Below are 57,671 nucleotides of genomic sequence, written 5' to 3'. Positions count from 1 at the left end.
TTCTCATCTCTTTGGTAAAGGAAACCTTCTCAATAGAAGCCGGGCGGATAGTGCGCTCCTTCTTCTGTGCATCCTTGGCACGAAGAGCTGCCAGAAGAGATCTGACACGGATTCTGGCTGCACCAAGGTTGTTGACCTCGTCAATCTTCAGGCAGGTATAAATCTTGCCGCTGCCGTCCAGAATCTCATAAACCTCATCCGTGGTAACTGCATCCAGTCCGCATCCAAAGGAGTTCAGCTGGATTAAATCCAGGTCATCTCTTGTCTTAACAAAGTTTGCAGCTGCATACAGTCTGGAGTGGTACATCCACTGGTCATTGACACGAATAGGACGCTCTACCGGAACCAGATGGGAAACAGAATCCTCAGTAAGGACTGCGACTCCGTAGCTGTTGATCAGATCCGGGATACCGTGGTGGATCTCCGGGTCAATGTGGTAAGGACGTCCTGCAAGGACAATTCCTCTTCGTCCTGTTTCCTTCAGATACTGAAGAGTCTCCTCGCCCTTTTTCTCAATGTCCTTATGTACGGCATCCATTTCTTCCCAGGCTTTGTGAGCTGCTGCTTTCACCTCAGCAGCCGGGATATCCGGGAAAATCTCAGTGAGGCGCTTGGTCACGATTTCCTCGGAGGTCAGTGCCAGGAATGGGTTCATAAAGGTAATGGACGGATCATGAAGCTCGTCCACGTTGTTCTTAATGTTCTCTGCATAGGAGGTAACGATCGGACAGTTGTAATGGTTGACTGCGTCCGGGAATTCGTTGCGCTCGTAAGGAATGCAGGGGTAGAAAATAAATTTCACACCATTTCGAAGCAGCCAGGTCACATGTCCGTGGGCAAGCTTGGCAGGATAGCACTCGGACTCACTTGGAATGGACTCGATTCCAAGTTCATAAATCTTTCTGGTGGAGGTAGGGGAAAGCACTACCTGATATTTCAGCTCTGTAAAGAAGGTATACCAGAAAGGATAATTCTCAAACATATTCAGTACACGCGGGATACCTACCTTGCCTCGCACTGCTTTCTCCGGGGAAAGCGGTGCGTAGGAGAACAGACGCTTGTACTTATATTCGTAAAGGTTCGGGATATGATCCTTATTTTTCTCCTTGCCGATACCGCGCTCGCAGCGGTTTCCGCTTACAAACTGGCGTCCGCCTGTGAATTTGTTGATGGTAAGACGGCAGTTGTTGGTACATCCGTGACAGTTGGCCATGGAGGTGGTGTATTTCAGCTCATTGATCTTGTCAATGGAAAGCATGGTGGTCTCGCGGCCTTCTGCGTGATAACGCTCCTTGGCAATCAGGGCAGCGCCGAAAGCACCCATGATTCCAGCAATATCCGGGCGGATGGCCTGGCAGCCTGCAATACGCTCAAAGCTTCGAAGAACACCGTCGTTATAGAAGGTACCGCCCTGTACAACAATGTGTTTGCCAAGCTCCTTGGCATCGGAAACCTTGATAACCTTGTAAAGAGCATTCTTGATAACAGAGTAGGCAAGTCCGGCAGAGATATCTGCGACAGAAGCGCCTTCCTTCTGGGCCTGTTTTACCTTGGAGTTCATAAATACGGTACATCTGGTACCAAGGTCAATAGGATGCTCTGCAAAAAGAGCGGCTTTGGCGAAATCCTGCACGGAGTAGTTCAGGGATTTGGCAAAGGTTTCAATAAAGGAACCGCAGCCAGAGGAACATGCCTCGTTCAGCTGTACGCTGTCAACGGTCTGGTTGCGGATCTTGATGCACTTCATATCCTGTCCGCCGATATCTACGATACAGTCAACCTCCGGATCAAAGAAAGCAGCTGCATAGTAATGGGAAACGGTCTCAACCTCGCCCTCATCCAGCAGCAGGGCAGCCTTCATTAGCGCCTCGCCGTAGCCTGTGGAACAGGAAAATGCAATGTGTGCATCTTCAGGAAGCAGGCTGTAAATCTCCTGAATAGAACGGATAGCTGTTTTAAGCGGGCTTCCGTTGTTGTTGCTGTAGAAGGAATAAAGCAGGGTTCCGTCCTCGCCTACAAGAGCAGTCTTGGTGGTGGTGGAACCTGCGTCAATACCCAGATAGCAGTTGCCGTGGTACTGGGAAAGGTCGCCCTTCTTTACCTGGTAAGCACTCTGACGCTCGTTGAAGGCCTTGTAATCCTCCTCTGTGGCAAAAAGAGGCTCCATACGTTCTACCTCGAAGTCCATCTTAATGGAATTCTTCAGGCGGTCCTTCATATCGGTAAGGGAAACGGTCACCTCATCTTTAGCGTTCATGGCAGAACCCATGGCTGCGAAAAGGTGGGAATTCTCCGGTGTGATGGCGTGTTCGTCATCCAGCTTCAGGGTACGGATAAAAGCTGCCTTCAGCTGATCCAGGAAGTGAAGAGGACCGCCAAGGAATGCAACATGTCCGCGGATGGGTTTACCGCAGGCAAGACCGGAGATGGTCTGGTTCACCACTGCCTGGAAAATGGAAGCGGAAAGGTCTTCCTTGGTAGCACCGTCGTTGATCAGGGGCTGGATATCTGTCTTGGCAAATACGCCGCAGCGGGCTGCGATTGGGTAAAGTGCCTTGTAATTCTTCGCGTATTCGTTCAGTCCGGTGGCGTCTGTCTGAAGCAGGGATGCCATCTGGTCGATGAAGGAACCGGTACCGCCTGCGCAGATTCCGTTCATACGCTGTTCAATATTGCCGCCTTCGAAGTAGATGATCTTGGCATCCTCGCCGCCAAGTTCGATGGCTACGTCAGTCTGGGGCGCAATCTTCTGAAGGGAAGTGGAAACTGCGATAACCTCCTGGACAAAAGGAACCCCAAGGTGATTGGCAAGGGTAAGTCCGCCGGAACCTGTGATCACAGGATGGAGGGTAAGCTCTCCAAGCTTCTCGTATGCTTTCTCAAGAAGATCTGCGAGAGTCTCCTGGATGTTGGCAAAATGACGCTGGTAGTCTGCGAAAAGCAGGGTGTCATTTTCGTCAAGTATTGCGATTTTGACAGTGGTGGAACCAATGTCAATTCCTAAAGTGTATTTATTGCTCATATAAAAAAATATGCCTCCTCGTTTGTGCTCATTGCGGCCAAACTGAGTAGGTAAGGCCGCCTTTGGCATGTGCGCGGGATGAAAAACAGTCCGCAAACTTTCTTATTTATATGTTAATCTTTTCAGTGAAGATATTCCGTAATATTATACGATATGAAAACTTAAATGGCAATGTAAAAGTTTAACAAGGATTCTTTCACCAGATGTTGAATTTTCGGTTATTTCGGGCTATAATAGATAAAGTTTCCCACCGGATTTTTACACTTATAAAAATGTGTAAAACAAAAGGGGAAAGGCATAGATAGTATAAAAAGAAAGGAAACATATATGGCAAAATATACACTTATGAAAACAGAAGGCCGTGCCAAGCGTGCCCAGTTTGAGACAGTACACGGAACGATCCAGACTCCTGTATTTATGAACGTGGGAACAGTAGGTGCCATTAAGGGAGCAGTATCTACTATGGATCTGAAGGATATCGGTACCCAGGTGGAGCTTTCCAATACCTATCATCTTCATGTAAGAACAGGAGATAAGCTGATTAAGGAATTTGGCGGACTTCATAAATTTATGGTATGGGACAGACCGATCCTTACAGATTCCGGCGGATTCCAGGTGTTTTCCCTGGCAGGACTGCGTAAGATCAAGGAAGAGGGCGTTTACTTCCAGTCCCACATTGACGGCCACAAGATTTTCATGGGACCGGAGGAGAGCATGCAGATCCAGTCCAATCTTGGATCTACCATTGCCATGGCTTTTGACGAATGTCCCAGCAGTGTGGCAAGCAGGGAGTATGTGCAGAAATCAGTAGACCGCACCACCAGATGGCTGGAGCGCTGCAAGAAGGAGATGGCCAGACTGAACAGCCTGCCGGATACGGTGAACAAGGAGCAGCTGCTTTTCGGAATCAATCAGGGTGCCATCTATGAGGACATCCGTATTGCACATGCAGACGCCATTTCCAAGATGGATCTGGACGGCTACGCAGTGGGCGGTCTGGCAGTGGGCGAGACCCATGAGCAGATGTACCACATTCTGGATGAAGTTGTGCCGCATTTGCCACAGGGTAAGCCTACTTATCTGATGGGCGTTGGAACTCCGGCGAACATTCTGGAAGGGGTTGCAAGAGGAATCGATTTCTTTGACTGCGTGTACCCGAGCCGTAACGGACGTCATGGACATGTGTACACCAACCACGGCAAGATGAACCTGTTTAATGCCAAGTATGAAATGGACCCGCGCCCCATTGAGGAAGGCTGCCAGTGTCCTGCCTGCCAGCATTACAGCAGAGCCTACATCCGTCATCTGATGAAAGCCAAGGAGATGTTGGGAATGCGCCTTTGCGTGCTTCACAACCTGTATTTTTACAATCATATGATGGAAGAAATCCGGGATGCTCTGGATGCAGGGAATTTCGCAGAATATAAGGAAATGCGCCTGGCTGGTTTTGCAGAGGGCAAAATCAACGGCAGAGTATAAAAAAATTCTAAAACTACTTGAAGAATTCCCGTTTATTGTGTATATTATACTATAATGCGCTGGCGATTATGGCGGCGGAAGATTCAGGGGAATTCCAGACCGGAATCATATTCCCTGGGAAGAGTAAGATACAGGAGGATTTGCAAATGGACGCATCAAGCGGAATGAGTATGGGATTTACCATCGTATGGCTGGTTGTACTTTTCGGTATCATGTATTTTCTGATGATCAGACCTCAGAAGAAAGAGCAGAAGAGAGTACAGGCAATGCTCAGCGATATGGCTGTTGGTGATAGCGTTGTGACCACAAGCGGCTTCTATGGCGTGATCATCGACATGACAGAAGACGATGTGATCGTAGAGTTCGGCAACAACAAGAACTGCCGTATCCCTATGAGAAAGCAGGCAATTGCTGAAGTTGAGAAAGCAGAGCAGGCTTCTGCATAATCTGCGGACTGACAATTACGTAAGACGAAAGAGCTTCACCCTATAGCGGGGTGGGGCTTTTTTTATGCATAAATCCATTTATATGGGAGGGAAAACGACAACTTTTTTACTTTAATAGGTTGAAATCTGAAAGAAAGTGCGTTATTATAATAACAATTATCCATTGATGTCAGAAGAGACGTGGAAATTCCCACTGGCATACAGGAACAAAGGAGAAGAAATTATTATGAATTACAACATTTCACTGATTCCCGGAGACGGTATCGGACCGGAGATCGTTGCAGAGGCAAAGAAGGCTCTGGACAAGGTATGTGAGAAATACGGACACAGCTTTTCTTATTCTGAGGTACTTTTAGGAGGAGCATCCATCGATGTTCACGGTGTTCCCCTTACAGAGGAAGCCATTGCAACCGCCAAGGCTTCTGATGCAGTTCTTATGGGCTCCATTGGCGGCGATGCCAAAACATCCCCATGGTACAAATTAGAGCCATCCAAGCGTCCGGAAGCAGGACTTCTTGCCATCCGTAAGGCACTGAATCTTTTTGCAAACCTGCGTCCTGCATATTTATACAATGAGCTTCGCGCAGCATGCCCTCTTCGCGATGAGATCATTGGCGACGGCTTTGACATGATCATTGTACGTGAGCTCACTGGCGGTCTTTACTTTGGAGAGAGAAAGACCATCGAGGAAAACGGAGTTGCCAAGGCAATCGATACGCTTTCCTATAATGAAAACGAGATCCGCAGAATTGCCATCAAGGCATTTGACATTGCCATGAAGCGCCGCAAGAAAGTAACAAGCGTTGACAAGGCAAACGTTCTGGATTCTTCCAGACTCTGGAGAAAAGTAGTAGAAGAAGTTGCCAAGGATTACCCGGAGGTGACTCTTGAGCATATGCTGGTTGACAACTGTGCCATGCAGCTGGTAAGAGACCCGAAGCAGTTCGATGTCATTCTTACAGAGAATATGTTCGGCGATATTCTTTCTGACGAGGCCAGCATGGTAACCGGTTCCATTGGAATGCTTTCTTCTGCCAGCCTGAATGAGACAAAATTTGGCCTTTATGAGCCAAGCCACGGTTCTGCACCGGATATTGCCGGACAGAATAAGGCGAACCCGATCGCAACCATTCTTTCCGCAGCTATGATGCTTCGTTTCTCCTTGGACCTTGATGAGGAAGCAAACGCAGTTGAGGCAGCAGTACAGAAGGTTCTGACAGCAGGCTACCGCACAGGCGACATTATGTCTGAGGGCTGCACCTTAGTTGGAACCAAAGAGATGGGCGACCTGATCGCAAAAGAGATCTAATCAGAATAGAAAGGATTTACAGCCGGGAAAATCAGATTTTTCCGGCTGTGAAGAACAAAGGAGATACAAGCTATGAGAAGTGATGCAGTAAAAACAGGCACACAGCAGGCACCTCACCGTTCCCTGTTTAATGCCCTTGGAATGACAAAAGAAGAGATGGAGCGCCCGTTAGTTGGTATTGTGTGCTCTTATAATGAAATCGTACCAGGCCATATGAACCTGGATAAAATTGCCCAGGCAGTTAAGCTTGGCGTTGCAATGGCTGGCGGAACTCCGATCATGTTCCCTGCAATCGCTGTCTGTGATGGTATTGCAATGGGTCATGTGGGAATGAAATATTCCCTGGTAACCAGAGACCTGATCGCAGATTCCACAGAAGCAATGGCAATGGCACATCAGTTTGATGCCCTTGTTATGATCCCGAACTGTGACAAAAACGTGCCTGGACTTCTGATGGCAGCAGCCAGAATCAACGTTCCTACTGTATTCGTAAGCGGCGGCCCAATGCTGGCTGGTCACTTAAACGGACACAAGACAAGTCTTTCCAGCATGTTTGAGGCTGTTGGAGCTTACGCTGCAGGCAAGCTTACAGAGGAAGGCCTTACCGAGTGTGAGAACAAAACATGTCCAACCTGCGGTTCCTGTTCCGGTATGTACACTGCAAACAGCATGAACTGCCTGACAGAGGTTCTTGGTATGGGACTGAAAGGAAACGGAACCATTCCGGCTGTTTATTCCGAGCGTATCCGTCTTGCAAAGCATGCAGGAATGCAGGTTATGGAAATGTACCGCCGCAACATCCGTCCAAGAGACATTATGACAAAAGAGGCAATTTTAAATGCCCTTACCGTAGATATGGCACTTGGATGTTCCACAAACAGTATGCTTCATCTTCCAGCTATCGCACATGAGATTGGCTGGGATTTCGATATCAGCTTTGCAAATGAGATCAGCGCAAAGACCCCGAACCTGTGTCACCTGGCACCTGCAGGCCCGACTTATATGGAAGACCTGAATGAGGCAGGCGGTGTTTACGCGGTTATGAATGAGCTTGCACAGGCTGGACTTCTTCATACAGAATGCATGACCGTAACCGGAAAGACAGTAGGAGAGAACATCAAAGACTGTGCAAACCTGAATCCGGAGGTTATCCGTCCTCTTGACAATCCGTACAGCACCACAGGCGGACTTGCCGTACTTCGCGGCAACCTTGCCCCGGACGGAAGCGTTGTAAAACGTTCTGCAGTGGTAGCTGAGATGATGGTTCACGAAGGACCTGCAAGAGTTTTTGACTGCGAGGAAGACGCAATCGCAGCCATCAAAGGCGGCAAGATTGTAGAAGGTGACGTTGTTGTCATCCGCTACGAGGGACCAAAAGGCGGCCCTGGAATGAGAGAGATGCTGAACCCCACATCCGCAATCGCAGGTATGGGACTTGGCTCTTCTGTAGCCCTGATTACAGACGGACGTTTCAGCGGCGCATCCAGAGGTGCTTCCATCGGGCATGTTTCCCCGGAGGCAGCAGTTGGCGGCCCTATCGCTCTGGTTGAAGAGGGTGACATCATCAGCATCAACATTCCGGAACTGAAGCTGGAACTGAAGGTTTCTGATGAAGAGCTTGCAGCAAGAAAAGCAAAATGGCAGCCAAGAGAGCCGAAGGTTACAACCGGATATCTTGCAAGATATGCAGCAATGGTTACCTCCGGAAACCGCGGTGCAATTCTTGAAGTACCGAAAGCGAAATAGTTAGGAGGAAACAAAATTGCAGCTTACAGGAGCAGAGATCATCATAGAATGTTTACTGGAGCAAAGCGTGGATACTGTTTTCGGGTATCCAGGCGGCGCGATCCTGAATGTTTATGACGCCCTTTACCGATACAGTGACAAAATCAAACATGTACTTACATCCCATGAGCAGGGAGCTTCCCATGCAGCAGACGGCTATGCCCGGGCAACCGGAAAGGTGGGTGTGTGCCTGGCTACTTCAGGACCTGGAGCAACCAACCTGGTAACCGGAATCGCAACCGCATGCATGGACTCTGTTCCGGTGGTGGCAATTACCTGTAACGTAGGAACTGCACTTCTTGGAAAGGATTCTTTCCAGGAGGTGGATATCGCAGGAATCGTAATGCCTGTGACAAAACACAGCTACATTGTAAAAGACGTAACACAGCTTGCGGACACCATTCGCAAAGCTTTTACCATAGCAAAAAGCGGTCGTCCGGGACCTGTCCTTGTAGATGTCCCGAAGGATGTGACCGCCGCGAAATGCGAATATATCCGTCACACTATCACAGCTGTAGAGCCTAAGGTGGATACCATCCGCCCGGAGGATGTGGAGACCGCAGCCCAGATGATCGCCAGAGCCCAGAAGCCTTTCATCTTTGTAGGCGGCGGCGCTGTAATTGCAGACGCATCCAAAGAGGTGCGTGCTCTGGCTCACAAGATCCAGGCACCTGTATGTGACAGCCTGATGGGAAAAGGTGCTTTTTCCGGTGAGGATGAGTTCTATACAGGACCAGTTGGAATGCATGGAACCAAAACATCCAACTATGCTATGTGTGAGTGTGATCTTCTGATTACCCTTGGCGCACGTTTCAGCGATCGTGTCACAGGAGATACCAAGACCTTCGCACCGAAGGCAAAAATCCTGCAGATCGATGTGGATGCAGCGGAAATCAACAAGAACATTGTGGTTGACGCTTCCGTGATCGGAGATCTGAGGGAAGTGCTGAAGCTTCTTCTGGAAAAAATCCCGGAGAAGAAACACGAAGAGTGGGCAGCACACATTCAGGATATGAAAGAAAAATATCCGCTGAATTACGATCATTCCCAGCTTACCGGACCTTATGTGATCCAGAAGCTTTATGAACTGACTGGTGGAGATGCTATCATTTCTACAGATGTTGGACAGCACCAGATGTGGGCTGCCCAGTATTTCAAATTTAAGGAGCCGAGGACCTTCCTGACATCAGGAGGGCTTGGTACCATGGGTTACGGTCTTGGCGCAGCCATCGGAGCAAAGATGGGATGCCCGGACAAAACTGTGGTAAATATAGCAGGAGACGGCTGTTTCCGTATGAACATGAATGAGATCGCCACAGCAGTGCGCTGCGGCAGACCGCTTGTCCAGATTATTCTGAACAATCATGTACTTGGAATGGTACGTCAGTGGCAGACTCTTTTCTATGATCACAGATATTCCCAGACCATCTTAAACGATGGCGTGGACTTCGTAAAAGTATCTGAGGCAATGGGAGCAAAAGCAATCCGCGTTACGAAGATGGAAGAAGTAGAGCCTGCCCTTAAGGTAGCGCTTTCATCAGAGGGCCCGGTAGTTCTCGACTGCTGGATCGACCAGGATTTAAGCGTATATCCTATGGTTCCTGCAGGAGCAAGTTTAGATGAGGTATTTGACGAGGAGGATGTGAAGAAATGAGCAGAGTGTACAATTTTTCCGCAGGACCAGCAGTCCTTCCGGAAGAGGTGCTGAAAGAAGTCGCAGATGAGATGATGGATTACAATGGTACCGGAATGTCTGTTATGGAAATGAGCCACAGAAGTGCTGCATTCCAGGAAATCATCGACACAGCAGAGAAGGATCTGCGTGAGCTGATGAACATTCCGGACAACTACAAAGTTCTTTTCCTTCAGGGCGGCGCTTCCCAGCAGTTTGCCATGATCCCTATGAACCTTATGAAAAATAAGGTGGCTGATTATATTGTAACCGGCCAGTGGGCAAAGAAAGCATACCAGGAAGCACAGAAATACGGAAAAGCAAACAAAATTGCTTCTTCCGAGGATAAGACTTTCTCCTACATTCCGGACTGCAGTGATCTGCCGATCAGCCCGGATGCAGACTACGTTTATATCTGCGAGAACAACACCATTTATGGAACCAAGTTCAAAGAGCTTCCCAATACAAAGGGCAAAACACTGGTAGCGGATGTATCCTCCTGTTTCCTTTCTGAGCCTGTTGATGTAAGCAAATACGGCATTATCTACGGCGGTGTCCAGAAGAATATCGGACCGGCCGGTATGGTAATCGTGATCATCCGTGAGGACCTGATCACAGAGGATGTCCTTCCGGGAACTCCTACTATGCTTACATATAAGACACATGCAGACGCAGGCTCTCTTTACAATACACCGAACGCATACTGCATTTATGTGTGCGGAAAAGTCTTCAAATGGCTGAAGAAAATGGGCGGACTGGAAGAGATGAAGAGACGCAATGAGGAGAAGGCAAAGATCCTCTATGATTTCCTGGATTCCAGCAAGCTTTTCCATGGCACAGTTGTTCCGAAAGACCGTTCTCTTATGAATGTTCCTTTCGTAACAGGTGACAAGGAGATGGATGCAAAATTTGTAACAGAGGCAGCAAAGGCTGGTCTTGTAAACCTGAAGGGTCACAGATCCGTAGGCGGTATGCGTGCAAGTATTTATAATGCGATGCCAAAGGAAGGCGTGGAAGCGCTGGTTGCATTCATGAAAAAGTTTGAGGAGGAAAATGCGTAATGTTTCAGTATCATTGCCTGAATCCGATTGCCCAGAAGGGTCTGGATATTTTTGATGAGGGATATAAAAATTCTGATACCATTGACGGCAGCCAGGCGGTTCTTGTAAGAAGTGCAAAAATGCATGATATGGAGCTGCCGGAAAGTGTTGCTGTGATTGCCCGTGCCGGAGCCGGAGTGAATAATATTCCGGTGAAGGAGTGTGCGGAGAAAGGTATTGTTGTGTTTAATACTCCTGGCGCCAATGCAAATGGCGTAAAGGAACTGGTTCTTGCTGGTATGCTTCTTGCTTCCCGTGATATTGTTGGCGGTATCGAGTGGGTGCAGAGAGAGAAGGACCAGGAGGATATTGACAAGCTGGCTGAGAAGCAGAAGAAACAGTTTGCAGGCTGTGAGATCATGGGCAAAAAGCTTGGTATCATCGGTCTTGGCGCCATCGGAAGCATGGTTGCAAATGCGGCAGCTTCTCTTGGCATGGAGGTTTATGGATACGATCCTTATATTTCCATTGATGCGGCTTGGAATCTTTCCCGTACCATTAAGCACAGCAAGAGCCTGGATGAGATTTACAGCAAGTGTGATTATATTACCGTTCATGTTCCTCTTCTGGATTCTACCAAGAAGATGATCAACAAAGAGGCTTTTGGAAAGATGAAGGACGGCGTGGTTCTTCTGAACTTTGCACGTGATCTTCTGGTGGATGAGGAGGCTCTGATCGAGGCTCTTGACAGCGGCAAGGTGAAGAAGTATGTGACAGATTTTGCAAATCATACAGTTGCAGGACATGAGGGAATTCTGGTTACTCCTCATCTTGGAGCTTCCACTGAGGAGTCTGAGGAGAACTGTGCAGTGATGGCTGTGAAAGAGGTTCGTGATTTCCTTGAGAATGGTAACATTAAGAATTCTGTGAACTTCCCGAACTGTGATATGGGTACCTGTGTGGCAGTTGGACGTATTGCTATCACACATAAGAACATCCCGAATATGATCAGCCAGCTGACCAAGATTCTTGGTGCTGAGGGACTGAATATTGCGGATATGACTAACAAGAGTAAAGGGGAGTATGCGTATACTCTGATCGATCTGGAGAGTGCAGCTTCCGCAGAGGCATTGGATGCGCTGAAGTCTATTGAGGGCGTTTCCAGAGTGCGTGTGGTGAAATAAAAGGATGAATAAAATGCCCGTGGTGTGGTGCCGGAGATGGTGCTGCGCTGCGGGCAGTTTTTTGCGAAAATGTGGCGGGATTTAGTGAATCAGTTGTTTTAGTCATTTGAGTATCAGGACGTGAGTTCGCAATGTATATTCATCGCAGGTCGTCGCAACACTCCAACGAGCTAACTGTCAACTGCGACTAAACATCTCAGGAGAGCCTTCGATGTTAAGTCTCCGTAGACAGTGGATCTCGTCTCCGTTAAGATCGCTCCTGAAATGACCTGCTCACGAATATACATTGCGAACTCACTGGTTACTGGTAAGGAGAATGTGCTAAAACGATACTTCTTCACTGACGTTAGGAGGGTATTCCAGCCGATGCACGCTATCTGTGGTTCTGCTGTTTCCAATCATCTACTTATTTAAGTAGTGGCGTTACCCGAACACGATTTAACAATGTACATTCACGGCTGTGCGTTGCAATGTTCGAGTATACAGATTGCGGGAGTAGATTTCAATAGCCAGCGTTCCCCCAGGTGTACCGGGACAGCCAAATCCCGAAATTCGTCATTGGCTGTCCCGGTACACCTGGGGGAATGCGTCCGCCTTGATTAACTAAATCCCATTTAGCTTCCGAAGACACAGTTTATTGCATAAAAAAGCTGACATCTGCAACTACCGCAAATGTCAGCTCCTTTTTTATCTGCCGCTCTTAGCAATGAATTCCAGTACTTCCTCGCGGGTCGGCATTACGCGAAGCGCACCCTTACGAGTGGTAATGAGGGAAGCTCCTGCGTTGGCGAAGGTAAGCATTTCCATAAGATTCTCATCGGAGAGGTTCTCAAGACCATGCTCCAGAACATAATTCAGAATGCTGGCGCAGAAGGTATCTCCGGCACCTGTAGTCTCAATAGTATGCTCCTGAAGGAATGGTGCACATTCTACACGGCGGCCCTTGTAGTAAGCACGGCTTCCGTCCTTACCCATAGTGATCAGTACAAGGGGAATGTGGTACTTCTCTTCAATAAGGGCTGCACCCTTATCATAGTCTGTAGTATCGAAGAGAAATTCTACCTCGTTGTCAGAAATCTTCAGCACATCGCATTTGGTAAGACCGTACTCAATCTCTTTTCTGGCATCCTCTAAGGACTTCCAGAGTGGCGGACGAAGGTTCGGGTCAAAGGTGATAATACATCCGGCTTCCTTAGCTACGTCGATGGCATGGCGGGTAGCCTTACGAACGCCCTCATGAGTAGAAGAAAGAGTTCCGAAATGGAAGATACGGGAATCACGGATCAAATCATCCGGAACCTCGTCAATGGTCAGCATCATGTCAGCACCAGGATTGCGGTAGAAAGAAAAATCTCTGTCCCCATCCGGATAGGTGTGAACAAATGCCAGTGTGGTATGCACCTCATCATCCATAACAAGTGCCTGTGTATCAATTCCAACTTCTTCAACAGCAGCCTTGAGCTGATTTCCAAACATGTCTTTTCCAACCTTGCCGATGAAAGCAGTTTTCTTTCCAAGACGATTCAGCATAGCAAGAACATTGCATGGGGCTCCGCCTGGATTGGCCTCCATAATAGGGTTGCCCTGTGTGCTGGTACCATTCTCTGTGAAGTCGATCAGAAGTTCACCCAGTGCAGTCACATCATAGCTTCGATTGCTCATTGAAAAATCCTCCTTAGCTTCTAGAGCCATTTACAAACATGCCCTAGTGAAAATATATACCAATAATTTAACGCAGCAGGTAAGATTTGTCAAACAAATTCCTTTATTTTTTCAGTTTAAAATGGTAAAATAGTAATAAATAACCATTACCTGCGGATGGATTTTTCAGACAGATTTTAAGGGCAGGATATTAATACTGTGGGTGGCCGCAGGTTGTGCGGAGAAATGGAGAGCATATGAGTAAAACTGTATATGATTATATGAATTGGGCAGGAATTGAAGCAATTGTTTATGGAGAAGAGACAGCTCCAAGAGATGTGATGGGACCCAGACTGACACCGGATGGTGTGCTGATACAGGGCTTTTTCCCAGGTGCCAAGTCAGCAGCGGTAGCTGTTGGGAATAAGAAATACCAGATGGAGCTGGAGGATGAAGCTGGCTATTATGGAGTTTTAATTCCGGGAAGGAGAATCCCTGAATACGAATTTCAGATACAGACAAGTGATAAAGAAAGAAGCTTTAAGGATGCCTATGGCTTTGGCGGAATCCTCACAGAGGAGGATGAGACAGCCTTCTTGTGCGGCGTATATTATGAAGGCTATAAGAAGCTAGGAGCACACCCTATGGTCATGAATGGGGTAAGCGGAACTCATTTTGCAGTGTGGGCACCCAATGCCATTCGTGTAAGCGTTGTGGGAGACTTTAATGACTGGGACGGCAGAGTGCTTCCTATGCATAAGATGCCAAGGTCCGGTATTTTCCAGCTGTTTGTTCCGGGAGTGAAAGTGGGAGATGCCTACCGGTATGAAATCAAGGCGAAAGGGGATGTCCTTCTTCAGAAGGCAGACCCCTATGGAAACAGAGCTGTTGCGGCGCCGGAATGGAACTCGGTTGTGGCAGATGTGTCAGACTTTGAATGGAATGACGGCAAGTGGATGAAGGACCGGAAGAAGTACGATGACCGCAGACAGCCGGTTTCTATCTATGAGACAAGCCTTGGCAAGTGGAATAATAAGAAGGAATTAGTTTCTTTTCTGAAGGAAGAGGGCTATACCCATGTGGAGCTGCATCCGGTTATGGAATTTCTGGAGGATGAGGCAGATGGCTATCCTACCTCTGCATATTTTGCCCTTAGCACACGATATGGAGAGCCTAAGGAGTTTGCTGCCTTTGTTGACCAGCTTCATCAGGAAGGAATCGGTGTGATCCTTGACTGGTCCCCGGCCCAGTTCCCAAGATATGAGGGCGGACTGGAGAAATTTGACGGAACTGTTCTTTATGAGGTGAAGGATCCTGGTATGGCAGTTCATCCTATGTGGGGAACCATGCTTTATAATTATGACAGTCCTATGGTAAAGGATTTCCTGATTTCAGGTGCCTGCTTCTGGCTGGAGGTTTTCCATGCAGACGGACTTCGCATGGATGACGTGGATGCCATGCTTTACCTGGATTACGGAAGAAAAGACGGATGGACACCGAATATGTACGGCTCCAATGAGAACCTGCATGCCATAGAATTCCTGAAGCATCTTAATTCCATTGTGAAGAAACGTAATCCGGGCGCGCTTCTCATTGCCCAGGAGGACGGCCTGTGGCCGGAGCTGACAGATTGTGTAGAGAATGATCATATTGGCTTTGACTACAAGTGGAGCGGCGGATGGACCAGAGATTTTCTGTTCTATCTTTCCGTAGATCCTGTCCTTCGGAAAAATTATCATGACCAATTGACTTTGTCTACCTTATATGCATATTCTGAGCATTATGTACTCACCCTTGGAAGCAGAGATGTGGGAACTCTTGGGGAATTTATGGATAAGCTTCCAGGAGATGAGAAGCAGAAGCTGGCACAGGTAAGAGCTGCTTATTCCTATATGATGGTACATCCCGGCTGCAAGATGATGGCACCACAGGGGGATATGCCAGAGGGGCTGGCGAAATGCATTCAGGCATTGAATGCTCTTTACAAAAATTCTCCTGCTCTTTATAAGCTGGATGACGATTATGACGGATTCGAGTGGATTCAGCTGATGAAGTACGAGGAAAATGTGATCACTTTCCTTCGCAAAACAGAAAAGCCGGAGGAAACGCTTCTGGTGATCTGCAATTTTGCTGCCATTCCTTATGAGAATTACCAGGTTGGCGTACCGTTTGCAGGCAAATATAAAGAAGTCTTTAACAGTGACGCAGCAGAGTTTGGTGGTGAGGGCGTTGTAAATGCCCGGGTTAAAGCAGCAAAGGCAGAAGAGTGGGACGAGCGGGAGTATTCTATTAAAGTGAAGCTGCCTGCACTTGGTGTCAGCATTTACAGCTGCGTGCCGGGGAAGGCACCTGCCAAGAGGGTAATCGCTTCAAAAACTGCAAAAACAACGAAGAAGGTGACGACTTCAAAAGCTGCAAAAACAACGAAGAAGGTGACGACTTCAAAAGCTGCAAAAACAACAAAGAAGGCGACAAACACAAAATAACAGGAACTATTAACTGAGGAGGATTTTTTAAAATGAGAGAGCTTACAGCAGTAAAAATTAATGTATCGGATTTTGCGCCATTTGGAACCTTTTATTCCATGACAGAGCCTGAGGGCTATCCGCTGCAGGGTGAGATCCACAGCTTTTATCCGGATCGTATTTCTGGAACCTGTATGGGAAGCATGGGCTTTTCTCCTATTTCAGTGAAAAAGGACGACAGGGTTATAAAGATGGCAGAGTATCATACAACAACCTGGGAAGGAATTGTGGCATTGGATGATGATATGATCATTCATGTTGCACCGGCTTCCGGCGGAACACCGGTTCCGGAGCTTACCAAGGCATTTATTGTTCCAAAGGGCTGCATGGTAAAAATCAACCCTGCAATCTGGCATTTATGTCCACTTCCGGTTCATAATGATGTTCTTCATGCCATGATCATTCTTCCAGAATGCACCTATGCAAATGATTGCACAGTGGTGGAATTTTCCCAGGAAGACTGGTTCAAAATTTCCTTGACAAATGCAGATGTATAAATTAAAATAGCAATTGTGCCCGGCAGATGTTTTCATCTGCCGACATATAAGCTGGAATAGCTCAGTCGGTAGAGCACTTCACTCGTAATGAAGGGGTCGTGAGTTCGAGTCTCATTTCCAGCTTTTTTATTTTGCAAAAGGGTATACTCCATGATAGAATATACCTTGAACAGGACGGACCTGCTTTTGGCGTACCTTTTTTCGGCAAATTATATGAAAATACGGGTTACCGATTTCGTAAGGTGCAGTAATAGCACTGCATTAACATTTATTATGTTAATGCCGAAGTCCATCAAGGGCTTCGTTATTTCGGCAGCCCGTATTTTTTTTCACAAAAACAGAGAGGAGGGGAATGAATGTCTGACTCATTTCTTGAATTAAAAAATCTGAAAAAAAGCTTTGCCCCCGGCGAGGATGTTCTTCAGGGAATAAATCTTACAATCCGGCAGGGCGAGTTTGTAACCCTGCTAGGTGCTTCCGGCTGCGGCAAGACAACCACCTTGCGTATTATCGCAGGCTTGGAGCAGCCTGACAGTGGCAGTGTGTGGCTGGAGGGACAGGATGTGACTGCTCTTGAACCTAATCAGCGAGATGTGAACACGGTATTTCAGAACTATGCCCTTTTTCCCCACATGAATGTGGCGGATAATATTGGGTATGGCCTGAAAATCCGTAAGGCTCCCAAGGCTGAGATTAAGAAAAAGGTGAAAGAGATGCTGGAGCTTGTGCAGCTGGAGGGGTATGAGAAGCGAAAGCCCTCAGAGCTTTCCGGCGGTCAGAAACAGAGAGTGGCAATTGCCAGAGCACTGGCAAATAATCCGAGAGTGTTGCTTCTGGATGAACCCCTTGGAGCACTGGATCTGCAGCTTCGCCGTACCATGCAGCTGGAGCTGAAGCGTTTGCAGAAGAAGCTGGGAATTACTTTTATTTATATTACCCATGATCAGGAGGAGGCCATCAATATGTCTGACCGGATCGTGGTAATGAATCAGGGGCAATTTGAGCAGATCGGAACACCGGATGAAATTTATAATCATCCGAAGACCAGCTATGTGGCTGCCTTTGTAGGAAATGCCAATATTCTCAAGGGAACTGTAGCAGAGAAAAACGGGCACCACATAAAAGTGAAGCTGGGAGATGAAGTGGCTTCTATTGATACAGAGGAAAAGGTAAATGTCGGGGAAAACGTTACGGTTGCCCTTCGTGGTGAAAACATTCTGCTGGAGGAAAATGGCAACTTGCATGCCACTGTGAAGGAGAAAAATTTTGCAGCAGGGCAGCTCAGGGTTTTACTTACCCTGCCAAATGGTGATGAGGTTACAGCCAGCCGCTTCGGTATGAATGCAGACATTCAGCCGGGACAGCAGATTTGCTGGCGCTTTGAACCGAAGGCTGCGGTTTTGGTGGACCGTCCTAAGGGAGGTATAAACTGATGGGCAAAAAAAGCCGGATATGGATGATTCTTCCTTTATATATTTTTACCCTGATATTTGTAGCCTGCCCACTTCTCTATATGGTTGCTTTAAGCTTTGCCACTCCCGGAGAAGTTCACGGGGTACAGTGGATTTTTACACTGGATAATTACAGAAAGCTATTAGAGCCTGTATATCTGAATACATTTGCCCAGTCCTTTCAGCTTGCTTTTACAAGCACCCTGTTTATAACACTGATCGGCTATCCTTTTGGCTATTATATGGCGAAGCTGCCGGCCGGCGGCAAAAAGAAAGCCATGCTGCTTCTTATGCTTCCCTTCTGGGTGAATTCCCTGATCCGTCTTTATGGCTGGATCATTATTCTTCAGAAAAAAGGACTTCTGAATTTCCTTCTGAAGAAGCTTGGCCTGATCGAGAAGCCTTTGAAGCTGATGTACAGTTACCCGGCAATTGTAATCGGTATGATTTATGTGCTGCTGCCTTTTATGATCTTGTCTGTATATTCCAGTGCGGAAAAGCTGGACTGGTCTTTGGTGGAGGCAGCCCGGGATCTTGGTGCCGGCAAAATAAAAGCCTTTTGGACGGTTAGCTTTAAGCTGACCCTGCCCGGACTTTTGTCAGGTGTGATTCTGACCTTTATCCCATCCATGGGGCTGTTTTTCATAGCAGATATTCTGGGCGGAAATAAAGTGGTGCTGGTAGGAAGCCTGATCCAGGATCAGATGACCAGGGGAAATAACTGGCCCTTTGCAGCAGCCCTGGCAGTGATCATGATGATCCTTACCACCTTGATGATCCTTTTGTACCGTAAGGTTACCAATGCCAAAGAAGTGGAGGGGCTGGGATGAAAAAAAGCACACGTTTCGAAAAAATCTACCTGGGTATTGTTTTTTTGCTGATGTATCTGCCGGTGGCAGTTGTGATCATTTTTTCCTTTAATGAATCCAAGCTTCCTGTACGGCTGACCGGATTTTCCCTGCAGTGGTATCAGAAGCTGTTTGCAGATCGTGACATGCAAGAAGCACTTGTAAACAGTTTGATCCTGGGAGCTGCCAGCTGTGCGGTTTCCGCGGTGATCGGAACCATGGGAGCAGTGGGACTGTCACGAATCCATTGGAAAACAAAGGGCGCACTTGAGTACATCTCTATTTTGCCCCTTATGATACCGGAAATTATTCTGGGCATGGTGCTGATGGCATTTTTTTATATGCTGAACCTGCCCTTTGGAATGCTGACCCTGCTTATCGGCCATACGGTATTTTGCATTCCCTATATATTGATGGAAGTAAAGGCAAGGCTTGTAGGCATGGACCCTTCCCTTGAGGAAGCCGCAAGAGACCTTGGTGCGACTTCCCTTAGAGCCTTTTTTGACATCACCCTGCCCCTTATTATGCCGGCTGTGGCATCTGGCTCATTACTTGCATTTGCCATGTCCATGGACGATGTGGTGATCAGTATTTTTATTAATGGTCCGAGACTGTCCACCTTGCCGATCAAGGTGTACACTCAGATAAAAACCGGTGTGACACCGGAAATCAATGCCCTGTGTACGATTATGCTGGCTTTTACAGTATTGCTCCTTCTTGTCTATTCTCTTGTGAGAAAGCTTTACAGGAAGCTTAGGTAGGGCAATGGTTGTCTACGGAAAGGAGAAAACAAATGAATAAACTCATTGAGTTGAAAAACCTTACAAAAAACTTTGATGACCAGCAGGTTCTTCGCGGAATCAATCTGGACATTTATGAGAACGAGTTTCTCACCCTTCTGGGACCAAGTGGCTGCGGAAAAACTACTACCCTTCGAATCATTGCAGGATTTGAGGAGCCAAGCGGCGGAGAAGTATTGTTTAACGGCATTGAGATTTCTAAGCTTCCTCCATATAAAAGAGAGGTAAACACTGTTTTCCAGAAATATGCTCTTTTTCCCCATCTGAATGTGGCAGATAATATTGGATTTGGTCTGAACCTGAAAAAGGTGGATAAGACGGTTATCAGCCAGAAGGTAAGCAAAATGCTGAAAATGGTAGGCCTTGAGGGCTTTGAAAAAAGAGATGTTACTCTGCTTTCCGGCGGACAGCAGCAGCGAGTTGCCATTGCCAGGGCTCTTGTAAATGAGCCGAAGATCCTTCTTCTTGATGAGCCTTTAGGTGCCCTTGATGCCAAGATCCGTAAGCAGATGCAGATCGAGCTGAAAAAAATCCAGCAGGAGGTTGGAATCACATTCATTTATGTCACACATGATCAGGAGGAGGCACTCTCCATGTCTGATACAGTGGTAGTTATGAATAACGGTGAAATTCAGCAGATCGGTGCGCCTACTGATATTTATAATGAGCCGGAAAACCGTTTTGTAGCAAGCTTCATTGGAGAGTCCAATATCATTGAAGGAATTATGATAAAGGATTTCCTGGTGCAGTTTGACGGATTTGAATTTGAGTGTGTGGACAAAGGCTTTGAAGACAATGAAGAAATTGAGGTTGTGCTTCGTCCGGAGGATCTGGATATTGTAGAGCCATCTCAGGCTAAGTTAAACGGTGTGGTACGAAATGTTACCTTCAAGGGTGTACACTACGAAATCCTTGTGGAGACAGAGCTGCGTACCTATAAGGTTCAGACTACTGATTATGCGGAGGTGGGCCGCCAGGTAGGACTGAAATTCGGACCAGAAGATATTCATGTTATGTACAGAATGGGAGCATATTAATGAAACAGTTTAAACGACTTATTATTCCGTATTTTATATGGGCAATCATAATCCTTGTAATCCCACTGTTTCTCATTGCCCTGTATGCATTTACCACAGAAGGAAATGAAGTTATGACTCTTTCCTTCACCTGGGGAAACTTTGCCAAGTTTCTGGAAGCTACTTATTTAAATGTTATCCTGAAATCCTTCTGGCTGGGACTGCTTACCACCTTTATCTGTCTGGTGCTGGGTTATCCCCTTGCCCTGATCATTGCAAGATGCTCTGAAAAAATGCAGGGCCTTCTGATCATGCTGGTTACGATTCCCATGTGGATCAACATGCTGCTTCGTACCTATGCATGGATGAACCTTTTGTCAGATAACGGAATCATCAATAACCTTTTGGCAAAAATCGGACTGGGACCTATCAATATGATGTATACTGATTTTTCCGTAATGCTTGGTCTGATCTGTAACTTTATGCCCTTTATGATCATTCCGATCCATACATCCTTAAATAAAATGGACAAGTCCCTGATCGAGGCTGCCTACGATCTTGGTGCAAACCGGTTCCAGACCTTCTGGAAGGTGATCTGGAAGCTGTCTCTGCCTGGGGTAGTAAACGGTATTATGATGGTATTCCTTCTTGCCATTTCCTCCTTCGTTATTCCCAAGCTTCTGGGAGGGGGACAGTACATGCTGATCGGTAACCTGATCGAATCCCAGTTTATCTCTGTTGGAGACTGGAACTTCGGAAGTGCCATTTCTATGATCCTGGCAGTGATCATTTTGCTTTCCATGAGTCTTATGAAGCGAATGGATAAGGAAAAAGGAGAGTAGGAGGGTATCATGCAGAAGAAGACAAGCTTTTTTCAGAGATTTTACGTGGCCATCTGCCTGGTGTTTTTTTACCTGCCAATTCTGGTGACCATGATTTTTTCCTTTAACTCATCGAAATCCCTGACTAAATTTACGGGATTTTCCATGAGATGGTATACCGAGCTGCTTCATAATACAGAAGTCAGCAAGGCGGTTTACGTATCTGTGACGATTGCCATCCTGGCAACTGTGATCTCTACCGTTCTTGGAACTATTACAGCCATCGGGCTTTCCAAATCACGGAAGGTGTTAAAGGAAACACTTTTAAATATTAATAACCTGCCGATCCTTAACCCGGATATTGTAACAGCCATCGGACTGATGCTTCTTTTTTCCTCACTGGGCTTTCGCAAGGGATACATCACCATGCTGCTGGCGCATATTTCCTTTTGTACGCCATATGTTATCACCAGTGTTTATCCAAAGGTAAGAAGTCTGGATCCCAACCTGGCAAATGCGGCAATGGATCTTGGAGCAACACCCTTCCAGGCATTGACAAAGGTAATTGTGCCTATGATCAAGGACGGTATTTTCGCCGGCGCCTTGCTTGCGTTTACCATGTCCTTTGATGATTTTGTAATTTCTTATTTTGTATCCGGCAACGGTGTGAAAAATATTTCTATTGTTGTCTACAATATGACCAAGCGAATCAATCCTACCATTAATGCCTTGTCTACTATTGTAATCGTGGTTATTATTCTGGTACTTGTTTTCGCAAATATGCTTCCGCCGATTCTTGAGAAGCATGCAAGTAAGCATACGAAAAAGATTCAGCGTGTGATCGCACTTCTGGTAGTGGCGGCTCTTGGCTTTGGCCTTGCAAAATGCGGCGGTGCAGCAGGAGAGAGCCATGTGCTGAAGGTGTATAATGCAGGAGAATATATTGATCTTGCACTTCTTAAAGAGTTTGAGGAGGAATATAACTGTACTGTGGTGTATGAGACCTTTGAGTCCAATGAGATGATGTACACCAAGCTGTCCGGCGGTGAATCCTATGATGTGCTGGTACCTTCCGATTATATGATCGAGCGTCTGATCAAAGAGGATTATCTCCAGCATATTGACTGGGATCAGATTCCCAATAAGGCGAATCTGATGAAAGAGGTTATGAATAAGAGCTATGATCCGGGCAACCGTTATTCCTGCCCGTATTTCTGGGGAACAGTAGGAATTCTGTATGATAAGACGGTGGTAGATCCGGCAGATCTTCAGGAGGGCTGGGAGATTCTTTGTGATACCAAGTATAAAGGAAATATTTACATGTATGATTCTGAGCGAGATTCCTTTATGATAGCCTTAAAGGCCCTTGGATATTCCATGAACACAACGGATGAAAAACAGATTCAGGAGGCTTATCAGTGGCTGGTTAATCAGAGAAACACCATGGATCCTATTTATGCAGGTGATGATGTGATCGATAATATGATTTCCGGCAATAAGGCAATGGCAGTAGTTTATTCCGGAGATGCTTCCTATATTATCAGTGAAAATCCGAATATGGACTATTTCACACCGGGACAGGGAACCAATAACTGGTATGATGCGATGGTAATCACAAGAGACTGCAGCGAGGTGGAGCTGGCCCATCAGTTTATTAATTTTATGCTGGAAGAAAAATCTGCTCTTTCCAATACGGAAGAAGTAGGTTATACTTCTCCTGTAAAGAGTGTTTACGAGACCATGATCAGTGGTGAGTATGAGGGCGTTTCTTCTTATATTCCGGATTTCGAGAATCCTAACAGTGAGATTTTCCGCTATCAGGAGCCGAAGATCAAGCAGAAATACGCAGAGCTGTGGACCAAGATCAAGGCCGAGTAAATGCAGGTAAGCCCCGTCACCTGGGCAGATGCAGCAGCACTTTCAAAAGCTGACGGGGCAGGCAGCGGGAAACCGTAAGACGAAAAAGGAGATCGACTATGAAGAAAAAGTTACTTGCAGCAATTTTAACAGTGGCAGCAGTATGCGGCAGCGTGGCACCTGTATATGCAGCTGATTCTGAGCTGGTTCTTTACACCTGGGAGGGAATGTTTCCTCAGGAGGTTCTGGATGGCTTTGAGGAAGAGACAGGATGCAAGATTGTATACTCCAATTTTGACACAGATGAAACCATGCTTGAGAAGGTTTCCATGGCAAAGGGCGGAGATTATGATGTGGTAATTGCAGACGATTATATCCTTGAGAAAATTATAGAGGAAGGCCTTGCCACTAAGCTTGACAAGGAAAAAATTTCCAATTGGGATAACATCAACCCTCTTTACCAGGGACAGTTCTATGATGAAAATGATGAGTACACCGTACCCTACGGCGCAGGAATCCCGCTGATCGTTTACGATCCGGATGAGGTGGAGCTGGACATTAAGGGCTATAAGGATCTGTGGGATCCGTCCCTTGAGGACAGTGTGGCATTGATTGCCAACTATCGTGTTATCAATGGAATCACACTTCTTACCATGGGGAAAAGCATGAATGAGGAGGATGTGGATACGATTAAGGAGGCCGGTGAAAAGCTTGTGGAGCTGGCACCTAATATTCGTATGATCCAGGATGACAATACCCAGAATGCGCTTCTGAACGGTGAGGCATCTGTGGCGCTCCTTTATACTTCCCAGGTAACAGCAGCTCTTGCAGAGGATCCGGAGCTGAAGGTGGTTTACCCGGAAGAGGGTCTTGGATTTGGCGTAATGGGCATGTTCATTCCAAGTGCTGCACCTAATGCTGAGGCGGCATATCAGTTTGTGGATTATATTTTAAGACCTGAGATTGCAGCAGAGTGCTTTGATTATATTGGATACTACTGCACAAACAAGGCGGCTGACCAGCTGGTAGATGAGAACCTGGTAGTGCCGGACAGCGTAACCAGCGGCGAAAGCATCAAGAATGTAAATGCAAAGGCAGAGGAGCAGTATAATAAGAACTGGACGGAATTTAAGGCGGCTTGTGATTAATTCAAAATTGCATTAAAAAGAGTTGCGTTGTATAATTGATACAAAAGCAACAGTTTGTAGAGGCAGGCTTTTGAGTCTGCCTTTCCTATTCGCTAAAGGGAGAACAACATGGAAATATACAAGGGTGCTTCCGCATTTGCGGGAATTGCCATCGGAAAAATACGGTTTTACCAAAAAGGAGAATATCAGCTCCGACAGCATCAGGCAGATGATATAAAGACGGAACAGCGTAATTTTGATATAGCAAGAAGACATGTGATGCAGACCCTGAAGGAAGAATATGATAGCGCAGGAATCTCAGAAGCTATTGAACATCAGGTACTTGAGCAGGCTGAGCTTCTTGGCTCCGGCAGCTTTCTTCGGGCGGTACAGAGCATGATAAGCGGCGAAAAGGTAACTGCTGCCTATGCAGTGCAGACCACACGGGACGAGTTAAATGGCACGTTTAGCAATCTGAAGGATCCGTCTATAAAAGAACGGATTCACAATGTAAGCAGGGTTTCAGACCTCTTTCTGGAAATCCTGGGAAAAGAAGAGAAAAAAATCAATCTGGGTGAGGAGCCGGTAATTCTGGCTGCAGATGCCCTGTCTCCGGCTGAACTGATGGAGATGGATAAGGACAAGCTTCTTGGCATTGTGACACGTAAAGGCTCTGCAACCTCTCATACAGCAATCCTTGCCAAAAGCATGGATATTCCCTGTGTAACAGGAGTAGGAATTCCCGCATCCGAAGAGGAATGGGAGGATACAGTTGCCATAATCGATGGTTATACCGGAACTCTTTATCTGGAACCGGACCGTGAGGTGAGAAGGGAATACGAAATCCGCAGAAAAGCGGATATTGTGGAGCGGGAAGCTCTTTTGAAGCTAAAGGATGAAAAAGACATCACCCTGGATGGCAAGGAAGTAGGAATTTATGCAAATATCGGAAGTCTGGATGACCTGAACAGTGCGCTTTATTATGGCGCAAGGGGAATCGGACTGCTTCGAAGTGAGTTCCAATACCTGGGAAGAGAGAGCTACCCGGGAGAGGAAGAGCTTTTCCAGGCATACAAGAAGACGGCACAGACCATGGGGGATCGTCTGGTGGTCATTCGAACAGCTGATCTTGGTGCAGACAAACAGGCAGCCTACCTGGAGATTCCTCAGGAAACAAATCCTCTTATGGGCAATCGTGGAATCCGTTTTTGCCTGGACCGGAAAAATCTGTTTAAAACACAGATTCGCGCCATTTACCGTGCAAGCTGGTACGGAAATCTGGGGATGATGTATCCGATGATCAGTGAAGAGGAGGAAATGGATGCGATTGAGGAACTGATCCGGGAGGTGAAGGCTGAGCTGACCGGTGAGGGGATTCCTTTTAAAAATATCCGAACCGGTATTATGATGGAAACTCCTGCGGCCGTAATGATTGGGGAGGAGCTTGCCAGACGTGTGGATTTCCTTGGAATCGGAACCAATGACCTGACCCAGTATACTCTAGCCATGGATCGCCAGAATCCTTTGCTTCAGAAGAAATATGACGATCATCATCCGGCGGTTGTGCGTATGATCAAAATGATTATAGATGCAGGACACAAAGAGAACTGTAAGGTTTGTCTCTGCGGTGAGCTGGCAGCAGATACAAGGCTGACAGAGACCTTTCTGCGGATGGGTGTAGACGCATTGTCTGTGGTACCGGCATGTATTTTGCCGGTGAGAAAGGCACTGCGAGCTGCGCGGGTGAAAAATGAAGATGAATAAAGGACATTGTGCATGAATAAAAAAAGTAAAGTAGTTGTGCTTCCTTGTGAGGCATATGAGGAAGAAAAAATCTATAATCTTTTAAAAGCTGGTCTGAAGGAACTTGGTGGGCTTGAAGCACTGATTGGAAAAGAAGAGAAGCTTCTGCTTAAGCCCAATCTTTTGAAGAAGGCAGAAGTAGAAAAGGCAGTGATCACCCATCCTGTGGTAGTTGGTGCCTTTGCCAGAGTTTTACGGGAGGAAGGCTATGCCAACATTGTCCTTGCAGATTCCTGCGGTCACGGAACCACCAGACAGGTGATCCAGGGAACCGGCATGGATACCTACCTGGAAAAATACGAGATTCCGGCCATTGACTATACCAAAGGAGTGCATGTAGATTATCCCCAGGGGATTCAGGCCAGGGAATTTATTCTCCCAAAGGAGCTTCTGGAGGCAGACTGCGTCATTTCCCTTTCCAAAATGAAAACCCATGCCCTAGAACGGATCACAGGTGCTGTAAAAAACAGCTATGGCTTCATCTATGGGAAAAATAAGGCAATCGGCCATACAAAATATCCAAGTGCAGACAGCTTTGCGCGTATGCTGATCGATCTGAATCAATATGTGAAGCCGAGGCTTTATATTATGGATGGAATCACAGCAATGGAAGGCAACGGTCCAGGGTCCGGAGATCCAATTGCAATGAATGTGATCCTTATGTCCACAGATCCGGTGGCACTGGACAGCGTGTTTGCAAGGCTGGTGTATCTGAAGCCGGAGATGGTACCAACAAACTATCATGGGGAAAAGATGGGACTTGGACACTGCCGGGAAGAGAATATTGAGATTGTGGTGGCAGATGCCATGCATTCGAAACAGCCTGTATCCATGGAGGACTTGGTTTGCCGGTACGGAAAACCGGATTTCAATGTGGACCGTATTCAGATACGCAGCAATGTCTGGACAAAATTAGCCAAAGCCCTGAATATTTTCCAGAAGAAGCCCTATATCGAACCGGAGAAATGTATTCGCTGCGGCATTTGCGTAAACAGCTGCCCTGTTCCCGGTAAAGCTGTGGCTTTCCGAAAAGGAAAAGAGAATCCGCCGGTATATGATTATAAAAAGTGTATCCGATGCTTCTGCTGTCAGGAGATGTGCCCGAAGAAGGCGATTAAGGTGAAGTGATTGAATGCTCGTTTGAGAGCACTTCTTGCATCTAAGGAAAAATAAGAACTTTAACATGAAAAGCAGCAGTAGCACATCTGGATTCACCAGCTATCCTATTGCTGCTTTTACAAATTACCGCTCTAATATAGTTGCTACTTCTTTAATGTATTCCGGTGTGGTGCCGCAGCATCCGCCTACAATGCCAGCGCCCGCATCAATCAGTGCCTTGATGTGCTTCGCAAAATCCGGGGCTTTCATAGAATATACGGCATTTCCCTGATCATCAATGAAAGGCATTCCTGCATTGGGCTTGGCGATAACCGGAATGGAAACATTCTCGCGGATGTTTCGAATAACAGAAATCAGCTGGTCCGGACCAACGGAACAGTTTACACCTACTGCATCAGCGCCTGCAGCCTCCAGAGAAACAGCAGCTTCAATGGCATTTCCACCGCTGAAAATACTTCCGTCAGCATCTACAGTCATAGTACACATAATCGGAAGCTGGCAGACTGTGGAAGCAGCATCTACAGCAGCAAGAGTCTCTTCGATATTGATCATGGTTTCTGCAATAATCAGGTCAACTCCTGCATTTTTCAGAATTTCAATCTGCTCCCGGTACATTTCGAAAGCGGCCTCATAGGTCATATCTCCGGCAGGCTCCATCATCTTACCGCTAGTGGTAATGTCAGCAGCAACATAAACCTTGCGGGAAGCTGCGTCTGCCACCTCCCTGGAATAAGACACCAGGCGGGTGTTGATCTCTTTTATCTGATCCTGAAGATGATGCATGGTGAGATTTATGCGATTACCACCAAAGGTAGGAGCATAGATAATATCGCTTCCCGCTTCTACATAGCCTCTCTGAAGGGCCTGGAATACATCCTTATGTGCCAGTACCCACTCCTCTGTGCAGACGCCCTTTGGCATGCCGGCAGCCATCAGATTAGAACCTGTAGCTCCATCAAGAAGAACAACATTCTGTGTAAGTGTCTGAAAATCCTGTTTTGTCATATGATAATTCCTCCTTAGATTGGCAGAACATTTTCTTGCCCATTGTCCGGGTATACATGATATAGTTCTGCCGGATACGGTAGATTTCGTCATAGTCCCATCCGCGTCCTGGAAATTATAACGTTTTCATAAAAAAATAAATATAAATCTTTTGCATTATATCACTATTTGACTTGATTTTCCAGTTGTCAGCATATAAAATATATGCTATGTTCTGATAAAAGGTTACTGTTCATTCCGTGAACAGTAACGATGAATGACTATAAGAAAAGGAGTTACACGATGAGTAGAAGGAGAAGAAGAAACGACTGGATTCCAGGCGCAGTGATCACGATCATTGTACTTATGCTTTCTGTTGTTTTCATGGGACTTCTTGCAATGACTAAGATGGTTCCCACGATTTATATGCTGATCATAGGCATTGTATTGGTATTGTTTACCGCTGTGATCTGGCTGCTGGTATGGCATTTCAGACATAAGGGCAGATTTATAGCAGGTACCATACTTGCAGTGCTTTTGGTTGCAGTTCTTGCCCTTGGCAGTTTTTATATTAATAAGACAAGAGATGCATTAAGCGGCATTTCCGGCGTTAATACAGAGGTAACCCAGATTGCAGTTTATGTAAGAAGTGACGATGCTGCGGATTCTGTTGAAGCAACTGCAGGATACAATTTTGGTATTTTGTCCTCTCTTGACCGTGAGAACACGGACGGTGCTGTAAACCATCTGAACAGTCAGTTTGGCACAGCAGTACAGACCACAGAGTACGCCGGACTTACCGAGCTGGCAGACGGACTTTACAAAAATGAAGTAGGTGCGATTATTCTGAATAACGCATATCTGGATGTTCTTGAGGAAATGGACGGGTATGCAGATTTTGAGTCAAAGGTAAAACAGGTTGGAACCGTTGATGTGGAAAGTGAGATTGAGGTAAATAATACATCCTCTGATGGCAGTGGCGATACTCAGACAGCAGAGCCGATAACCACCTCCAGAGGCGGTAAGGTTTATACCATTTACCTCAGCGGTATTGATACCCGCGGCGAGATGACAGCTAAGAGCCGAAGCGATGTAAATATCATTGCGACTATCAATACAGACACCCGTGAGATTCTTCTTGTTTCCACACCCCGTGATTACTATGTGCCGCTTTCCATTTCAAACGGAGCACCGGATAAGCTGACACATGCAGGTATCTATGGAATTGATGTTTGTATGAACACCCTGGGAATGCTGTATGATGTTGATATCAACTATTACTTTAGGATCAACTTCGGTGGATTTGTGAAGGTAATTGATGCATTAGGCGGAATTACTGTATATTCAGATTATGACTTTGATTCCAAGAATATTACAGGATACCACTTCAATCAGGGAGCGAACTATGTAAACGGAGAACAGGCCCTTGTATTCTCAAGAGAGCGATATGCGTTCCAGGAGGGTGACCGCCAGAGAGGCAAGAACCAGATGGCAGTGATCAAAGGCGTTGTGGATAAAGCACTTTCTCCGGAAATCCTTACCAGCTATTCTTCCATCCTTTCCAGCTTGGACGGATGCTTTGGTACCAATATTACCTACGAAGAAATTGCACAGCTTCTCCAGCAGCAGCTTGCAGGCGGCGGTGATTGGACGATTGTTTCCTACAGTGTGGATGGAACCGGTGCAACCGAGAAGCCATACTCCATGAGCCAGAAGGCTTATGTTATGGTACCGGATTACAGTACTGTTGATAAGGCGAAAGACCTTATGGCGAAGGTACGTAATGGTGAGATTGTTACACAGGACGAGGCAGATGGAACTGCCAGTACAGAGGCAAACTGATGTAACTGCTGATATAGTAGTCGCAGATGAAACAGCTACAGAGGAATCAATAAGAGAAGTCGATAGCATAAAGTATTTAGGCAGCAGAGAAAAAATAAAATGAGAAACCGGGGCAGATCACTATCTATTTGATCTGCCTCATTTTTATTAGCAGATTTTCGGATTGCGGGATGATTTTCTGATGGAAATCTGGTAATATAGAATTGTCGAAAGAAAGGCAGGTGAAAATACATTTTACGCACCTTACAAATGAAGAAATTTCAGTGAATAGCACTGAAGTAGGAACATACATTCTGAGAATGCTTTTAAAGTACATGAGATAACGATACGAAATAAAAAAGGAGAAATCTCATGCCAAATGCGAAACACGAAGATGCTCTGCTGAAAATGGGAGTAAAATATTTTCAGGAGCATATACTAAAGCTGATCGGAATTGATTATACTTATGAGGACATTCTGCCAACAGAGCTGATAGAGTTGACGATAAACGAATTGTATATGGATTTTACATTCAAAACTACGGAAGATTTGTATATCCATATAGAATTTCAGAGTACAAACAGTTCAGAGAACAAGGATTTGAGGCGCTTTCATTCTTATGAAGCTTTATTTTCCCATAACACAGGGAAAAAGGTAATTACATACGTAATCTACACTGGCGGGATTAAGAAATCCAAGGGAAAACTGGACTGTGGGGCCTATACATACCGCGTAATGCCGATATACATGGGAAAGAAGAAAGCTGACAAGGTATTTAAGCGTCTTCGAAAGAAAAAGGCATCTGGAGAACCCTGGGATGAATCAGATTTCGCACAGCTTTCCCTGACCCCGCTCATGGGCGGTAAAATGACAGCGAAAGATAAGATTAAAGAAGGAATTCTTCTGCTGAAACAGGAAAACAATGAACTGTCAGATAAAGTAACCGCAATACTGTACACTTTGGCGGACAAATTCCTGACAGGAGAAGAGTTAAATGAAGTAAAGGAGGCGGTAACAATGACAAGACTCGGACAGATGATTATGGATGATGGAATTGAACTTGGACGTAAACAAGGATTAGCATTAACAGAAAAGTTACTGTCAGCCAACCGTGTGGAAGATTGCATACGTGCCACAAAGGATGAAGAGTACAGGAAACAGTTGATGAAAGAACTGGGGATAAAGTAGAAATATAAGGGGAATTCAAAAAGAAAAGAACAAAAGAATGAAAAGGTAATTATTCAAAGCGGGCAAGAGAGTGTAAGCTTTGAGTAATTGCCTTTTTTATAGTGAAAATTGGCACTGGTTGAATTATGCCCCTGTAAAAACAATAAAAAAATGAACAAAAACCTAGAATAAGTGGAAATAATTACGAATTTCCTCCAGAAGAGAGTAAAAACAAGGGCGTACAGTTGACAATTCATGGGGGAGGTGGTATTTTTATTAGAAGAATGCGATGGTGAAAACTATCGAAAAATGTGATTTGTCTCATTGGTATTAAAATAAGCCAATGGGTAAGATGATGATTTAGATAAGTTATAAATATAAAGAAAGGAAATCTGAAGAAATCAGATATTCGCACATAACGATATGATGAATGATCAATACAAGAAAATGAAAAATTTATTTCTAAGACAAAGCTACATAGATGCCTGGGAGGATTACCAGAGATCATTAAGAAAAAAGAGCTTTGCTCAGTGGGATTACATTGTACTGACAGCTTCGAATGAAGAACAGGCAAATGCCTTTCGAAGCCAGATTGCATATCGGCAGGAGAAAAAAGTTCTTCCATGTAAGACAAAATATTTGGTTCTTTCAGATCCTGACGGAAAAAGAGTTGGCTCTGGCGGAGCAACTTTACAGGTACTTCGCAAACTATCAGAAGCAGAAGATATTGCTGGAGATTTTCATAAAAAGAGGATTTTAGTGATCCATTCTGGTGGTGACAGCAAACGCGTTCCTCAATATTCCGTATGCGGCAAATTATTTTCACCTGTTCCAAGAGAACTGCCTGACGGAAGACCATCCACACTTTTTGATGAATTCCTTATCGGAATGGCAGGGGTGCCGTCACGATTCAGAGAAGGAATGCTGGTTCTTTCCGGTGATGTGCTGCTTTTATTTAATCCTCTGCAAATTGATGCACAGTTTCATGGTGCAGCTGCCATATCAATGAAATCTCCTGTAGAAATTGGAAAAGACCATGGTGTATTCCTGAATAATGGAAATGATTATGTGAAAAAGTTTTTGCATAAGCAGTCTATAGAAACTTTGCAGCAATTAGGTGCTGTTAATAATCATGGAAATGTAGATCTGGATACAGGAGCTGTACTTTTTGATGTAGATTTGGTCAACTCTCTTTTATCACTGATCCAGACAAACGGTCAAATTGATGAAGAGAAATATGCGCGTTTTGTAAATGATACTTCCCGTATTAGTTTATATGGAGATTTTCTTTATCCGTTGGCTGAGGATTCCACTCTTGAACAATATTATAAAGAACAGCCTGAGGGTAAATTCTGTGAAGAATTAACTGCTTGCCGAACAGAAATCTGGAATGCTCTGCATAATTATGGAATGAAGCTTATTTGTCTTTCACCAGCTGAATTTATTCATTTCGGTACTACATGGGAACTTCTGGAACTTCTTACAAATGATATTGCAGATTACGAGTATTTAGATTGGAAATCATTGGTGTTTACCAACTATATTCCAGAAGGTAGCATGCACGTAGCAGTACACAATTCTCTTATCGAGAAAAGCGTACAGTTGGCAGATTATTGCTATGTAGAAAACAGCTGTCTGTGTGGCAATACAACTCTGGAAGAGGGAACTGTAGTCTCTCATTTGAATTTAACAGACGTAAAAGTTCCGCCAATGGTATTGCATGGCATTGTATTACGACAGAATGCAGATTGCCTAGCAAATGGAAAAAAAGAACATATTGTCCGTGCTTATGGAATAAAAGATAATCCCAAAAAGACATGGGAAGAAAATGGCAGTTTCTTAAATGGCGGGTTAAAAAATCTTACAGAATTAAATTCCTTAGATGTAGATGATATTTGGGTTGATGAAGATCATTCTCTATGGAAAGCAAAGCTTTATCCTGCTGCCAAAAGTCAGGAAGAAGCGATCCATTGGGCAATGCTTCTGTACACTATGAGTTATCAGACAGCAACTGCAGCAGAAGTGGCAGAATGGAAAGCATTAAAAAGATATTCCCTGGAAGAATCTTTCCGGTTAGCTGATGCTTCCGTATTAGTTCCATGGAACGAGGAATTGGAAAATCGTATTCTCGCAGAGCGCTTCCTCGGAAAAGTCCAGGAGGGTGCACATTATGTAGATGCGCTAAAGACCTTTGGAACCAATGAATTAAATGAAAAACAATTTGATCTCCTTATGAAGATGGCAGAGGAAAGTTTGCCATTCTCCGAAAGAATTCGTGTTTTGTATGATATGTCAAGATCCATGAAATTTATGAATAAAACATTTCATGGAATCAGTTATGACCAGATTGAACAGAAATGTTTTTTTGTTTTGCAGCAGGAAATCTTTAAGGCAAGCAGTGTAAACCGGGTACATCAGTATCACATTGCCAAAGATGAAGTGAAAGTAAGCCTTCCCGTACGTGTGAACTGGGGAGGAGGCTGGACAGATACCCCTCCTTACTGCAACGAAAAAGGGGGAGTTGTATTAAATGCGGCCATTTTACTGAATGGAAAAGAGCCAATTGAAGTGGAACTAAGGCGTATCCAAAAAAATCATATTGAATTTGCGAGTCTTGATTTCAATGCCTATGGAACTGCATCTACAGTAGCGGAAATTCAGGACTGCCATAATCCATATGATTCTTTTGCACTACATAAAGCAGCATTGATCGCATGCGGCATTGTTCCTATGGAAGGAGAAGCTGATCTGGAGGAAATCCTGAATGAAATGGGTGGAGGCTTTTACATGTCCACCAGAGTAAACGGGGTTCCAAAAGGCTCTGGACTTGGAACCAGCAGCATCCTCTCAGGAGCTTGTGTTCGTGCATTAGGTGAGTTCCTGGGAACTGACTGGAGCGATTCTGATGTATATGAACTGGTTCTGAATCTGGAACAGATTATGAGTACTGGAGGAGGCTGGCAGGATCAGGTTGGTGGTCTGACTGGCGGTGTAAAGTACATTACATCTCGGCCAGGAATGAAACAGCACCTTAACGTAGAATATTTGAAACTGGATGAGCAAACCAAGCAAGAATTGCAGGAAAGATTTGCACTGATCTATACAGGTCAACGTCGTTTGGCAAGAAATCTGCTGCGCTATGTGGTTGGAAATTATATTGGCGGCAGAAAAGAATCCGTAGAAGCATTAGAAGAGATGAAGCATTTGGCAGTGATGATGCGCTATGAACTGGAACAGGGAAATGTAGATGAATTTGCCAAACTCCTGAACCAGCATTGGGAAGTATCTAAGAAATTAGATGACGGTTCGACTAATACCTGCATTGATCAAATTTTTGCAAGCTGCGAGGATCTAATTGATGGAAAATTCATTTCAGGTGCTGGCGGCGGCGGATTCCTGCAGGTAATTCTAAAGAAAAATGTAACGAAAGAGATGTTAAGGAAAAGACTTCTGGAAGTATTCCAGGATTCCGGTGTGGATGTCTGGAATGCAGAATTTGTATGGGAGTAGGAAAATAATTTTAAAGGAATATGGAAAATGGAAAATAAAAACGAAAAGAAAAATCTTTTAATTTATGCGCATTACTATATTCCGGATACCGCGTCAACGGGGCAGATTCTCCGTGAATTGGCGGAGGGTATGCTGGATAAATTTAATATTACTGTAATCTGTGTAGTTCCAAGCTATTTGGGTATTGTTGAGGATAAGTATAAGACCCAGAAATACTATGAAGAAGAAATTAATGGTGTAAAGGTTCTGCGAATCCGTGTTCCAGAGTTTAGTAAAACCAACAAGAAAAGCCGTGTAAAGAATATTATTTCTTACTTCTTTGGAGCAATGGGAGCAACCTTTAAGGTAGGAAAGATGGATTATGTATTTTCCATCTCTCAGCCCCCAATTCTCGGCGGTCTGTTAGGTGTTTGGGGCAAGTGGATGAAACATGCCAAATACATTTACAACATTCAGGATTTTAATCCGGAACAGGTTTTAGCCGTTGGCTATACTAAGAATAAGGTGATTACTGATATCATGATGTGGTTTGACAAGTTCAGTTGTAAGCGAAGTGATTTGGTAATTACAGTTGGCCGTGACCTGGTAGAAACTATAGAGAAGCGGTTTAAGGAAAAAAAAGTCCCAAAGACGGTTATGATCAATAACTGGATTGATGAAAATGAAATCTATCCGTTGGAACCGGATAATGAACGTGTGCTTGCATTTAAGAAAAAATATGGTTTGGATGACAAGTTTGTCATCATGTATTCTGGCAACATTGGCTTGTACTACGATCTTGAGAATCTCATTAAAGTTGTGGACAAGTTCAAGCCGGGCACGAAGACCACAGATGGACGAGAGGTTGTGTTTGCTTTTGTTGGTGCTGGTTCTGTGCTGGATAAGCTTGTGCTTTATGTAAAAGAACATCATATGGATAATGCGGTTTTTATTCCATATCAGAACAAGGCAGATCTTATTTATAGCCTAAATGCCGGTGATGTTCATTGGTGCGTAAATGCAAAAGGGATTAAAGGTGTAAGCTGCCCTTCTAAATATTATGGACTGGCAGCCGCAGGAAAGCCTGTAATAGGAGTTCTTGAATCTGGATCTGAAATTCGTTGCCTGATTGAAGATACTCACGGTGGCTTGTGCTGTGAGCCAGGTGAGTACGATAAGGTCGAAGAGAATATTCGATGGTTTATTGAAAATGCTGGATCAAATGAAATTAAACAGATGGGAATCAGGGGAAGAGTAAATCTTGAAAAGAATTTAACACGGAATGTTTCAGTGAAAAAATATGCTGAAGAGATTTTTAAGCTGTGAATAAAAAAATAAGGAATAGAAAGGAATCAAAATGCCTGCAGATATTACAGCAATAATATTGACAAAGAATGAGGAAGTTAATATAGAAGAATGCATTAAATCAATTGCTACGGCAGTAAAAAGAATTATTGTGATAGATAGTTATAGTACTGATAGAACAGTTGAAATAGCAAAAAGAATGGGAGCGGAAGTGCATCAGCATCCGTTTGAAAATTATGCAAAACAGTATATGTATGGTGTTGAAGTCGCAAAAGCGGAAACGGTGTGGACATTAAGAATTGATGCAGATGAGCGTTTAACTTTTGAATCCGCACGCGAGTTAGTTCAGCTATGTGATTGTAATATGGAAACGGATGTTGCTGGAATTGTTCTGCGATTTAAAAAGAATTTTTTAGGAAGAGATTTATACCATGGGGGCGTGTATCCATGGAAAAAAATGAATTGTTATAAGACAAAATTAGGTACAATTGAAAATAGAAATATGGATGAACATATAATTTTAAGCTCCGGAAAAGTCATTGAAATGAAACAAGATTGTTTACATTTTGATTTTAAAAATTTGGAGTATTTTATTAATAAACATAATTGGTATTCGTCTCGTGAAACAGTAGATTATTTTGAAAATTTAGAGAAAAAAAGATCCAAGAATGAACTTGATTTCAAAACTTGGCTAAAAATGCGAGTGTATTATAAACTGCCATTAGGAATGAGAGCTCATATATATTATATTTATAGATATTATATTTTAGGCGGCTTTCTTGATGGAAAACCGGGTAAAATATATGCTTTTTTGCAAGCGTATTGGTATAGATATTTAGTAGATGCTAAAATTTATGAATGTGAAACTATGAACATAAAATATAGTGCAAATGGTAGCCTTAAAAATTAAAGTAAGTGGGTAAATACATAATATAAGGAGTATAGGATGAATTTAAAAAAAATTTTAAAGAAAATTTTATATTTATGTCCTTCTCGATATATAGATAAATTTTATTTGATATATAATCGTATTTTTTATTCTGAGTTAACTGAAAAAAAGATGACTTTTGGAAGTAGTAATGAAGATAAGACATTTTACATTATTAGACCAAGAACAAATTCTGTAGAAGGTTTAATGGCATTACTGTTTTATGTAATACAACACATAGGGTATGCGGAAAAAAACAATTATGTTCCCGTTGTAGATTTTAAAAATTATAAGGTACAATATACAATCCAAAAGGGAGAAGATACTTGGGAAGTTTTTTTTAAGCAGATTTCAAAGTATACACTTAATGAGGTATATAAAAGTAAGAATGTTATTTTATCTGGACTTAATGCATCTTATGAAACATATCCTTATCTTCGTGAAAAATCTTTTGATAAAGAAGATTTGCAAGAAGTACATAATTTAATAAAGAAATATATCAAATTTTCAGATGCTGCACTTGCTAAATATAAAGACGAATTAAGTAATATTAATCCAAAAGAAATGATTGGTCTTTATTTAAGAGGAACTGATTATACCAAATTAAAGCCAGCAGGAGAAGCTGTCCAACCTACGGTAGAAGAGGCTATTGAACGAGTAAAACAGTATATAAAAAATAATGATAAAAAAGTCTTTTTGGTTACAGAAGATGAAGAAGTGTATAAAAAAGTAATATCAAATTTAGGGAATAAAGTAGTAACAGTAAGTTTTGATAGATATATAAAGAATTATTCGGCCAAAAATTTTCTTGCAAAAGATTCTTGTATAGAACAGTTAGCAAAAGATGCTCATACCAGAGGAATGAACTATTTAGTGAAAATAATGCTGCTTTCTCAATGTTCATGTATTGTAGGAGGAAAGACGTGTGGATCTTGGGCAGCCTGTGCGCTTGCAGATGAAAAAACAAAGATAGATATATTTGAATTAGGAAATTATTAAATGGGGGATATAAATAATAATGTTATTTAGTATAGTTGTTCCAGTTTATAACGTAGAAAAATATCTAGAAGAATGTTTGAATTCTATAATTAAACAAATACTGCAGATATCAGAATCTTGTGAAATTATATTAGTTAACGATGGATCAACGGATTCTAGTGGAGAAATTTGTAACCGATATAATGCTATGTATCCTAATATAGTTAAAGTATTTCACAATTCAAATCATGGTTTACTTATGACTAGAAGGTTTGGATATAAAAAGGCGAAAGGAGAGTACATAGTTAATTGTGATTCAGATGATGTACTGGAATCGGACTTTTTTAAATCTTTAGTGGAAACAATTAAAGAATATTCAAGACCAGACATGATTATGTTTAATCAGTATTTATACGATGGACAGGATAAAAAAGTTGCTTTTGACAATATTTTATCGAAAAAAAATGTAAGTGTTGTTTCAAAGGAAGATGTGTTACGCCAATTTTTAATGGGAAATAGTTTGGTTAGCATATGTGGGGCTGTATATAAAAGAACTTGCATTGATATCGATAAAAATTATTTAATGTATGCACATGTTAGTAATGGTGAAGACAGTCTTCAAAAGATTGAATTGTTTGATTATGCAGAGACATTTGTTTATTTAAATAAAGCTCTTTATAACTATCGAATGGGGTCCGGAATGACCACAAAATTTGATGCGAATTACTATGGTTCATTTAAAGTTGTATTTAAAGAAATAATAAAAAGAAAGGAAAAGTGGAATCTACCAGATTTTGAATATTTATTATCAATAAAAGTGTTGTCAACGGTAGGACGTGCCATTACGCAGACAAGATTGAAAAGGTGGAAAAATTACAACGATCATAAAAAATATTTACAGAAAATTAGAAGAGATGATATTTTGAATGAATATATTGTAAATGTAAATGTAATTAAAAAACAGATACAAAAATCACATTTTGTTTTTTTGATTTTGCTAGAAAAGCATTTGTATTGCATAATTATTGTTTTGCTTAATTTGAAAAATTTATCTGAAAAAATCGGGATGGGAAAATGAAAAATTATACAGTAAATAAAATGGATATTTTAGCAGTCCTATTTTGGATTATGATAATGGGATTCTATACGCCGTATCAAGCAATATATTATGTTTATCAAGCTACTGTAGCAATAATAATTTTCATAGCTGCTTTTAGTGAAATAAAAGGAGCAATAAAAAATGGTGTTATATTGTTATATCCATGTGGAATAGTTATTTCCTGTATTTTAAATAAAAATAATATATTATATACACAAATGATGCGAGGCTTTATATATGCATTGATTATTTTAGATGCATTTTTATTCTTAAATAAATTTGTAAAAAAACGTGGTTCAGATAGGCTGATTGCTATATTTTATAAGATGAGTTTGCTTTACTTTATTATTAGTATTACTTGGATTATAGTATTAGCTGTAAATAAAAGATTGGAGTTTGCAATACAGAATGAGCAATTGTTTTTGGGAGGAAAATTTCCAACAGTATATTGCTTGATCTTCTTTTTGATGTTTTTTTGTTTACACTGGTCTGGGGATAAGGTTTTTCATTATAAGGCTAAAAAATATGTATTTATAATTTTATCTATTTTGTGTATTATCTTATCTTATATACTGGAAGTATCTACGGGTATAGTGGCAATAGTTTTATTCTCCATTTCAGTGTTATTTTTTGACAAAATTATAAAGCTTATAGGTAATCCGGTTGTAGCTATCATAGCAATGAGTATATCAATGGGAGCAATTTTTGTACTTAATGCTATTTTGGCATTACCAATTGTTCAAACATTAATTGTTAAAATTTTGCATGAAGATTTAGGCTTAACAGGAAGAATGCGTTTGTACACATTACTATATTCGCTTCTTGTAAAAGCAGGAATTTTCGGAAATGGTTTTGGAAGCTATGTTACTACTTCTCTTGAATATCATGGATGGGCAAATGCACAGAATGGCTTAGCTGAAATAATTTTAACGTATGGTTGGTGGGGCGCAATATCACTTTTGGCAATTGTATTTAATAGATTAAGACAACGTAAGGTAGAATTAATCCCATTAAACGCAGCTTTGTTAACATTTATTGTAGTTTCAGTAATAGAGATTCCATATGATGCAAAATTTATTCTACTAATAATGATGTTTGGAGTAATAGATTCAAGGAATGTAGAAATAAAATCTAAATTTCCAAGGAGATTTAGAATAAAAAAATAAGAAGGAAAATTAATATGAATCCAATGGTAAGTATATGTTGCTTGGCATATAATCAAAAAAAATATATTGGAAAAACAATTGAGAGTTTTTTAACTCAAAAGACATCATTTGAGTATGAAATAATAATTCATGATGATGCTTCTTCGGATGGAACGCAGGACATTATTAGAGAATACGCAGAAAAATATCCGCATAAGATAATTCCAGTGTTTCAAAAACAGAATCAATATTCTAAAGGCGTGGAAAATAGTATCACTTTTTGTTATCCAAGAGCAAGAGGAAAGTACATAGCGCTTTGTGAAGGGGATGATTATTGGTGCGATGATTATAAGTTAGAAAAGCAAGTGGCAATTTTTGAATCAAATCCAGAATGTACTTTTATTTTTTCAAATGGCTATTCTTATGATGAAAAAAATAATAAAATGACCTCTTTTTTGCCAAGAATAGAAAAAGAAAGACAGATAGCTTCATATAGTCATTTTATGAATTTAAGTGAAAATTTGAAATTTAGTTTTATACCTACAGCTTCTTTTATATTTAGAAAAGAAACATTAGATCGATTACCAAATGGATTTAAAATTTATTGCCCGACAGGTGATTTAAGAACTCGTCTTTATCTAATAGGACAAAAGAAAGCATATTATTTTAAGGATAAAATGGTTGTATACCGAGAAAATACGCCAGGATCGGTAATGGCTAGTTGGAAAAAATTAAATACGGATCAAGCCTATAAAAATTTTAAGTCTATTGTAGATATGTTAGAAAGAGTTAATGTATATACCAATTTTGAATATTCGGATGCTATAAGAGAATACGAAATACCACATAGGAAGGCATTACTTTTAAATACAAAATCTTTTCATGATTTGCTGGAAAGAGAGAATAAAATAGTGTATAAGAATTGCACTATTTTAGAAAAGATGAAAATATTAGGGAAAATAGTTTTGCCCAACACAATTTGTGATATATTTAAAAAGGAATAGGTATAATTTAGCGTATGCAAAGAAAAGGAAATGTGATTTCAAATTTTTTATGGCGATTTGCTGAGAGATGTGCCGCCCAGTTAGTAACTTTAATTGTATCAATTATTCTTGCACGTATTTTGACTCCGAGTGATTTTGGAACAGTTTCGTTGGTTATGGTTTTTACTACAATTATGCAAGTTTTTGTAGATAGTGGACTTGGAACTGCACTTATTCAAAAAAAGAATGCTGATGATCTTGATTTTTCATCAGTATTTTATTTCAATTTTGCGGTATGTCTTATCCTATATGCTGGAATGTTTATAGCCGCACCATATATTGCTGGATTTTATAATGATGTTTCATTAACGCCAATTATTCGAGTAATAAGCTTAACGATAGTTATATCAGGAGTAAAGGGAATACAGCAATCATATGTATCGCGTAATATGCTATTTAAAAGGTTCTTTTTTGCAACATTAGGAGGGACGATTTTTTCAGCATTTTTGGGAATTGGCATGGCGTATGCAGGTTGTGGGGTGTGGTCTATTGTTGCACAGCAACTTTCTAATACGGCGATTGATACATTAATTCTTTGGATTACTGTTAAATGGCGCCCAAAAAAGATGTTTTCATGGAGTCGCCTTAAAAGTTTACTTTCCTACGGTTGGAAGCTACTAGCGTCTTCGCTCTTGGATACGGTTTATAACAATCTACGAAATTTAGTGATTGGCAAAATTTATACATCGGCTGATTTAGCTTACTATAATCAAGGCGATAAGTTCCCAAAAGTTGTTATTACAAATATAAATGCTTCTATAGATAGTGTTCTTCTTCCATCTATGTCAGGAGAACAAGAAAATTGTGAACGCGTGAAAAGTATGACACGACGCGCAATAAAAACAAGTACATATATTATGGCGCCTTTAATGATGGGATTATTATTTTGCGCTGAACCTATTGTCAAGTTACTTTTAACTGAGAAATGGCTTCCGTGTGTTCCGTATTTGAGAATTTTTTGCTTCACATATATGTTTTGGCCAATTCATACAGCAAATTTGAATGCAATTAAAGCTATGGGAAGAAGTGATTTTTTTCTAAAACTGGAAATCATAAAAAAGGTAATGGGTTTGGCTTTGTTATTGTTTACAATGCGAATTAGTGTTATGGCGATGGCGTATAGCTTAATTGTATCAGGAATATTGAGTCAGATTATTAATTCATGGCCCAATTGGAAATTATTGAATTACAATTATTTTGAACAATTAAGGGATATATTGCCGTCAATTATTATTGCAGTTGGTATGGGAATCTGTGTTTACTTTATAAGTTTTATTCCAATGCCAACAATTGTTACACTGTTAATTCAAATTGTTATTGGTGCTGTCATTTATATTGGTGTATCTGCGGCATTGAAGCTGGAGGAATTTGAGTATTTATTTGGAATGATTAAATCATTTCTTAAAAGATAAGGAGCTTCCTGTATACTTTAAAGAGTAAAAGGAATTGACCAAAAAGAATACCTCAAGTAAATTTAGATTATTACTGACCGGCCAGTTAGTAAAAATCTAAAGTACAAGAGGTATCTGAAATGAATGTTAAAACAAATAAGACAAAAAAGCAAGCAAATGTAGAAAATCAGGCAGTTAATCTTTTATCAAAAGAAGAACTCTGCAAACGGATTGAAGGTGTTGAAAAAGAATTAAAATCGTATACCTGGAGAGAACTGAAAACAAACGGTAAATTTGCAAAAAATGATAAACTTTCCTTTATCACGGATGACATGCTTATAGTTGGATGCGATATAGGCAGTGAAACTCATTATATAAGAGCAATCGACATCCGAGGAAGGGAATTAAGCAGAAAAGCATTTGAATTCGGCAACACAGCAGAAGGCTTTGAAGCAGCTAAAGCATGGATGCTGGAGCTTGCGGTACAGAATAGAAAAAGCCAGATTGTCCTGGGGCTTGAACCGACTGGCCACTACTGGTTTACACTGGCTGCATGGCTGATCACAGCTGGAATCAGCGTTGTCCAGGTGAATCCATATGCTGTAAAACAGAGCAAGGAAATCGAAGACAACAGCCAGCTCAAGGATGACAGAAAGGATCCTAAACTGATTGCGAATCTTGTAAAAGATGGGAATTTCGGAATGCCTTATCTTCCGGAAGAAACCTATGCAGACATGAGAAAACTTTCGATGTTCAGGGATCAGCTTACAGAAGACCGTATTAGAAATATTAACCGTCTTCACAGGGAGCTTAAGATCTATTTCCTGGAATACATGGACGCATTTGGAAAAATCGATGGTACATTTGCGTTGGAAGTATTGAAAGTGTCGTGTATTCCATCAGAGATTACAGAACTGGGGACAGAAGGTCTGAGGAACATCTGGCATGAAGCGAAGCTAAGAGGACGCGGCTATAGCAGAGCCAGTGAAATCGTGGAGTATGCAGAAAAAAGCGTAGGACTGAAAGATGGATCCAGTGTCGGTCGTGAGACAGTGAAGTGGTTTGCAAAAGAAATCATGAAACTGGATGAACAGCTTGCCTGGATAGAGAATACCCTGCATAAAAAATGCATGGAAATACCTTATGCAGAAAATATCCTGGAAATCAAAGGCGTGGGTGAAAATATTTTAGCCGGAATTGTGGCAGAAATGGGAGACATCAGCAGATTTGATGATGTAAAAGAAATCCAGAAATTAAGCGGGATGAGTCTTGTAGCATACAGTTCAGGTAAGCACAAAGGGCAGACAAAGATCAGTCACAGGGGACGCAAACGGCTCCGGTACTGGCTGTTCCAGGCGGCAAGATCAGCAGTTTCCCATGCCGAAGAATTTAAAGAACTGCATGTATATTACACAACACGCGCTGACAACCCGCTGAAAAAGATGCAGTCCCTGATAGTGATAGCCTGCAAGATATTAAGAGTAATATACACCATCCTGAAGACAGGAAAAGACTATGATCCGCAAAAAATGTTAAAGGACATCAAACGGCCAAAAGCTGCATTAGCCGCAAAAGCAGCATAAAGAGCAAAAACAGTGAATACTTCCAGAACTCTGTCGAGTCTGTGATGATCCGAATTGGAGACTGGACAGGGTTCTGGAACAGAAACCCGTAAACGATGAGGTCTGAAACGGACCACATCAGCCAAAAGACTAACAGGAATCTGTAATGGTATAGTGTCCACTGAGTAAATCAGTACCATAATAGATGAATGCAGGTCAGTAACAATCAAACAGAAAAAACAAGAGCTGTAGCCGGCATCGGTGTTTACCATAGGGCCTGGACCCTGTTTAGGAGCTTGGCTGGCACTCAGTGTATGGTAGATGGGATGAAGGAAGTTGGGACATGATCCCTTTGGACACGGAAGGTTCATCATCATAGTTGATCAGAGGGAAAATAGCCTTTATAAAGCAAACAAAAGGGATGCTTTTAAAACTATATCCATTTATCAGCTATTCGGTACATGATACTACGATATCCATCACTCCCGGCTCTGTTTTTGAGGTAAATAAAAATCGTCAAAGTCTATAAAATCAATAAATTTAGGCTTGACAGAATAGGGAGGTTATTGTATGGAAAATAAAATTCTTGTGACACGTTCATCAATGCCAGAACTTGACGAATACATGAACGAAATCACCCCAATGTGGGATAGTCATTGGTTGACGAACATGGGGCCAAAGCACAAAAAACTTCAGGATAATTTGTGTGAATACCTTGGAGTTGAGAATATTGACTTGTTGACGAATGGCCATATGGCATTGGAACTTACTCTTCAGGCAATGAATTTACAGGGAGAGGTAATCACGACACCATTTACATTCGCATCTACAACCCATGCAATTGTTCGTAATGGTTTGACACCTGTATTTTGTGATATTGATCCTGAAACATATTGTATGGATGCAAGTAAAATTGAAAAGTTGATTACAGACCGTACATGTGCGATTATGCCAGTCCATGTATATGGTAATGTTTGTAACATCGAAGAAATCGAACGTATTGCTCATAAATATGAGTTGAAAGTTATCTATGATGCTGCACATACGTTTGGTGAATCTTACAAAGGAAAAGGAATCGGATCTTTTGGAGATGTTTCTTGCTTTAGTTTTCATGCGACAAAAGTTTTTAATAGTATTGAGGGTGGCGCTGTATGCTTCAAGGATAAACAACTTGGGGCTAAACTTTATGAATTAAAGAATTTTGGTATTCATGGTCCAGAAGAGGTTCCTGCGGTTGGAGCGAATGCAAAAATGAACGAGTTTTGCGCAGCAATGGGACTTTGTAATTTACGTCACGTAGATGAAGAAATTGCAAAACGTAAGGCTGTGGTTGAAAGGTATCGTGAACGTTTAGAAGATGTGGAAGGCATCCAACTTAATTGCATTCAAAATGATGTTAAAAGCAACTATGCATATTTTCCAGTTGTTTTTGAAGAAAGGCTGTATGGTGCAAGTCGTGCAGAAGTTTTTGATAAGTTGGCGGAAAATGGAATTGGAGCAAGAAAATATTTTTATCCACTGACTAATACATTTGAATGTTTTCACGGAAAATATGATGTAACAGAGACGCCAGTTGCATTACATATTAGCAAACGGGTTTTAACGTTACCATTGTATGCTGATTTGGCATTAGAAGATGTGGATAGGATTTGTGATATTATATTGGGTTGCAAGTATTGAGGAGAATGGACAGAATGAAAAAATTAATGATTTTAGGAGGCTCACGATATGCTCTCCCTGTAATTAAAGCAGCAAAAAAACTTGGAATTTATACAATTACAGCTGATTATCTTCCAGACAATGTCGCGCATAAGTTTTCTGATGAATATGTTAATGTAAGCATTATTGATAAAGAAAAAACCCTTCGGGCAGCAGAAGAATGTAATATTGATGGTATTATGTCTTTTGCCTGTGATCCAGGTGTTATTACTGCTGCTTATGTAGCGGAAAAAATGGGACTCCCTAATGTTGGTCCATATGAGTCGGTCTGCATTTTGCAAAATAAAAGTAAATTCCGTGATTTTTTGACAAAGAATGGTTTTGCAGTTCCGACTGCAAAGGGATATAAAAATGTTGTTGATGCGCTTGCGGATATTGAGATGTTCCATTGGCCAGTTATTGTAAAGCCGACAGATTCTGCTGGCAGTAAGGGTGTTACACGTGTAGATGAACCAAAAGATTTGGAAAAGAGTATTCAGTATGCACTTTCGTATTCTCATTCAGATGAGTTTATCATTGAAGATTTTATTACACAGCATGGTTACTCCTCTGATACAGATAGTTTTTCTATTGATGGTGAATTGAAATTTGTTTCTTTCGATTGTCAGCGGTTTGATCCTGAAGCTAAAAATCCCTATACACCAGCGGCATATAGTTGGCCATCTTCAATGTCAGTAGAGCATCAGGAAGAATTGACAAATGAGATTCAAAGACTTTTAAAATTGCTGAAAATGAGAACTGCAGTTTATAATATTGAAACTCGCGAAGGAACAGATGGAAAAGCATATATCATGGAATTGTCTCCACGAGGAGGCGGTAATCGGTTGGCAGAGTGCCTTCGGTATGCAACTGGTGTTGATATGATTACCAATATGGTTAAATATTCTGTTGGATTGCCAATTGAAGAAATTTCGCAACAACCATATGATGGTTGTTGGGCAGAAATTATTCTTCACAGTGATGAACCTGGTGTATTTAAGGAACTTTGGATTTCAGATGAAATTGTAGATAACGTTGTGGAGCGCGACCTTTGGATTGAAGAAGGTACATCGGTTGGAGGCTTTGAAGCTGCAAACGAGGCAATTGGTACTTTAATACTTAAATTCGAAAATCAGGAGAGAATAGAAGAAGTTCTTGGAAATCAAAGTAAATATGTAAAAGTACAATTAATGTGATAAAGAGAAAGGGGTTTATATGAAAAAAATAGTTGTTTTTGGAGCAAGCGGAGATACAGGACAGTATTTTGTTAAGTATTTTTTGGAACATTATACGGGCGATGAATATGAAATTATCGCAACAGGTACTCGTGAAACTAATTATTTTAATCAATTCAAGGTCTCTTATTATCAGGTTGATATTACAAAAAAAGATGAATTTTCAAAGCTGCCGAAAGATGTTTATGCTGTAGTTGATCTTGCGGGGGCAATGCCGGCTAGAATGCAGGGATACGATCCCTATAAATATATTAATGTTAATATTACAGGGAATTTAAATATTCTTGAATATTGCAGGGAAAATGGAGTAGATCGTATCCTTTTTGCACAGAGCTTTGGTGATATAAAGGATTATGGAGAGGAGGATCCTCTGTTAACAGTGGACTTACCTCGCAAGTTTAGTTTTACAAGTGATCATACAATTTATGTTATGTCCAAAAATTTTGCGGTTGATATGATAGAAAACTATCATCAAATGTATGGTCTAAAGAGATTTATATTCCGGTTACCGACTATTTATCTGTATTCTCCTGTAGATACATTTTATGTAGATGGTAAGGTTAGAAAAATTGGTTATCGTTTATTGATTGACAAGGCAAGAGCTGGTGAAACAATAGAGGTTTGGGGCGATTCTAGCCGCGTAAAAGATATGGTCTATGTTAAGGATTTTTGCCAGATGCTTTTTAAAGCTGTTTTTGTCGATAGAGAGTGTGGATATTATAATGTTGGAACTGGAGTTGGCACATCTCTTTTAGATCAGATTAAAGGAATGGTAGATGTTTTTAGTGAGGAGGGAAGAAAGTCTAAAATAGTTATGAGACCAGACAAGCCTAATGCGCCGCAATATATTATGGACATTACACCTGCAGTAGAAGAACTTGGGTATAAGCCTCAGTATAGTTATTTGGAAATGTTACGTGATTTCAAAACTGAAATGGAGCTTGCAGAAAATCGTTTATTGCAAAAATAGAATGGATAGTTTACAGCTGGAATAATGTGGAGCACAATCAAAATAATTAATATATAAATTTTTTCCCCTACATCCTCCACGCCTTCCGATACTCCCCCGGTGCCACCCCTTCCGTCTTCTTAAACACCCGCGAGAAGTAATTAGCATCACTCATCCCGCATTCCTGCCCAATTTTTTCTATGGGGAGGTCGGTGAAGCGGAGGAGCTGTTTGGCGTGGGTGACGCGGACCTGGATCAGGTAGCTGTTGACCGGGGTGCCGAACTGGTCCTTGAAGCTGCGGGTTAAATAAAATTTGTTAATAAAATATTGGGATGAGAGCTGATCTAAGGTGATTTTTTCTGCATAGTGGGTGTCGATGTATTCCTTGACAGACTGCAGGTTGCGCTTACGGCTTTTGTCTGAACTATGACTGGTAAGACTGTGTGACTCTTCCATGAGAAGGGACAGCAGGCTTACCAGTTTTTCGTATATTTTCATATCCCGGCTGGTGGAATTGGAATCAGTAAGATCAAAAATGGTATGGTAAATCTGGGTGTACGCCTGCTGGTCAGCGGTGTGGAAGCAGGGGCGTCCGCCACGGGAAGCATATTTTTCATAGATCGCGGTCATGTTGGGACCGTAGAAGTGGATCCATTTCAGTGACCAGAGATCATCTTCCGAAGTAAGGTGGGAATAGGATTTATGGCAGTCTATGAAAACACAGTCCCCGGCATGCAGGTTATACACAGTTTTTTGGTATACCAGCTTTCCGGAACCGGAGGTTACCAGGAAGAAGAGAAAGGAAGCAAGGTTTTCACGCTGGCTGGTGTGGGGCTTCCTGGCCTGAAGCTCGCCGATCTCCTGGAGATGAATCAGCTGGGACTTTGCAAATTTGGAGGGGGTATAGATCACACGCTGTGAAGTTACCAGATCTCCGTGAAATAGTGAATTATCCATAGTCTTGAATTCCTTTCTTCGCTGACAGCTATCTTAACACACGTTCTTAGTATTAGTTTAACTGTACATCACCAAACCAGAAAAGTCAATATAATGCTACAACATGGCAAGATATACACTTAAATCTCTCTGATTTTTCCAGTATGATATGGAAAGTTAATAAATAAAAGAACGTTTGGAGGAGATTATGAAGAAAGCATTGATTACAGGTATCACCGGACAGGACGGGTCTTTCCTGGCGGAATTGCTGATTGATAAGGGCTATGAGGTTCATGGGATCGTGAGAAGAGCTTCCATTTCAAACACTGGCAGGATTGATCATCTTCTTGCAGAACATAAGGTAACTTTGCATGATGGGGATTTATCGGATTCCTCTTCCCTGATCCGGATCATCAATATTATCCAGCCGGATGAGATCTATAATCTGGCAGCACAGTCCCATGTGCAGGTATCCTTTGATGTCCCGGAATATTCCGGGGATGTGGATGCGCTTGGCGTGCTCCGTATTCTGGAAGCCGTGAGGATCTTAGGGCTGGAAAAGAAAACCAGGATTTATCAGGCGTCTACCTCCGAGCTGTATGGAAAAGTGGAGGAGGTTCCGCAAAGAGAGACCACACCTTTCCATCCTTACAGCCCTTATGCAGTTGCCAAGCAGTATGGCTTCTGGATCACAAAGGAATACAGGGAAGCATATGGAATGTTTGCTGTGAACGGCATTCTTTTTAATCATGAGTCTGAGCGCAGAGGCGAAAACTTTGTTACCAGAAAGATCACCCTGGCAGCAGGAAGAATCGCAGAAGGGCTTCAGGACCATCTGGAGCTTGGAAATATGGATTCCTTACGTGACTGGGGATATGCAAAGGACTATGTGGAATGCATGTGGCTGATCCTGCAGCAGGAGAAGCCGGACGATTTTGTCATTGCAACCGGGGAGCAGCATACGGTCCGCGATTTTACAGAGAAGGCATTTCTGGCAAATGGGATCCGGATCCGCTGGGAGGGTGCCGGCCTGGAAGAAAAGGGCTATGATGCACAAACCGGAAAAATGCTGGTATGCGTAAATCCCCAGTGGTTCCGCCCAACAGACGTAGATAACCTCTGGGGCGACCCCACAAAGGCACGGACAGTGCTTGGCTGGAATCCCCAGAAAACAAGCTATGAGGAGCTTGTAAAAATCATGGCAGAGCATGACCGTGAGCTGGCAAAGCAGGAAGCCAGAGTGAAATGCGCACAGAACAAATAAAAGGTAATCAATGAAAGTCAGAAAGCTGGAAAGAAAATCATGATGGAAAAAAATGCAAAAATATATGTGGCAGGACACCGGGGAATGGTTGGATCTGCGATTGTAAGGGAACTAAAAAAGCAGGGCTATACCAATATCATAACCCGGACACATGCAGAGCTGGATCTTTGCCGTCAGGATGCAGTGGAGGGATTTTTTGCCCAGGAAAAGCCGGAGTATGTTTTCCTGGCAGCTGCAAAGGTTGGCGGTATTGTGGCAAATCAGACTTCCCTGGCAGATTTTATGTATGACAATATGATCCTGGAGATGAACGTGATCCATTCTGCATGGAAAAACGGCTGCAGGAAGCTGGAATTTCTTGGATCTTCCTGCATTTACCCGAGAATGGCACCGCAGCCTATGAAGGAGAGCTGCCTGCTCACATCAGAGCTGGAAAAGACAAATGAAGCCTATGCCCTTGCCAAGATCTCCGGCCTTAAGTACTGCGAGTTCCTGAACCGCCAGTATGGCACAGACTATATTTCAGTCATGCCCACCAACCTTTACGGACCGAATGACAATTACCATCCCACACACAGCCATGTCCTTCCGGCACTGATCCGCCGTTTTCACGAGGCAAAGGAACAGGGGCTTCCCTATGTGACCTGCTGGGGTGATGGCAGTCCGCTGCGGGAGTTCCTTTATGTGGATGACCTGGCAAACCTGTGCGTTTTTCTGATGAACCATTACAGCGGAAATGAGACGGTAAATGCAGGAACCGGAAAAGAGCTTACAATCAGGGAGCTTACAGAGCTGGTTGCCAAGGTGACCGGCTATAACGGGGAGATCCGCTGGGATACCACCAAGCCTAATGGAACACCCAGAAAGCTTCTGGACGTTTCCAAAAGTGCCGCGCTTGGCTGGACCTACCAGACAGAACTGGAGGATGGCACCCGTCTTGCCTATGAGGATTTCCTCCATAATCCTATGCGGGCAGAAAGATAAGGGGAGAGTTTGGCATGAATATAGTTTTATTATCAGGTGGTTCCGGGAAAAGATTGTGGCCCCTTTCCAATGATGTGAGGTCCAAGCAGTTTATCCGGATCTTCCAGGATGAAAACGGAGAGTACCATTCTATGGTGCAGCGTGTTTTCAGTCAGATCAAAAAAGCAGACCCGGAAGCTGCCGTAACCATTGCAACCTCCAAATCCCAGGTCTCTGCGATCCATAACCAGCTGGGGGAAAATGTGGGGATTTCGGTAGAACCGTGCAGGAGAGATACGTTTCCCGCGATTGCCCTGGCAGCATCTTACCTTCATGATGTGAAAAAGATCCCGGAATCCGAAGCTGTGGTTGTGTGTCCGGTCGATCCTTATGTGGAGGATTCCTATTTCCAGAGCCTGAAAAAGCTGGGAGACCTGGCAGGGAGCAGTCAGGCAAACCTGGTGCTGATGGGGATTGAGCCTTCCTATCCCAGCGAGAAATACGGATATATCATTCCGAAAACCCAGGAAGAAATAAGCCAGGTGGATGTTTTCAAGGAAAAACCGGATAAGAAAACAGCACAGGAATATATTTTACAGGGTGCGTTGTGGAATGGCGGCGTGTTCGCTTTCCGCCTTGGATATGTGCTGGCGCGCGCACATGAGCTGATTTCTTTTACAGACTATGAAGACCTTTATGAGAAATATGAGACTCTGGAAAAGATCAGCTTCGACTATGCGGTGGTTGAGCATGAAAAGCAGATCGAAGTGCTCCGGTATCACGGGGAGTGGAAGGATCTTGGTACATGGAACACGCTTACGGAGGCCATGGATGATCCCACCGTTGGAGAAGCGATCCTGAGCGATACCTGTGAAAATGTAAATGTTGTGAATGAACTGAAGGTTCCGGTTCTTTGCATGGGCTTAAAAAATGTGGTGGTGTCTGCAGGACCGGATGGGATCCTGGTGTCTGATAAGGAGCAGTCCAGCTATATAAAGCCTTATGTGGACGATATTGATAAGCAGATCATGTTTGCGGAAAAATCCTGGGGAAGCTTTCGCGTGCTGGATGTGGATGAGGAGGGGATGACCATAAAGGTTACCTTGAATCCGGGACATGGCATGAATTATCACAGCCATTCCAACCGGGATGAGATCTGGTCCGTGCTTTCCGGTGAGGGAAGGACCATTGTGGATGGAATGGAGCAGAAGGTAAAACCGGGAGACGTTGTGACCATGGCAGCGGGATGCCGCCATACGATCATTGCGGATACAAAGCTTCAGGTGATAGAGGTGCAGCTTGGCAGGGAGATCAGTGTATATGATAAACAGAAATACGAGCTTGAATTATAATACAAAAAACAGGGCATTTCAGGAGGAAATGCCTTTTCTTTTAAAACCGGCGGGAAAGGATTACCTGTGGGGAGGACAGCGCCTGCGGGCTGACTTTGGAAAAGAAAGTGTGCTCAATCCCCTGGCAGAGACCTGGGAGTGCTCTACCCATCCGGATGGGCCAAGCCTGGTGGAGTCCGGCGCTTTTGCCGGGATGCCCCTGAAGGAAGTTCTCAAAGAGCACCCGGAATATCTGGGGACCCATCCCCTTTGCAATTATACAAAGGAACAGCTGGCTGCGGGGGAACTGCCGGTCCTGATCAAATTTATCGATGCAAAGAAAGATCTGTCCGTGCAGGTACACCCTGATGATGAATATGCCAGAACCCATGAAAATGGCTCCAGGGGAAAAACAGAAATGTGGTATGTGCTGGATGCGGCGAAGGATTCTTCTTTAGTATATGGATTTTCCCAGGATATGGAAAGGGAGCAGCTGAAGAAAAGCATAGAGGATGGCACCATCGGGGAGTATCTCCAGAAGATCCCGGTACATAAAAATGATACTTTTTATATAGAAGCCGGAACGGTACATGCCATTGGTGCTGGCTGTCTGATGGCAGAAATCCAGGAAAATTCCAATCTGACATACAGAATGTATGATTATGACCGTCAGGATAAATACGGGAAAAAGAGACCCCTGCATATAGAGAGAGCCCTGGAAGTTGTAAAATTAGACAAGAGCACACCTCCAGGACAGCCCCAGCGGGTGTTAAATTACCACAGAGGGTGTGCAACAGAGCTGCTGTGCCGCTGCCGTTATTTTCAGGTGGAGCGTATGCTGTTTAATACGGAACAGTGCCGCCAGCTTCTGGAATATCATACAGACAGCACTTCTTTCCAGGTACTGCTGTGCATAGACGGATGCGGGATTATGCTGAAGGACGGAGCAGGGGAGCTGCAGTTTTTTAAAGGTGACTGCATTTTTGTCCCGGCTGGAATGGACGGGATCCGGATACATGGAAAAGGGAAAATGCTGAAGGTGGTATGCTGAGAATAATGTTATACATCAATAATAAGCTGAAGGGATTGGAATGATATGTTGTTGTATAAGGATGAGTATCAATGCTGGCTTGAAAATGCAGTTGAGGATGATCTGCATTCTCTATTAAGAAAGATGAGCCAGGAAGAGATAGAAGATGCGTTTTATAAAAATCTGGCATTTGGAACCGGAGGACTTCGGGGAACGATCGGTGCCGGGACAAATAGGATGAATGTTTACACAGTTGCAAAAGCATCCCAGGGACTGGCAGATTATCTGGTGAAAAAATTTTCCAGACCGTCTGTGGTGATCGGCTTTGACAGCCGGATCAAATCCGATGTATTTGCCAGAACTGCGGCTTCTGTATTTGCAGCTAACGGTGTGCTGACCCATTTGTGGCCGCATTTGAATCCGGTTCCCACTGTGTCCTTTGCAGTCAGATATCTGAGTGCTTCCGCAGGCATTATGATCACAGCTTCCCATAACCCCTCCAAATATAACGGATATAAGGTCTATGGGGAAGATGGCTGTCAGATTACCACAAAAGCAGCGGCAGAAATTTTAGGTGAGATTGAAAAGCTGGATATTTTTATAGATGTGAAAAGGCTGGATTTTGACGCGGCAGTTTCAGAGGGAAAGATTACATATATTTCAGAGGATGTGCTGACTGCATTTATTGAAAATGTAAAAAATCAGTCCGTTTTATTCGGAGAAAAAGTGAACCGGGATGCTTCAATCGTGTATAGCCCTTTGAATGGAACCGGTCTTATCCCTGTGACAAGAACACTGAAAGAAATGGGGTATACCAACATTACCTTAGTGGAAGAACAACGGCTGCCAGACGGAGCGTTCCCAACCTGCCCCTATCCAAACCCGGAGATCAGGGAAGCAATGGCACTGGGACTGGAATACGCCAGAAGGTGTAATGCGGATCTGCTTCTTGCCACGGATCCGGATTGTGACCGTGTTGGCATTGCAGTTAAGGATGACCGTGGAGAATATGTTTTGTTAAGCGGAAATGAAACAGGCCTGCTGCTTCTGGACTATATCTGTTCCCAGCGGGCAAAACACCATAAGATGCCGAACAACCCGGTTATGGTCAAAACCATCGTAACCATGGATCTGGCAGAAAGAATCGCAGCCGATTATGGAGTACGTACCGTTAATGTTCTAACCGGATTTAAATATATAGGGGAACAGATCGGCTTCCTGGAACAGGCCAAAAAGACGGATTCCTTTGTCTTTGGTTTTGAAGAATCTTATGGATACCTTTCAGGAAGCTATGTGCGGGATAAGGATGCGGTAGCAGGAGCATTCCTGATCTGCGAAATGTTCAGTTACTATGCAGCCCATGGAAGCAGTATCTGGGAGAAGCTTCAGGAGCTGTTTTCCCGGTATGGCTATTGCCTGAATACCCTTCACTCCTATGAATTCGACGGTCCTGCAGGTTTCGAGAAAATGAAAAACATTATGAGGCGTTTTCACGAAGAAGCTGGCCCGGGAAAGACACTTGCCAGCCTTGGAGGAAAGAAAATCCTAAAAGTCCTGGATTACAACCAGGGCCTGGATGGACTTCCAAAGTCCGATGTGCTGAAATACTTACTGGAAGACAACTGCTCCGCCGTTATCCGTCCCTCTGGAACAGAACCAAAGCTGAAGGTTTATATTTCTGTATCTGCTAAGACAAAGGCAGAGGCACAGGAGGTTGAGAGGAAAGTGGTGGGGGATGTGGAACGGGTTTTGCGATAAATGTGAACTTCCATAATAAAGTGCAACTCAAGTGAATCATACGGATTGCGAATGCCCTGAAAATACTGAAAAAATAAGGAAAAACCTGCATTTTGTTGTTGCAGAAAGTGATTACCACAACTTCAAAACATTTTTTATTACTGCCAGTGGTTCGCTTATGATTTCATGGCTCACTTCTCTTTATAAAGAACGGAAAAATAGATAATTTAGAAGGAAACTGGTGCGTGAGGCCGGAGCTTGCGATGGGGCGAAAAATAGTGGCGGTACGCTGACTTATTGACTTGTTATTTGACCTGCTAAATGGTAAAATCAAAATACATTGGGGTAGGCTGTGAAGAATTTGTTCTTTTTGCACATTACTCCAGGAGTACAGCTTCGGAAAGGAGCGTGTAAAGTGTGCTTGGATTGAAAAAGCTGCCAGTTGGGTTTGAAAGTTTTCAAGAAATTCGAAAGTTGGGCTGCTATTATGTGGACAAAACGAAACTGATAGAGCGGCTTCTTGAGAATTGGAGTAAAGTGAACCTGTTTACAAGACCTCGCCGATTCGGAAAAACCTTAAACATGAGTATGCTTAAGAGCTTTTTTGAAATTGGAACAGATGCAACATTGTTTGATGGTCTTTATATCTCACAGAATAAAGAACTTTGCAGGGAATATATGGGAAAGTAACCGGTTGTGTGCTTGTCCCTAAAAAGCGTGGACGGGCTCACATTTGAGGAGGCACAGTACTCATTGTGTGAGCTGATTGCCAGTGAAGCTAGGCGTTTCAAGTATTTGCTGAATAGTGACAGATTGGATGACGACGAAAAGAAACTGTATCGTGATTTGATTTCGCTTCAAGAGGGACGAGAAACTGTACTTGCAGTAAAGCTTAAATTTTCGCTAAAGAAAATATCAGAGCTATTATATAAACATTATAATCAGAAAGTAATTGTTCTGATTGACGAGTATGATGTGCCGCTCGACAAAGCATTTCAGCACGGCTATTATAGAGAGATGGTATCACTAATCCGAGGCGTGTTTGGTGAGGCATTAAAGACAAATGATTATCTGCAGTTTGCTGTGTTGACAGGATGCCTTCGGGTTTCCAAGGAGAGCATCTTTACGGGTTTGAATAATTTCAAGGTTTATGCTGCTGATGATGTTCAGTATGAGGAAGAATTCGGTTTCACAAAAGAAGAAGTAGCGAACCTCTTGGCTGACTACAATATGCAAGAACATTCTTCAGAAGTTAAAGAGTGGTATGACGGTTATCATTTTGGGAATGTGGACATTTACTGCCCATGGGATGTAATAAACTATGTTTTAGATCGGCTGACGGACCCGGACGCACACCCAAAATCCTACTGGATTAACAGTAGCGGAAATGACTTGGTTAAACGCTTTGTTGACAAGGCAGATACAACCACCAAAGATGAAATCGAGCAGTTGATCGCTGGGAATGCGGTTGAAAAGAAAATTCGGCTGGATTTGACTTATGATGAAATTGATAACAACATTGATAATGTATGGAGCGTTCTTTTTACAACTGGTTATCTTACACGGCTTGGAAAGAACGAAAACGGTATGTACAGTCTAGTCATCCCTAATAAAGAAGTTCGAGAGGTTTTCGTTTCTCAAATCAATGAATGGTTCAATGGAGTTGTGAAAAACGATAGCTCTTCCATAAAGAAAATCGTTTCTGGATTTCTTGAATAACTGCGCGTCGCATTCTCGTTACTTCCAGTGATGAGTTAGACGCGCAAATTTTTTTACAAAAAACAGAACAAACGTTTACACAAACAGATACATATGATATAATGTTTATATGGAAAAGATATATTTGATATAGATAAAAACAAACTTTCATATGGTAGGGGATATAGCTGTTCTTTGCAGTATCATCTTGTCTGGTGTACAAAATACAGAAAAAAGGTTTTAAAAAATGGAATCGATACAGAATGTAAAGAATTGTTACAGGGTCTTGCAGAAGAATATAAATTTCAGATCCTGGCAATGGAGGCGATACCGGACCATATCCATCTGCTTGTTTACATCGAAGGACAAAAGGAAAAAGAAAAAAGCCTGACAGAAGAAATGATTTGTTGGAGGAAAAGAGATGCAGACAGTATCCAGCTATGGCGTAGAAGTACGAAAACAGAATATCCCGATT

The 57,671-nt window shown here is 42.9% G+C and carries 43 protein-coding genes, 1 tRNA gene and 1 pseudogene (1 of these 45 running past the window's edge); 41 read left to right on the top strand and 4 right to left on the bottom strand.

What is annotated here, in order from left to right; all coding sequences use genetic code 11:
- A protein-coding gene (locus DWZ38_RS09780) for a 2-hydroxyacyl-CoA dehydratase (protein ID WP_117852165.1) crosses the window boundary here: on the bottom strand, positions 1–3,022 show its 5' portion. It extends 1,229 nt beyond the left edge of the window; the window shows 3,022 of its 4,251 coding nt (coding positions 1–3,022); it begins with the start codon at positions 3,020–3,022; its stop codon lies beyond the left edge, outside the window.
- A gap of 327 nt (positions 3,023–3,349) precedes the next feature.
- On the opposite strand from DWZ38_RS09780, the gene tgt reads away from it, so the two are divergent.
- From tgt to DWZ38_RS09745, 7 genes are all read left to right on the top strand, one after another.
- Positions 3,350–4,501: a tRNA guanosine(34) transglycosylase Tgt gene (gene tgt, locus DWZ38_RS09775; protein ID WP_021926754.1), complete on the top strand. Its 1,152-nt coding sequence runs from the start codon at positions 3,350–3,352 to the stop codon at positions 4,499–4,501.
- 146 nt (positions 4,502–4,647) lie between these two features.
- Positions 4,648–4,947, top strand: coding sequence for a preprotein translocase subunit YajC (gene yajC, locus DWZ38_RS09770; RefSeq protein ID WP_021926753.1), 300 nt, complete (start codon positions 4,648–4,650; stop codon positions 4,945–4,947).
- Positions 4,948–5,173: 226 nt separating this feature from the next.
- Positions 5,174–6,256, top strand: coding sequence for a 3-isopropylmalate dehydrogenase (gene leuB, locus DWZ38_RS09765; protein WP_117852159.1), 1,083 nt, complete (start codon positions 5,174–5,176; stop codon positions 6,254–6,256).
- A gap of 72 nt (positions 6,257–6,328) precedes the next feature.
- Complete coding sequence (ilvD, locus tag DWZ38_RS09760) at positions 6,329–8,002, top strand: dihydroxy-acid dehydratase (protein ID WP_117852154.1); 1,674 nt, start codon at positions 6,329–6,331, stop codon at positions 8,000–8,002.
- Positions 8,003–8,018: 16 nt separating this feature from the next.
- Entirely contained in the window at positions 8,019–9,695 is a 1,677-nt protein-coding gene (ilvB, locus tag DWZ38_RS09755; RefSeq protein WP_117852149.1) for a biosynthetic-type acetolactate synthase large subunit, read from the top strand.
- Positions 9,692–10,774, top strand: coding sequence for a 3-phosphoserine/phosphohydroxythreonine transaminase (gene serC, locus DWZ38_RS09750; RefSeq protein ID WP_021924818.1), 1,083 nt, complete (start codon positions 9,692–9,694; stop codon positions 10,772–10,774). The genes ilvB and serC overlap by 4 nt, the downstream gene beginning before the upstream one ends.
- Entirely contained in the window at positions 10,774–11,937 is a 1,164-nt protein-coding gene (locus DWZ38_RS09745; RefSeq protein WP_117852145.1) for a phosphoglycerate dehydrogenase, read from the top strand. The genes serC and DWZ38_RS09745 overlap by 1 nt, the downstream gene beginning before the upstream one ends.
- 687 nt (positions 11,938–12,624) lie before the next feature.
- Here DWZ38_RS09745 and DWZ38_RS09740 read toward each other — a convergent pair.
- On the bottom strand, positions 12,625–13,599 hold the full coding sequence (locus DWZ38_RS09740) for a carbohydrate kinase (protein WP_117852142.1): 975 nt from the start codon (positions 13,597–13,599) through the stop codon (positions 12,625–12,627).
- A 236-nt stretch (positions 13,600–13,835) separates the two neighbouring features.
- Between DWZ38_RS09740 and glgB the strand changes: the two genes are divergently transcribed.
- The 12 genes from glgB to DWZ38_RS09680 all read left to right on the top strand — a co-directional run bounded on the left by glgB (position 13,836) and on the right by DWZ38_RS09680 (position 27,451).
- Positions 13,836–16,064, top strand: coding sequence for a 1,4-alpha-glucan branching enzyme (gene glgB / locus DWZ38_RS09735; protein ID WP_117852139.1), 2,229 nt, complete (start codon positions 13,836–13,838; stop codon positions 16,062–16,064).
- A gap of 32 nt (positions 16,065–16,096) precedes the next feature.
- A complete protein-coding gene (locus DWZ38_RS09730) occupies positions 16,097–16,600 on the top strand; it encodes an ureidoglycolate lyase (protein WP_117852136.1) in 504 nt (167 codons plus the stop codon).
- Between the two features lie 50 nt (positions 16,601–16,650).
- A tRNA-Thr gene (locus DWZ38_RS09725) sits at positions 16,651–16,723 on the top strand.
- Positions 16,724–16,956: 233 nt separating this feature from the next.
- Positions 16,957–18,033 (top strand): ABC transporter ATP-binding protein, encoded by a 1,077-nt coding sequence (locus DWZ38_RS09720; RefSeq protein ID WP_117852132.1) that lies wholly within the window; start codon positions 16,957–16,959, stop codon positions 18,031–18,033.
- A complete protein-coding gene (locus tag DWZ38_RS09715) occupies positions 18,033–18,881 on the top strand; it encodes an ABC transporter permease (protein ID WP_178105310.1) in 849 nt (282 codons plus the stop codon). The genes DWZ38_RS09720 and DWZ38_RS09715 overlap by 1 nt, the downstream gene beginning before the upstream one ends.
- Positions 18,878–19,660: an ABC transporter permease gene (locus DWZ38_RS09710; RefSeq protein ID WP_021924609.1), complete on the top strand. Its 783-nt coding sequence runs from the start codon at positions 18,878–18,880 to the stop codon at positions 19,658–19,660. The genes DWZ38_RS09715 and DWZ38_RS09710 overlap by 4 nt, the downstream gene beginning before the upstream one ends.
- 32 nt (positions 19,661–19,692) lie before the next feature.
- Entirely contained in the window at positions 19,693–20,736 is a 1,044-nt protein-coding gene (gene potA / locus DWZ38_RS09705) for a spermidine/putrescine ABC transporter ATP-binding protein (RefSeq protein WP_021924608.1), read from the top strand.
- Entirely contained in the window at positions 20,736–21,557 is an 822-nt protein-coding gene (locus tag DWZ38_RS09700; protein WP_117852125.1) for an ABC transporter permease, read from the top strand. The genes potA and DWZ38_RS09700 overlap by 1 nt, the downstream gene beginning before the upstream one ends.
- Positions 21,558–21,566: 9 nt before the next feature.
- Complete coding sequence (locus DWZ38_RS09695) at positions 21,567–23,414, top strand: extracellular solute-binding protein (RefSeq protein WP_117852122.1); 1,848 nt, start codon at positions 21,567–21,569, stop codon at positions 23,412–23,414.
- A 98-nt stretch (positions 23,415–23,512) separates the two neighbouring features.
- On the top strand, positions 23,513–24,541 hold the full coding sequence (locus DWZ38_RS09690) for a spermidine/putrescine ABC transporter substrate-binding protein (protein ID WP_117852118.1): 1,029 nt from the start codon (positions 23,513–23,515) through the stop codon (positions 24,539–24,541).
- 108 nt (positions 24,542–24,649) lie between these two features.
- Entirely contained in the window at positions 24,650–26,284 is a 1,635-nt protein-coding gene (gene ptsP, locus DWZ38_RS09685; RefSeq protein ID WP_117852115.1) for a phosphoenolpyruvate--protein phosphotransferase, read from the top strand.
- A 12-nt stretch (positions 26,285–26,296) separates the two neighbouring features.
- Positions 26,297–27,451 (top strand): DUF362 domain-containing protein, encoded by a 1,155-nt coding sequence (locus DWZ38_RS09680; RefSeq protein WP_117852112.1) that lies wholly within the window; start codon positions 26,297–26,299, stop codon positions 27,449–27,451.
- Between the two features lie 114 nt (positions 27,452–27,565).
- On the opposite strand, the gene DWZ38_RS09675 is transcribed toward DWZ38_RS09680, so the two are convergent.
- Positions 27,566–28,447, bottom strand: a complete 882-nt coding sequence (locus tag DWZ38_RS09675; RefSeq protein WP_117852109.1) for a homocysteine S-methyltransferase family protein — start codon at positions 28,445–28,447, stop codon at positions 27,566–27,568.
- 282 nt (positions 28,448–28,729) lie between these two features.
- On the opposite strand from DWZ38_RS09675, the gene DWZ38_RS09670 reads away from it, so the two are divergent.
- The 15 genes from DWZ38_RS09670 to DWZ38_RS09605 all read left to right on the top strand — a co-directional run bounded on the left by DWZ38_RS09670 (position 28,730) and on the right by DWZ38_RS09605 (position 48,257).
- Entirely contained in the window at positions 28,730–30,268 is a 1,539-nt protein-coding gene (locus tag DWZ38_RS09670) for an LCP family protein (protein WP_117852106.1), read from the top strand.
- Positions 30,240–30,371, top strand: a complete 132-nt coding sequence (locus tag DWZ38_RS23100; RefSeq protein WP_262579873.1) for a hypothetical protein — start codon at positions 30,240–30,242, stop codon at positions 30,369–30,371. The genes DWZ38_RS09670 and DWZ38_RS23100 overlap by 29 nt, the downstream gene beginning before the upstream one ends.
- 248 nt (positions 30,372–30,619) lie before the next feature.
- The gene (locus tag DWZ38_RS09665) at positions 30,620–31,435 is read left to right on the top strand and encodes a hypothetical protein (protein ID WP_021924600.1); all 816 of its coding nucleotides are present in this window, start codon (positions 30,620–30,622) and stop codon (positions 31,433–31,435) included.
- 402 nt (positions 31,436–31,837) lie between these two features.
- Positions 31,838–34,924 (top strand): L-fucokinase, encoded by a 3,087-nt coding sequence (locus tag DWZ38_RS09660; RefSeq protein WP_021924599.1) that lies wholly within the window; start codon positions 31,838–31,840, stop codon positions 34,922–34,924.
- Positions 34,925–34,951: 27 nt separating this feature from the next.
- The gene (locus tag DWZ38_RS09655) at positions 34,952–36,229 is read left to right on the top strand and encodes a glycosyltransferase family 4 protein (protein ID WP_021924598.1); all 1,278 of its coding nucleotides are present in this window, start codon (positions 34,952–34,954) and stop codon (positions 36,227–36,229) included.
- Between the two features lie 31 nt (positions 36,230–36,260).
- A complete protein-coding gene (locus tag DWZ38_RS09650; RefSeq protein ID WP_117852103.1) occupies positions 36,261–37,118 on the top strand; it encodes a glycosyltransferase family 2 protein in 858 nt (285 codons plus the stop codon).
- A gap of 36 nt (positions 37,119–37,154) precedes the next feature.
- A complete protein-coding gene (locus DWZ38_RS09645) occupies positions 37,155–38,135 on the top strand; it encodes a hypothetical protein (RefSeq protein WP_117852099.1) in 981 nt (326 codons plus the stop codon).
- Positions 38,136–38,154: 19 nt separating this feature from the next.
- Positions 38,155–39,192, top strand: coding sequence for a glycosyltransferase family A protein (locus DWZ38_RS09640; RefSeq protein ID WP_117852092.1), 1,038 nt, complete (start codon positions 38,155–38,157; stop codon positions 39,190–39,192).
- Positions 39,189–40,379 (top strand): hypothetical protein, encoded by a 1,191-nt coding sequence (locus DWZ38_RS09635; RefSeq protein ID WP_117852089.1) that lies wholly within the window; start codon positions 39,189–39,191, stop codon positions 40,377–40,379. The genes DWZ38_RS09640 and DWZ38_RS09635 overlap by 4 nt, the downstream gene beginning before the upstream one ends.
- A 14-nt stretch (positions 40,380–40,393) precedes the next feature.
- Positions 40,394–41,362 (top strand): glycosyltransferase, encoded by a 969-nt coding sequence (locus DWZ38_RS09630; RefSeq protein ID WP_117852085.1) that lies wholly within the window; start codon positions 40,394–40,396, stop codon positions 41,360–41,362.
- 14 nt (positions 41,363–41,376) lie between these two features.
- Complete coding sequence (locus tag DWZ38_RS09625) at positions 41,377–42,813, top strand: lipopolysaccharide biosynthesis protein (protein WP_117852082.1); 1,437 nt, start codon at positions 41,377–41,379, stop codon at positions 42,811–42,813.
- Positions 42,814–42,932: 119 nt separating this feature from the next.
- A complete protein-coding gene (locus DWZ38_RS09620) occupies positions 42,933–44,375 on the top strand; it encodes an IS110 family transposase (RefSeq protein WP_117852078.1) in 1,443 nt (480 codons plus the stop codon).
- A 549-nt stretch (positions 44,376–44,924) separates the two neighbouring features.
- Positions 44,925–46,034 carry a DegT/DnrJ/EryC1/StrS family aminotransferase gene (locus DWZ38_RS09615; RefSeq protein WP_021925886.1) on the top strand — a complete coding sequence of 370 codons (1,110 nt, stop codon included), beginning with the start codon at positions 44,925–44,927 and terminating at the stop codon, positions 46,032–46,034.
- A 14-nt stretch (positions 46,035–46,048) separates the two neighbouring features.
- Entirely contained in the window at positions 46,049–47,248 is a 1,200-nt protein-coding gene (locus DWZ38_RS09610; RefSeq protein ID WP_021925887.1) for an ATP-grasp domain-containing protein, read from the top strand.
- Positions 47,249–47,267: 19 nt separating this feature from the next.
- A complete protein-coding gene (locus tag DWZ38_RS09605) occupies positions 47,268–48,257 on the top strand; it encodes an NAD(P)-dependent oxidoreductase (RefSeq protein WP_021925888.1) in 990 nt (329 codons plus the stop codon).
- A 67-nt stretch (positions 48,258–48,324) separates the two neighbouring features.
- Here the strand turns inward: DWZ38_RS09605 and DWZ38_RS09600 are convergent, their stop codons facing one another.
- Positions 48,325–49,194 (bottom strand): AraC family transcriptional regulator, encoded by an 870-nt coding sequence (locus DWZ38_RS09600; protein ID WP_117852069.1) that lies wholly within the window; start codon positions 49,192–49,194, stop codon positions 48,325–48,327.
- Between the two features lie 187 nt (positions 49,195–49,381).
- On the opposite strand from DWZ38_RS09600, the gene gmd reads away from it, so the two are divergent.
- From gmd to tnpA, 7 genes and pseudogenes are all read left to right on the top strand, one after another.
- Positions 49,382–50,437 carry a GDP-mannose 4,6-dehydratase gene (gmd, locus tag DWZ38_RS09595; protein ID WP_117852066.1) on the top strand — a complete coding sequence of 352 codons (1,056 nt, stop codon included), beginning with the start codon at positions 49,382–49,384 and terminating at the stop codon, positions 50,435–50,437.
- 39 nt (positions 50,438–50,476) lie between these two features.
- The gene (locus DWZ38_RS09590; protein ID WP_117852063.1) at positions 50,477–51,421 is read left to right on the top strand and encodes a GDP-L-fucose synthase; all 945 of its coding nucleotides are present in this window, start codon (positions 50,477–50,479) and stop codon (positions 51,419–51,421) included.
- 14 nt (positions 51,422–51,435) lie between these two features.
- The gene (locus DWZ38_RS09585; protein WP_117852059.1) at positions 51,436–52,752 is read left to right on the top strand and encodes a sugar phosphate nucleotidyltransferase; all 1,317 of its coding nucleotides are present in this window, start codon (positions 51,436–51,438) and stop codon (positions 52,750–52,752) included.
- Positions 52,721–53,782: a type I phosphomannose isomerase catalytic subunit gene (locus DWZ38_RS09580; RefSeq protein WP_021925893.1), complete on the top strand. Its 1,062-nt coding sequence runs from the start codon at positions 52,721–52,723 to the stop codon at positions 53,780–53,782. Before DWZ38_RS09585 ends, DWZ38_RS09580 begins: the two co-directional genes overlap by 32 nt.
- A 45-nt stretch (positions 53,783–53,827) precedes the next feature.
- Complete coding sequence (locus DWZ38_RS09575) at positions 53,828–55,519, top strand: phospho-sugar mutase (protein WP_021925894.1); 1,692 nt, start codon at positions 53,828–53,830, stop codon at positions 55,517–55,519.
- A 396-nt stretch (positions 55,520–55,915) separates the two neighbouring features.
- Positions 55,916–57,217, top strand: a pseudogene (locus DWZ38_RS09570) (AAA family ATPase).
- A gap of 174 nt (positions 57,218–57,391) precedes the next feature.
- A partial coding sequence (gene tnpA / locus DWZ38_RS22755) for an IS200/IS605 family transposase (RefSeq protein ID WP_243000217.1) occupies positions 57,392–57,671 on the top strand: 280 nt, incomplete at its 3' end.

The organism is Ruminococcus sp. AF31-8BH (assembly GCF_003460605.1).
Classification (GTDB): domain Bacteria; phylum Bacillota; class Clostridia; order Lachnospirales; family Lachnospiraceae; genus Blautia_A; species Blautia_A acetigignens.
The sequence above is the reverse complement of the archived record's forward strand: the minus strand, read 5'-3'. Positions and strand labels throughout refer to the sequence as shown.

What these genes read in the sequence shown, in the direction of transcription:
- tgt (WP_021926754.1), top strand. Translation starts at nt 3,350, where the DNA reads ATGGCAAAATATACACTTATGAAAACAGAAGGCCGTGCCAAGCGTGCC.
- yajC (WP_021926753.1), top strand. Translation starts at nt 4,648, where the DNA reads ATGGACGCATCAAGCGGAATGAGTATGGGATTTACCATCGTATGGCTG.
- leuB (WP_117852159.1), top strand. Translation starts at nt 5,174, where the DNA reads ATGAATTACAACATTTCACTGATTCCCGGAGACGGTATCGGACCGGAG.
- ilvD (WP_117852154.1), top strand. Translation starts at nt 6,329, where the DNA reads ATGAGAAGTGATGCAGTAAAAACAGGCACACAGCAGGCACCTCACCGT.
- serC (WP_021924818.1), top strand. Translation starts at nt 9,692, where the DNA reads ATGAGCAGAGTGTACAATTTTTCCGCAGGACCAGCAGTCCTTCCGGAA.
- DWZ38_RS09745 (WP_117852145.1), top strand. Translation starts at nt 10,774, where the DNA reads ATGTTTCAGTATCATTGCCTGAATCCGATTGCCCAGAAGGGTCTGGAT.
- DWZ38_RS09740 (WP_117852142.1), bottom strand. Translation starts at nt 13,599, where the DNA reads ATGAGCAATCGAAGCTATGATGTGACTGCACTGGGTGAACTTCTGATC.
- glgB (WP_117852139.1), top strand. Translation starts at nt 13,836, where the DNA reads ATGAGTAAAACTGTATATGATTATATGAATTGGGCAGGAATTGAAGCA.
- DWZ38_RS09730 (WP_117852136.1), top strand. Translation starts at nt 16,097, where the DNA reads ATGAGAGAGCTTACAGCAGTAAAAATTAATGTATCGGATTTTGCGCCA.
- DWZ38_RS09720 (WP_117852132.1), top strand. Translation starts at nt 16,957, where the DNA reads ATGTCTGACTCATTTCTTGAATTAAAAAATCTGAAAAAAAGCTTTGCC.
- DWZ38_RS09715 (WP_178105310.1), top strand. Translation starts at nt 18,033, where the DNA reads ATGGGCAAAAAAAGCCGGATATGGATGATTCTTCCTTTATATATTTTT.
- DWZ38_RS09710 (WP_021924609.1), top strand. Translation starts at nt 18,878, where the DNA reads ATGAAAAAAAGCACACGTTTCGAAAAAATCTACCTGGGTATTGTTTTT.
- potA (WP_021924608.1), top strand. Translation starts at nt 19,693, where the DNA reads ATGAATAAACTCATTGAGTTGAAAAACCTTACAAAAAACTTTGATGAC.
- DWZ38_RS09700 (WP_117852125.1), top strand. Translation starts at nt 20,736, where the DNA reads ATGAAACAGTTTAAACGACTTATTATTCCGTATTTTATATGGGCAATC.
- DWZ38_RS09695 (WP_117852122.1), top strand. Translation starts at nt 21,567, where the DNA reads ATGCAGAAGAAGACAAGCTTTTTTCAGAGATTTTACGTGGCCATCTGC.
- DWZ38_RS09690 (WP_117852118.1), top strand. Translation starts at nt 23,513, where the DNA reads ATGAAGAAAAAGTTACTTGCAGCAATTTTAACAGTGGCAGCAGTATGC.
- ptsP (WP_117852115.1), top strand. Translation starts at nt 24,650, where the DNA reads ATGGAAATATACAAGGGTGCTTCCGCATTTGCGGGAATTGCCATCGGA.
- DWZ38_RS09680 (WP_117852112.1), top strand. Translation starts at nt 26,297, where the DNA reads ATGAATAAAAAAAGTAAAGTAGTTGTGCTTCCTTGTGAGGCATATGAG.
- DWZ38_RS09675 (WP_117852109.1), bottom strand. Translation starts at nt 28,447, where the DNA reads ATGACAAAACAGGATTTTCAGACACTTACACAGAATGTTGTTCTTCTT.
- DWZ38_RS09670 (WP_117852106.1), top strand. Translation starts at nt 28,730, where the DNA reads ATGAGTAGAAGGAGAAGAAGAAACGACTGGATTCCAGGCGCAGTGATC.
- DWZ38_RS23100 (WP_262579873.1), top strand. Translation starts at nt 30,240, where the DNA reads ATGGAACTGCCAGTACAGAGGCAAACTGATGTAACTGCTGATATAGTA.
- DWZ38_RS09665 (WP_021924600.1), top strand. Translation starts at nt 30,620, where the DNA reads ATGCCAAATGCGAAACACGAAGATGCTCTGCTGAAAATGGGAGTAAAA.
- DWZ38_RS09660 (WP_021924599.1), top strand. Translation starts at nt 31,838, where the DNA reads ATGATGAATGATCAATACAAGAAAATGAAAAATTTATTTCTAAGACAA.
- DWZ38_RS09655 (WP_021924598.1), top strand. Translation starts at nt 34,952, where the DNA reads ATGGAAAATAAAAACGAAAAGAAAAATCTTTTAATTTATGCGCATTAC.
- DWZ38_RS09650 (WP_117852103.1), top strand. Translation starts at nt 36,261, where the DNA reads ATGCCTGCAGATATTACAGCAATAATATTGACAAAGAATGAGGAAGTT.
- DWZ38_RS09645 (WP_117852099.1), top strand. Translation starts at nt 37,155, where the DNA reads ATGAATTTAAAAAAAATTTTAAAGAAAATTTTATATTTATGTCCTTCT.
- DWZ38_RS09640 (WP_117852092.1), top strand. Translation starts at nt 38,155, where the DNA reads ATGTTATTTAGTATAGTTGTTCCAGTTTATAACGTAGAAAAATATCTA.
- DWZ38_RS09635 (WP_117852089.1), top strand. Translation starts at nt 39,189, where the DNA reads ATGAAAAATTATACAGTAAATAAAATGGATATTTTAGCAGTCCTATTT.
- DWZ38_RS09630 (WP_117852085.1), top strand. Translation starts at nt 40,394, where the DNA reads ATGAATCCAATGGTAAGTATATGTTGCTTGGCATATAATCAAAAAAAA.
- DWZ38_RS09625 (WP_117852082.1), top strand. Translation starts at nt 41,377, where the DNA reads ATGCAAAGAAAAGGAAATGTGATTTCAAATTTTTTATGGCGATTTGCT.
- DWZ38_RS09620 (WP_117852078.1), top strand. Translation starts at nt 42,933, where the DNA reads ATGAATGTTAAAACAAATAAGACAAAAAAGCAAGCAAATGTAGAAAAT.
- DWZ38_RS09615 (WP_021925886.1), top strand. Translation starts at nt 44,925, where the DNA reads ATGGAAAATAAAATTCTTGTGACACGTTCATCAATGCCAGAACTTGAC.
- DWZ38_RS09610 (WP_021925887.1), top strand. Translation starts at nt 46,049, where the DNA reads ATGAAAAAATTAATGATTTTAGGAGGCTCACGATATGCTCTCCCTGTA.
- DWZ38_RS09605 (WP_021925888.1), top strand. Translation starts at nt 47,268, where the DNA reads ATGAAAAAAATAGTTGTTTTTGGAGCAAGCGGAGATACAGGACAGTAT.
- DWZ38_RS09600 (WP_117852069.1), bottom strand. Translation starts at nt 49,194, where the DNA reads ATGGATAATTCACTATTTCACGGAGATCTGGTAACTTCACAGCGTGTG.
- gmd (WP_117852066.1), top strand. Translation starts at nt 49,382, where the DNA reads ATGAAGAAAGCATTGATTACAGGTATCACCGGACAGGACGGGTCTTTC.
- DWZ38_RS09590 (WP_117852063.1), top strand. Translation starts at nt 50,477, where the DNA reads ATGATGGAAAAAAATGCAAAAATATATGTGGCAGGACACCGGGGAATG.
- DWZ38_RS09585 (WP_117852059.1), top strand. Translation starts at nt 51,436, where the DNA reads ATGAATATAGTTTTATTATCAGGTGGTTCCGGGAAAAGATTGTGGCCC.
- DWZ38_RS09580 (WP_021925893.1), top strand. Translation starts at nt 52,721, where the DNA reads ATGATAAACAGAAATACGAGCTTGAATTATAATACAAAAAACAGGGCA.
- DWZ38_RS09575 (WP_021925894.1), top strand. Translation starts at nt 53,828, where the DNA reads ATGTTGTTGTATAAGGATGAGTATCAATGCTGGCTTGAAAATGCAGTT.